This is a genomic window from Acetobacter nitrogenifigens DSM 23921 = NBRC 105050 (assembly GCF_000429165.1).
GTDB lineage: Bacteria > Pseudomonadota > Alphaproteobacteria > Acetobacterales > Acetobacteraceae > Acetobacter > Acetobacter nitrogenifigens.
Genome location: NZ_AUBI01000011.1, coordinates 57,672 through 115,136 on the forward strand (window position 1 = coordinate 57,672; position 57,465 = coordinate 115,136).

Below are 57,465 nucleotides of genomic sequence, written 5' to 3' on the forward strand. Positions count from 1 at the left end.
GGTCAGTTCTTTGGCGGCGAATCCGCCTGCAGCGCCGGAACCGACGACAATTGCATCGTATTGTTTTACAGTCATGGAATTTTCCTGCTGGCAAGGCGTTGTGAGCGCCTCGCTTGGCTGGTCAGGCTTTCAGCTGACGGAACGCGCCGCACAGTTGCGGGCGATGGTGGAATCGGCGTCTGACCAAGATACTTTAGAATTTTTATCGGAAGCCAGACCGTTTGTGTGTGACCCGATCATGAAGCAATGGACTGCTTCCGCGCGAAGGCAGGGTAGGGGGCGGAACCTCCCGAACCGTTCAAGGGCTGTCCGCCGTAGCCAGCGTTCGGACGAACGAAACCCCTCGCTGCAACGCGGGTATCGGATCGGGGCAGGCGTCCAACTCCAGAATGGGTCCGCACAGAAGCGGCGCCTGCGTCAGTAGCGCATTCAGTTTGGCGAACGGAGCGCGCCCTTCGCCGAGTTCACAGAAAAACGGCCTGTGGCGGGAATGAATGTCGGCGGTGATCGGGGTATCTACCGGCATGGGTCCGATGGCGTCTTTCCAGTGCGCAGCGACCGTGCGTTCAAGATGACGCTCCAGAACACTTTCAGGAAGTCCGCCTTCGAGGATGATGTGGGCAGGATCAAGACATAGATGGACGTATCTTGGATCGGTCAGCAACAGGAATAAGTCGACGTCTCTTGGCGCGCAGAAAAGACTGTGCGCTTCTGTATGCAGCGCCAGCCTGACGCCTTCCCGAGCGGCTGCGGCGCCCATGCGATTTAGTAGGGTCGCAATAGGCTGCGCGAGCGCAAGATCGACGAAAGAAAGCGGATCCTCAAGGAAGGTGGTGCGACATGGAAGTCCCGCAACTAATACGGTTCCGCCGATAGACGACAGAAACTGGGCTGTCTGTGTGACGGATTCCAGAATTTCGGCCTCTGAGGCGCCGTAGTTGGCTATGGGGATTCTGTCGAGGTCCGGAAAGAAGCAGGACCATACCTCAATGCTTCGGGCGTCGAGTTCATGCTTGAAGGCGTCGGCTGAGCCGAACGCGAAGATTGCGCCGCGCCAATCGAAGGGTGGGAAGGTAAGCTCCACACCTGAAAGTCCCGCTTGCTGAAGGGAGTCCAGGATACGCGTCCAGAATGCACGAGGTTGTGCTACGGCCAGACTCGTTATGGCTTCGGCAGTATCCACCCCCCAGAAAACAGGGTTGTAGAACGTAACGAGATCTGTGCCGATTTTCATAATGTGGAGGCTCCGTAATCTGGATCTGCTTTTGGGAGAGTCTGAGCTTTCCTCAGAAAGATGTGGAGACGCTGCCGGTCATGGAAAAACGCGGCTCCACAAAGAACGTGTTTGGCGAAGAGTCGTCGATATTCGACAGGGATCCGTTCATAAGTCTGACCTGATGCGCGTTGGTCGTGACGCCTGTAGGTCCGGTCCTGACGATAGACCCCGTCAGATTTGTGAAGTTTAACCTTATGCTGGGACTCTTCATGAAACCAATGGATTGGAAGCGGTAACCCAGCGATAGCGTATCGGTCACATAGCCTGGCATATGTTCATCTCCGGCCAGCGTCACGGATTGGGATGAGGCGTAATGTAGGCTGAAATTGCCGAAGAATCCTCCCTTTGTATAGGAGAGACCGAAATTCGCCATCACTTTGGGCGACATCACGGCGGTGTTTCCCTTGGTGTGGATGTAAGAACCATCCAGCGGGATGTTGGAGTCCATGGTCGCATGGAGATATTCGACCGAGGCGTAAGGGCTGAATCCATGAATGGGATGGGTGGACACCATCAGATCCACGCCGCGGGCAGTCTGATTGCCTGCGTTGATCGTCGCAGATTGCCCCGCCTGCACGTATGTGGTCAGAAGGCGATTGGTTATGTTGTAATTGAATAAGGAGAGATCGACGATCACTGTATCGTCGTGATAGCGATACCCCAGTTCCTCCTTGATGGCGTACTGATTTTTGGGCAGTGATCCAGTATTCGGGTTCACTGCGAGGCTTGCAGGAGACGGCTGGCGGAAATCGCCTTCAGCGTTGATGTAAACCTGATGGTGCTGGTTGATCATGTACCCGGCGGAGATATGTGGTAAAGGCACGCCGGTATTGAGTCCGAGGGAGGATCGCGTGCGCCCGGTGCTGGAGTTGCTCCAGGACTGATCCCAGTAGTTGGTCATGACATATTTCAATCCGCCTTCGATGGTCAGGCGATCATGAAGATATTTCGCGTGATCTTCAAGAAAGAGAGCGTGCAGCTCATAGCCAGCCTGCACGCGGCTCGTTACGCGTGAGCCGTTGGCGTAATACAGCTTGTAAGCGTCCGCGTTGACGGCGGACGACGATCCGTCGGATGGCGTGAGATTGACCGGTTCCTTGAAAATCTGATCGTCGTTCTCGTACCAATAACCAAGGCTGACATGGTTGTGACGATCGATGTCGTAACCGAGTTTTGCGACAGCTCCCGTCTGGATATACATCGTCTGGTCGTAGAAGGCGGTCAGCGATTGACCGGCAGGCACGGAAGCCCCGGAGGAAGTGAAGTACTCGCCTGCTGCTGACGAGACGCCGCCGCTGTATGATTCCGGACCGAAGCCCGTATTGAAGTAGGGTGTCAGGTCGAAAGAAAATTTGGCGGGCAATACGATATGTATCGGGGACGATAGTGTGATTTCGTTCCAGTAGCTGAGATTGTTCTTCCAGTAGTTGTTGTTTTGCGCGTCGTAATGGTCGGAGCGCCCGAAGCCATTTCCGGTGTGCTTGTAGTTGTAAAATTGTTCGGCAGTTGCGTAGTTATCGACAACGGCGTCTGTATGATTCCACGACAGGAAGAATTTGAAGTTGGACCCGTTGTCGAATTCATCCTGAATCCCGACGTCAACATTCTTCCTTTTGTTGATCCCGGCGCCCATCCACGAACGTGCGTGCGTGTTCGAAAACGAGGCGTAGCCACGAAGGTGCGTGTTTCCGATTTCGCCAGACTCTAGACGAATATATTCTCGTGACATATTATTCGTGCCATACGAGAAATCCGCCATGCCGCCAAATTTTCGAGCTGCATTGTGGGTAACGATCGACAACACGCCTGCCGCCGCGGACGTCGCGGGCAGATCGGTTGGCGAACTGCCGGGCTGTATGACGATAGAGTCGATATCTTCCGAATCGATGTCCTGATTGATGTAGTTAATGCCTGTCGCGGGGCCGCCATTCATCGTGATGGTCATGTCCGCATCGGTCAGGCTGCGAATTTCCGCGCCGCCGGTCGCGCCGCCGGTAATGCCGGATGTGTTGTTCGTGGCGACGTTCATGCTGGGTACGTTACGAACAAGATCGGCGACAGAGCTCTGCGGCGCCCGCATTTCTATATACTGCCGCCCGACGGTCTGAACGCTGTGCGAAGCCGTTTCGGCGCGCATCATGCCGCCGCCCCCATCTAAAGGGTTACGCGACCCGGAGACGCTGATGTCTTCGTGTTGATCCGGGCGTTTGAGCGGGACTTTCGGCTTTTGCCGGGTTTTCGCGACGGCTGAAGGCGCCGACCCCTGAGAGGGCGCCACGGCATGGCGGGCGGTCGGCGGGTGGCGGCCGGCTGAAAACGCTGATGTCGCGAGGCTGGTGGCGCCCACCAGGGCGAGCGCTACGTGACGGCTCCGCGGGATGTAGAGTTTGGCCGACATGTCGAAACCCCTCCGTTCGCAGAATTGCGACTATCTGAACGCGCGCTTTAAAGCGGACAGCGTTCTCATGAATGCGATAAAAATGGCATACGATTGCCGCGCGCATCGCGTCAACAATATTTCGAATTGGCATCATTAAGGGCGGATAAAAAATCACTTAAAATATTGATTTATATGAATAAAAATATTATACATAACCAAACATCGGGTCGGAATTTTATATGAACGTCCTCATAAAATCTAAAAAATGCACACAATGATGGCATTCGATTGTTGTATAAAACGAGTCCGCACGTCTCGTGCAGGGCGCGGCTGGTCACGTGGCAAGGGGGCAGATATTTTGAGTCTCGGTATGAGGAGGGCGGGTTATGGTGGCTGAGGCGGGCGATACGGGGATACTTCCCCGTCAAGGCAGGGTTACGATCGCCGATATTGCTCGGGATATAGGGGTGAACCCCTCGACCGTCAGTCGCGCCCTCTCCAACCCTAGCCGTGTCAGCCCAGAGACACGAGAACTTGTCTCCCGGGCGGCCGAGCGTATGGGGTACGTTGTGAACCACACGGCGCGGAACCTGCGTACAGGCCGCACGAATATTATTCTCGTCGCAGCCCCATCATCTGAGAACAGATCCATATCCCCTGTCGTCATAGACGTGCTGCGCGGCGTGTTTTCCGAAGCCAGGAAAATGGATTACGGCGTCCTCGTCCGGGAGACGGAAAGCGACGTCGACGCATTGACGCGGGGACCGGTCAGCGGCGTTGCGGATGGGATCATCAGCGTGTCGGGCACTGAAACTGTGATGCGCGCAGGCGGTCTGACCCCCGACCTTACAGGCGTGCCGATCATCAGCCTCCTGATGGATCAGACCCGGCGAGGTATTCCCAGCATCATAGCTGACGAAGAAGCGGGGTTTCGACAGATCACCGACTACCTGCTGACGAAAGGGCATCGTCGGTTCGCTTATGTGGTCGGACCGGGGATGGCGAGTGAACACGATCAGCCTCGCTACAGGGGGATGTGCGACCGCCTGTCTGAAGAACTGGGGGCGCCCGCGCCCGTGCGACTGATTGCGGGGGATTTCGACTTTCGATCCGGGGCGCGAGCGGCGGAGCAGTTCCTGATGCTTGCCGAGCGCCCGACTGCGGTCGCCTGCGTTTGCGATGCAGTTGCCTTGGGCTTCATGCATCGCGTCAGGGAGGCCGGGCTGCGGGTCCCCGGGGACGTGGCGGTCACCGGCTATGATGATGTAGACTTCGCGAACTGGACAGATCCCGGCCTGACGACGGTGTCGCAGCCCACTGTTGAAATCGGTCAGGCAGGCGCCCGTATGTTGATCGACGCCTGTCTGGGGAGATTCGATCTGACGGCGCAGAGGGTGATCATGCCAGTCAGCCTGGTTCGTCGTGAGTCGGCGTGAAGGACGGCGGACGTGCGGAGCGCGATGGTGAGTGAGCTTGTTATAACTGCCCGGGTTTTATCGCCCGTGACCCCGCAGGCGGCGGTAATGGAAGACGTGGCCTTCCTGATCGATGAACGAGGAAATATTCAGGAACGGGCCGTCAAGGGTGGTGCGCTGTACGCGGCCCTGTCGGCGCGCGAGGACGTGCGGCGCATGCCCTCAGACAGTCTTCTGATTCCCGGCGTCACTGACCTGCATATTCACGCGCCTCAATGGCCGCAGGCCGGAATGGCGCTCGATGAACCGTTGGAAAGATGGCTTGGCGTCTACACTTTTCCGCTGGAATCTCGTTACGATGACGTCTTTTTCGCGGAGGAGGTCTACAGCGATCTGGTCCGGACGTTGCTTGAAAATGGCACCACCACAGCGCTCTATTTCGCGACCATTCACGAAGAATCCAGTCTGGCCCTCGCGCGAATCTGCCTTGAGCAGGGGCAACGCGGCTTTGTCGGTCTCGTCGCCATGGATAACGCGGCTCTCTGCCCCCCGACATATAGGCACGCCAACGCACAGCAGGCTCTTGATGCGACGCGAAGATTCATTGCCGCAGTTCGTGCGTTGCCCGGGAACGAGGGTGGGCTGGCGCAGCCAGTCATAACGCCGCGCTTCATTCCGGCCTGCTCTGACGCGCTGCTGGAAGGGCTTGGCGAACTGGCGGCTGAAACGGGCGTCAGGGTTCAGACCCATGCGTCTGAAAGCGATTGGGAACATCGCCATGTTCTTGAAAGAACCGGGAAGACTGACACAGAAGCCCTGGATGGTTTCGGATTGTTGCGAGACGCTACGGTTCTCGCTCACGCGGGGTTCCTGAACGCGACGGACAGGGCGCGGGTGAGGGCGCGCAATGCGGCGCTCGCGCATTGTCCGATTTCAAACGCGTTTTTCGCGGGCGCGGCGCTTCCGGTGCGGACCGTGCTCGACGAGCACACGCGTTGCGGTCTGGGCACCGATATTTCCGGAGGGTATTCCCCGTCCATTTTTGAAAACGCGCGTCAGGCTGTCGTGACGTCGCGCCTCCTGGAGAGCGGCGTCGATCCGGACCGCTCTCCGGGCGAGCGTGGACGCCCTGACAGCCGCATCACCTTTCAGGAGGCGTTCTGGCTCGCAACGCGAGGCGGCGCGGAGGCTCTTGGGACGTCAGCAGGGCAGCTGCTGCCCGGGCAAGCGTTCGATGCGCTCGAAATCCGTAACGGCCGCAGAGGATTGCGACTTTCGCCTACCGACGATGCAGAACGCTGCGTCCAGAAAATCGTCTGCCACGTCACTGCGGAAAATATTGTCCGCGTCTGGGTCAACGGTCGCATGGTCGTTGATAAAGCATATAATTAAACAGTTTTTCAAAAATTTCACTCCGAACGTCTGAAAGAGACGCTGTAGTCGAAGCGGGTGCGCGTGAAACGGCGAGATCCTATGCGACAGGCAGTTCCCGCCCGCTCACGCATAGACGATCGTTCAACCTCGGTGGGCCTCCAGAAGGGTTTTTGTATATTCATTCTGCGGCGCGGCAAACATTTCCGCGACAGTTCCCTGCTCCACGACCTCGCCATGCCGCAGCACCACTGCGCGGTCGCACAGTACGCCGACAACCGCCAGATCGTGCGTAATGAATAGCAGCGACAGCCCCAGATCGTCGCGCAGGTCCATGAGCAGGTTCAGAACCTGCGCCTGCACGGACACGTCGAGCGCCGCCGTGGCTTCGTCGGCGATCAGAAGGCGCGGTTCGGCGGCCAGCGCTCGCGCAATGCCGATCCGAGCCCGCTGGCCGCCAGAAAATGCGTGTGGAAGTCGGCCATACGCGCTTGCTGGCAAACCGACACGCGCGAGCAGGGCGAGCGTCCGCGTCCTGCGCTCATCTTTCGCGCAGATGGCGTGAATGGCCAGAACTTCCGCGATCTGCCGACCGACGGACATGTGCGGGTCGAGGCTTGCGAACGGATCCTGAAAGATCATCTGTACCTGACGCGCACGCGGGCCGCTTCCGGCCAGTTCGATCTCGCCGGAACTGACGGGCGCAAGTCCGGCGACGGCGCGCGCTATCGTACTTTTCCCAGACCCGGATTCGCCGATAAGCCCGACAATCTCTCCGTTCCCGACTGTAAGAGACACATCCTTTACGATCGAGCGCCAGCGTCGCCTGAACAGCCTGCTCTCAGGGTAGGAAACGTGAAGGTTCCGGACGGAAAGCAGCGGCGTCATGGCGCGACCGCCCACTCATCGGCGCGCAGGCAGGCGACGTTGTGCCCGACTGCGACGCCGCGCAGGGCCGGCTGCGTTTCCATGCAGGCGGGTTGCGCCGAAAGGCAGCGTGGCGCGAACACGCAACCTTCAGGACGTTCTCCCGGCGCAGGCGCAGAGCCGGCCATGCCGCGCAACCGCAGGCGACCACGCGCGTCGGGCGTCATGGATGCGCGGTTCGGCAAGGAGGCGAGCAGCCCTTTGGTGTAAGGATGCCGGGGCGCGCCAAGCACGTCGGCAATCGGGCCTTCCTCCAGCATCCTGCCCGCGTAAAGGACCGCAACGCGGTCTGCAATGGCGGAGGCTGCGCCGAAATCGTGGGTGATGAACAGTGTCGCGGTGCCGCGTTCCGTCGCCATATCGCGAATAAGCGCAAGAATCCGCCCGCGCGTACCCGCGTCGAGCGCGGTGGTTGGCTCATCGGCAATCAGCAGGGCGGGCGCGGCCGAAAGCGCCATGGCGATCATGACGCGCTGGCGCATGCCGCCTGAGAGCTGGTGCGGATAAGATGACAGGCAGCGTTCAGGGTCTGCGATGCCGGTGCGGCCCAACAGGACCGCTGCCTCCCGCCGCCGATCTTCGCCCGTGTTCAGGTCGTCGCGATGGAGGACGAGACATTCGTTGATCTGCGCGCCGATTTTCATCGCCGGATTGAGCGCGCTCATAGGTTCCTGAAAGATCATGCCGATGTTGCGGCCCCGCAGGGCGCGAAAGGACCGTTCGGACAGTCCGGCCAGATCGACGGTCCTGTCTCCGGTCGTCAGCAACGCGCGGCCGCCGCTGATCCGCCCGCCGCCTAAAAGCCCCATCGTCGAAAGCGCCGCAACGCTTTTTCCCGAACCGGATTCACCGACAAGGGCGAGCGTCTCCCCGCGCGCGATCGTCAGCGATATCCGCTCCAGCGCCACGGTCTCGCCGAAAGAGACGCTGAAATCCTCGAGCGAAAGGGCGGGCTGCGTCATTAGCCCCGACGCTGGGTCTGCCCGCGCGGCTGAGGAGCCCACGCGAACTCGGCGTCGAACGGATAGGTCGGTCGATGGGTCAGCTCGCGGCGCAGATTCGCCACGTCCTGATTCACGACGCCTTCGGATAGGGCCATCAGCGACGGGTTGGCGAGTGGAGCCAGTTCCGGCGAGAGATAGCCGGATTTCACAGCGACGATCTTCGCTTGCGCCGGGTCCAGACCCACACGCGTGAAATCAGCGATGTTGTGATAGGGGCGACGGCGCGCGGCGAGAACGATGGTGACGCCACGATGGCGTAGCACGGCCTCGCGCTCGGCCGGATCGTCGTTCGGGATCAGCCCGATCACTTCGCAGTCCAGAGACACGCGCACGCCTTTTGGGTCGAGCGACGCCCCGATCTGGAAAGTCTGCACGGCGCCGATCCCGGCGGCGAATGCGGCCTCGCAAGCGGGCGCGTCGGTGATCGCCGCCACGACTGCGCCCTGCGCGTCCTGACGCACAAGCTCAGCCAGCGCGTCCGCCCGGTCGCCCACGCCGCCGCCGGTCGGGTTGTCTCCGGAATCCGCGATGACCGCCGGCGCCGTTTGCGCTGCGATGGCCTGCTCGACACAGGCTTCGATGGTTCCGGTCGGAACTCCGAAGACAAAGTCGCGCCGCGCGTCCCACCACGACTGGGCGATCTCGGCGGCGGTTCGCGTCAGCACGGCGTCATCCGTGCCGGTCACGACGGCGCAGGCGGTGACGCGTGGTTCGTCCGCCCACACATAACCGACCATCAGCGCGGCGTCCCAGACGCCGGAGCGTTCGTCATACTCTGGCAGACGCGCATAGAGCGACTTCGTCGGTTCGTCTTCCGTGCTGGTGCGTTCGCCCGGCAGAAGAACCGGAACAGGCGCCCAGACGATGCTCGGCCGGACGCCAGCCTTCAGTGCGTCCGTCAGCATTTCGACGGCCCGGCGCATCGTGCGCTCGACATCGATATGCGGGGCTGTGCGGTAGGCGGAAAAGATGTCGAGCGCGTCGATGATCGGCTGGCTGACATTGCCATGCAGGTCATAGCTGGCGGCGACGAAGCAGTCCGGCCCCACGACTTCGCGGGCGGAGGCGATCCAGTCGGCCTCTGCGTTCTGCATGCCTTCGACGAACATGGCGCCGTGCATTGCCAGATAAAGCCCGTCCAGCGGCAGGGCGGCGCGAAGGCGCGCAAGAAAATCGGCCTTGAACGCCGCGTAGGCTTCCTTCGCCACCGGTCCGCCCGGCACGGCGCGGGCATGCAAAAGCGGCAGGAATTCAGCGTCGAAATTCTTCAGGAAGCCGAAATAAGGCGATGTGGTCATCTCCGCGCCGCGCATCACACGGAAATGTTCTTCCCGAATCAGGACAGGATTGTACGTGCTGCATTCGGTGTGAATGCCGCCAAAGGCGATGCGCGGCTGCCTGATCATGATGGGCTCCTGAAACGATGACGCGACGCCGGGTCCGGGGACCGGGCGTTTCGATAGCGACCTTATTTCGATTGATAAACCAGATCGCTGTCAATAGACTAACTTTGTTAACCAAAGGGGCGTGATTGTTTTGGCTGTTGCGCCAAATCTGACCCGCCAGCGAGGCAATTGGTGTTACGATTCACGGCTGGCCTTGTGTGCGTCGCGCTGCTTGCCCCCTTCGCAGCTCGTGCGGCGGACGACGCGCCGCTAACCGTCATGCTGTCCGAACCGCCGCGGACCATGGATCCGGCCGATCAGAACGCAACCGAAACAGCATCAGTTCTTGAACCGTTCTACGAAACGCTGTTGAAACGGGACGCTCGGGGGACGATTCAACCGGGTCTGGCGACGTCATGGCGTCCGTCCGCCGATCGTCTCGTCTGGACCTTCTCCATACGTCCCGGTGTGCGCTTTCATGACGGCGCGCCATGTGACGCGGCCGCCGTCACCCGTTCTCTTCAGCGCCTGATTGATCGGAAAGTCGCGTTGGCGGGCGCCAGCGTCTATCGCGCGGTCATTGCGTCCGTGCGGCAGGACGGGGAGACGGTTGTCGTGACCCTTGCGCGTCCCTACGCTGATTTCCTGTCGCTCGTTACACTTGTGCAGTCGGCGATCGTTTCGCCCGTCGCAGTGGAGGCAGGCGAGCTTTCCCGCCGCGCCGACGGCACGGGGCCGTTCCGCTTCGTCTCTTGGAGGGCGGGGGAGGACGTATTCGCCACGCGCAACTCCGGCTATTGGGGCGTCGTGCCCGCAATCGCCGCCATCGACTGGCGGTGGTCGCCTGAACCGTCCGTGCTCAACATGGCGTTGCAGACCGGGGACGCCGATGTGGTCATTCCGCTGGCGCCCGTCTTCGCCCGCGTTTACGCACCGGGTCAGTCGGCGGCGGCTCTGGCTACCGTGAAGCGGCAGCGCAGCGCTGCGTTGTTCTGGCTGGCGTTGAATACGCGTCTGAAACCACTTGATGACGCAAGAGTGCGCCGGGCGCTGGGTCTGGCGATAGACCGGCGTGCGCTTGTGGCCGGATTGCTCGACGGGTTCGGCGCGCCCGCGTGCCACGCGCTGACGCCGGATATTCCGGACGCCCTGCCATGCGGGGCAGGGGAAGATCGGGCGCGGATCGACATGGCGCGAGCGTTGTTGAAAGAAGCAGGTCAAGAAAAAGGATTCTCCGTTTCTGTCGTCGTGCAAGAGCCGGAGGAGCCGATAGCCGAGGCGTTGCAGGCCATGTGGAGGCCATTGGGCGTTGTACTGAGCATTCGCCGGCAGGAAGCCGGAGTCTGGGTGCAGTCCGCCTTCGCTCCGCCGGAGGAGAAGGCGCGGGAGGAGACTGGCATGGCGCTGACGTCATGGTCCGCGCCGTATGTCTCCGACCTGCAGTTGCGGCCTTTGTACACCACCGGGAATTCCGCGCCGCATGGCGCGAACCTTGGTTTTTATAATAACGCGGATATCGACAGGATGATCGACGCTGCGGCGCAGGACAATCAGCCAGCAAGTCGCCACGAAACTCTGCTCGCCATTCAGTCCACGCTTGATCGGGACGCGCCGATCGTGCCGCTGTTCACACGCGACACACTTTACGGCGTGCGTAACGGAATTTCCGGGGTTTGGGCGGCGACGGAAGGCAGCATCCGGGTCGTCGACGCACGACGGGCGCAGGCGCAATGAGCCGACTTTTGCGTCGCGCCGCCGCGCTGCCGCTCATCATGCTGGGCGTGTCCGCCGCCGTGTTCGTGGCCATTCACGCTCTTCCCGGCGATCCTGCGCGGCTGATGGCCGGACCGCAGGCGCCCGAAAGCACGATCATGGAGCTGCGGGCGCGGCTAGGCCTTGATCAGCCGTTGGGGGCGCAATATCTCCACTTTCTGGAGCGCGCCGCGCATGGCGATTTTGGAATTTCGCTGCGGGACGGCTCGCCGGTTTCGACGGTTATCATCGAACGCCTGCCGTATTCGCTGGCGCTTGGCGGCCTTGCCTATCTGCTGGCCCTGCTCGTCGGCGTGCCGGGCGGCGCCTTCGCAGCAGCGCGAGAGGGTTCGTGGGGCGACAGGCTGCTGATGGCCGCGACGCTGGTCGGCGCCTCACTGGCCGGATTCTGGGTGGCGTTGCTGGGTATGGAGGTTTTCGCCGTACGACTTCGCTGGCTGCCGCTGATGGGCGCAGGCGACTGGCGGCATTATGTTCTTCCGGCGCTGGTTCTGTCGCTGCTGCCAATGGCCATGATCGTGCGGATGACGCGCGCCGGGGTGCGGGAAGTCCTGCGTCAGGATTACATACGCACTGCCCGCGCCAAGGGACTTTCACCGTGGACGACAATCACGCGGCATGCGTTGCGGAACGCGCTGGCGCCGGTGATCACAGTCGTCGCGCTGAATCTCGGAGGTCTGATCAGCGGCGCGGTCGTTACCGAGACCGTGTTCGACTGGCCGGGCGTCGGCAGGTTGCTGGTGGATTCCGTCCGTTACCGAGATTATCCGGTCATTCAGGGCGTCACGCTTTTGTCTGTTCTGGGCGTTCTGCTTGCGAATCTTCTGGCTGAAGGCGTGATCGCGCAGTTCGATCCGAAGGCGCGGAGCGCATGATCACAATGGGCATTCAACGCCTCGCGCGTCTGTTGCGACGTTTCCCGGCGCTTCCAGGTGCGAAGGAGCCGGAACTGCTCATTGGCGCCGTGCTGTGCGGCGTCGCAGCGTTGGCGGCGCTGTTCGGCCCGATGCTGCTTGGCGGCGATCCGGCGGTGCAGGATCTGTTTCACGTTTTGCAACCGCCGTCATGGAGCCATCCTTGTGGGACCGACGCCTTTGGGCGCGATATCCTGCTGCGGCTGGTGTATGGCCTGCGTCTGACGATCATGGAAATCGTCGTCAGCCTTGTGGTCGCGGCGGGCGTCGGCGTCCCGGTCGGACTCTGCGCCGGTATGGCGCCCGCATGGCTGGACAGCGCGATCATGACCGTGTCAGACGTGGTATTCGCTTTTCCCGGTCTCATTCTGGCGTTGCTGGTCGTGAGTCTGATGGGGCCGGGCCTCTTTCACGCCCTGTTGGCGATCGCGGCTTTTTCGATCCCGGTTTACATCAGGCTCGCTCGCAACCTGACGGTAAGCCTGCGCCATTCCGTCTGGGTCGAGGCGTTACAGGTGCTCGGCGCAAGCCGCGCGCGCATCCTGTTCCTTCATATTCTTCCGAACGCGGCGACGCCGCTTCTCGTGCAGGCGACGCTGAGCAGCGGCACCGTCGTGCTCTCGGCGGCCTCTCTCTCGTTCCTCGGCCTTGGCGCGCAGCCGCCGCTGCCCGAATGGGGCACGATGATGAGCGACGGGCGCAACGCGCTGGGGGCCGCCTTCTGGCCGTGCCTGTTTCCCGGACTTGCGATCGCTGCGGCGGTCATCGGGTTGAACTGCCTTGGCGACGGGCTGCGGGATCGTTTTGACAGTTCGTCCCGCCGGTGAGGCGCCAGGTGTAAAGCGCGGCGCTATCTCGTTGGCGCAGCGCGGGATGCCGAACGCGACGTGACGGCGCCGCCGGATCTGGCGCCCGGGCCTGATGCGTCTGAAGTTTTCGAACAACCTCTCTTTCCGGTCTGGTGGATTGCCGAGATCATTCCGTATCCGGATATATTTCACATGACGATCAGCGTCGGTCCATTCAGATTTTTCGTGTCGCTCGCTCGATCCGGCCGTCTCAAGGCCGCCAGACTCATGATGAGCGCGGTTGTGGCGAGCGTTGGAGCTATATCCATGAACAGACGTGAGTGGAACGACTTGAGCCGGCGCATATGGCGACCGTCGAATGTGTGTGGGAGGAAGCGCGCGTCTGACTATGGTCTAACGCGCTCCAGACATGCTGCGACAAGCGAGAGTGAGAGCTTCGAGACCACTATGAACGAACTTCAAAAGAGGGCGGGAATGTCGACTGTAAGAAAACGCATAGGGTTGCGGGGCTCGTGCAGACTGGCCTGCCTTCTCTTTGGTTTGCAGGCCGTTTACGCCAGTGCAGCGGAGCCTGAGGCGTCCACCGTCGTCACGTTTGGCGACAGCTGGAGCGACGCCGGAACATACGGCTTCATTTTCGGAACGACGCCGGGCTCGTCGTGGAGTCAGCTTTTCGCACGTCGATATGGCGATGATCAGACGGCGTACCTGTATTCCGACGGCGAACACATAAAACGGGTCATGGGCGGTCTGAATTACGCGGAGGGCGGGTCGCGGGTGACCATATCGGGAGACGGCCCCGATCGCATACCGTTGTCGGTCACAGCTCAACTGGACGCCCACCTTGCCGCGCATCATGGGTTTGATCCGTCGCAGACTGTGATCGTGTGGATCGGAATCAACGACATTTCCAAACCATTTCAGAAAAATTCGTCCGAATTTGACGCCGTTGAACAGCGCGCGTTTACGACGGGTGAGGGGTTGAGCAGCGCTGCTTACGCCCGAGCCGAGTCGCGTATCCGAAAGGCTGCGAGGGAGGAGGGTGCGCTTGTCGGCAGAATGTTGTCGGCGGGCGCGCGGCGTATTGTCGTGCTCAACAATATTGATGACGGAATCACGCCGTTTCAACCCGGCCTGACGAAGGACGGATTAAAAATCGCGACACGGTTGACCAACGCTTACAACGCCGAACTGGCTCTTTCCCTGCCAAAGGACGGGCGTGTCCTGCCGTTCGATGTCGATGCGCTGGTGAAAGGGGAGGCCGAGCGGGTCGAGGGGCGACAATTTGCGCATATTCACGAAGACGGTTGCGCCAACCACGACTATTCATGCGGCCCCGAGCACTATGCAGCGCCGGACGCGGATCAGACCTATCTGTTTGCCGGTTGGGGGCATCTGACACGGCATGGACGAGAGTTCATCGCTGCGGCGGTAGAGAGGGCCGTCGAGAAACAGTGGCCATAAGGGCGTGAATATTCAGAGCACGCTGGCTTTGCTACGACGAGACCCGACTGGCCGCCTCGTAGTGAACCGCCGCAGACAGATGCATGTTGCCGTTCCCCTCATGTTGGAATTCGGTTTCAATGCGTCGGACGTTGCGCCGGGGCCTGAAAACGTGCGCCCCGTTTAAGGAATGGTGGAACCATCAGGGGCGATAAAAAAATCCCCAGCCTGTGGCGGCAAGGCGGAGAAAGCATTCTGCCCGCCATCGGCCGCGCATCCGCTCAGAAGCGCCAACAGCACCGCACAGGCTATGCCTTTAGCTGGAATATTCATGATCTGCCTCCCTCCTGAAGAGGTCTCAGTGGTTACGTCATGCGACGACGTCTAATTCTGGAGCGGATCGTGAGCTATTATACTTGCGTATATTGATTCGATTTTCTGTTGGTCTCTTGTATTTTTTCATAAATTTCTGCAGGAAATGTAAATATTTTTTAATATTCATTATCTATAACAAAAACATAAAGTTATTTTTGTATCTCCCAATTATTCATCGTCGCTGTGATGCATGTGGGCTCGCTGCATGTTGAGCGAAACGTGCGTATCGTGCGCGCCTGCCGCGCGTGTCGCGCACGACTTCGTCGTTGTGAGTTCATGCAAATGGAGCGCAGTCGGCTCTTCCTGCCTCGCGTAACGTCACGCGGGCTGAAGCGACGCCCACCAGCAGACTGGCCATATTTCTTTCAGGCGTCCGGATTGGGGACGAATTTTCGAACGAGTTCCGGTTGCGATCTGATGTCCGGACTCCTGCGGCGACACGTCGCCACCGTGTTCGGGAGCTCCAAGGGCTCAGCGACGGCTTGTCGAAGCGGTGTGCCGTTTGTTCCACAAATAATGTTCGCGCATGGCCTGCATCAGGCAACGTCCCCTCTGCGTCTTGTTGTGGGCGAAATTCACGCCGCAGGCATGGAGACGTTTTTGATACCGCGCGTTTTCCTGTTGAGGACCATCGGAACCGGCGCACCCGACCGCTATCAGACAGACCGACAGCGCGCACAGGGCCAGCTTGTTCAGGGAAGCAGACAATTTCTCAAACCACGCCGGATCGCAGTTCGGAACGCGATCGTATGCGGTAGGGCGCGATGATCGCGTTGCGTCGCGCGTATCCTGCTTCATACGCGGAACCGCAGGAGAGCATGCCGCTACTCAGTGACAACCGCCGCCCTTGTCGCAACCCTTGCACGCGCCGCACCCGCCGGATCGTGCGCCAAGCCGCCCCGCGACCGCGCGCTGCATGGGGGCAGGCGCCCCTACGCTCGCCAGGGCGCGCGAGAGGCTCTGCCAGACTGGTCGAACGGCGGACGGCGCAAGGCGCCCCAGCCAGTAGAAGCTGCAGCAGGCGACGACGACGACGACGATCGCAGTTTCGATCATGACGGTCCTCCTCCAAAGGCCAGAGCTATGCGCCACGTGATGAAGGACGCGGCGTAAGCGAGGCCGAAAAGATAGGCGGCTGCTATGATGACGACTTTCCAGGTCCCTGTCTCGCGTCGAATGACGGCGAGCGTTGAGAAGCATTGCGGCGCGAAAACGTACCACGCCAATAACGACAGCGCCGTCCCGATGCTCCATTGCGAGGAGAGCAGGGGGGTAAGCTGCGCCGCCGCGTCAGCTTCCGAGGCGCCGACGGCGTAAACCGTGGCCAACGCGCTGACAGCGACCTCGCGCGCCGCAAGGCCGGGGATCAAGGCCACGCAAATTTGCCAGTTGAAGCCTATCGGCGCGAAGATCGGCAGCATCCACCGACCGATATGGCCAGCGAGACTGTAATCGATCGCCGGTCCTGTCGCGCCCGCCGGGGCCGCCGGAAAACTGGACAGCGCCCAGAGCAGCACGCTCAGCGTTACGATAATTGTGCCGACGCGGGACAGGAACGTCGACGCGCGCTGCCACAGGCCGAGCGCCAGATCGCGCAGGCCGGGCGCGCGATAGGCGGGCAACTCAAGCAACAACGGGTGTTCGCTGGCCCGCTCGCCGCGCTTGAGGATGCGCGCGACGGCCATCGCGCTGACGATCCCGGCGATATAGAGCGCGAACAGCACGACGCCTTGCAGATTGAAAATTCCCCACACGGTCTTTCGGGGGATGAAGGCGGCGATCAGCAATGTGTAAATCGGCAGGCGCGCGGAGCACGTCATCAGCGGCGCGATCAGGATCGTCACCAGTCGGTCGCGCGGATTCTGGATAGTGCGCGTCGCCATGATGCCCGGAACGGCGCAGGCGAAGCTGGACAGCAGAGGGATGAAAGACCGGCCGGAGAGACCTGCGGACGCCATAAGCCGGTCGAGCAGAAACGCGGCGCGCGGCAGATAACCGGATTCTTCCAGCGTAAGAATCCACAGGAACAGGATCAGAATCTGAGGCAGGAACACGACCACCGTACCCGCGCCTGCAATCACGCCGTCGACGAGCAGACCCTGCAGCACGCCATCCGGCAGAACGCCCCGCACCAGTTCGCCGAACTGGTCCACAAGCGCCTGCACGCCGTCCATGAGCGGCTGCGCCCATGAAAACACGGCCTGAAACATCAGGAACATGAGCGCGATCAGGATCGCCATGCCCCAGACAGGATGAAGCACCCACCGATCAAGCCTCTCCTCGAACGCTTCGGAGGCGGTGGCGGGACGGGAGACGGCATCCTGCAGAAGCTTTCGCACGACGGCGTGGAAATCGGCGTCGGGCGGAAGGACGGGCGGTGGTGGCGGCAGGGGATGGTCTAGGGCGGCGAGCACTTCCGACGCTCCCCCGCGTCGAACGGCGATTGCTGTCACGACCGGAACGCCCAGGTCGGCCTGCAGCCGTGCGATGTCGATTTCGAGTCCCTGCTGGCGGGCGGCGTCGATCATGTTGATGACGACGATCATCGGTCGCCCAAGCTGGCGGACGTCGAGGGCGAAGCGAAGATGCAGGCGCAGGTTGGTCGCGTCGAGCACGCAGATCAGCAGGTCGGGCGCAGCCTCGCCGCGATAACGTCCGGCGCAGACGTCGCGTGTCACGGCCTCGTCAGGGCTGGTGGCGTTGAGGCTGTAAGCCCCCGGCAGGTCGAGCAGACGCACGGCCAGTCCAGAAGCCGTCGTCAGCCGTCCCTCCTTGCGCTCGACCGTGACGCCGGCGTAGTTCGCGACTTTCTGCCGACTGCCGGTCAACTGGTTGAACAGCGCCGTCTTGCCGCAGTTCGGGTTGCCGACCAGCGCCGCCCGCAACGTCCGTTCGCGCACCACCGCGTCCATGGTCAGGCAGCGTCCCTGAGAAGCACGCGCGCGGCTTCCGCACGCCGAAGAGCGAAGCGGGTGAAGCCGATTTTCACGGCGAGTGGATCTCCGCCAAAAGGCGCGACTGCAACGACGCGCACGGGCTCGCCCGGCACGAAGCCCAGCTCGCGCAGACGCAACGCCACGGGGTCGCCGGGTTCGCGATCTTCGATATGGTCTATGATCGCGCTGGCTCCGCGCGAAAGGTCGTTAAGACGCATGATCTGAATGGTTCCGCCAGTTGGGCGACAGGGGAATGCTAACGTAATGCAAGCGCGATGTTGCGAATGATACCTATTTCCTATTCCGGCGCATGTCCATTCCAGTCATGGGCGTATCTGCCGGTAACCCATCCGGCCGGAAAGTGGGGCTTTCCGACGAGGGGCTTGTTGCGTAATCGACGATCTGCTGCGGCAACCGCTGTCGAGGGAGTCCGTTTTCCTCGTGGCTGACATATGGCGTCCAGTTGATGGGAAGGAAGTAGGTATGAGCGCTCGGCATGACGGCGTCCCGGCGCCTCTGAAGGATGGCCCTCACGCCCTGTTCCAGCCCGTGTGCGTGTGGGATCTGCGCGCAGAGTTGGGTGAAGGTCCCATCTGGATCGAGGCGGATAAAAGCCTCTACTTCGTCGATATTTTGGGGCGGGCGGTTCATCGTTATGACCCGGCCACGGGTCGGAGCGCTTCGTGGGCGGCACCGGCGAGGCCCTGTTTCCTCACACCGACGACCGATGGTTCGTTGCTGTGCGGACTGGAGGACGGGCTGTACCGCTTCGATCCCGCGACCGGGCGGTTCTCACTCGCGCTGTCCGTCGAGCGCGATCAGCCGGGCAACCGCATCAATGACGGTCATGTCGACCCGTATGGCCGGTTATGGTTCGGCACAATGGACGACGCCGAAACAACCGCTAGCGGCTCGCTCTATAGCATTGGTGGAAGCCTGGACGCGGGTTTGCGCCACCATCACGGCGGCTACACCGTCAGCAACGGACCGGCGGCCTCGCCCGATGGCCGCACGCTGTATCATTGTGACTCCGCGCTGGGGACTATTTACGCTTTTGATCTGTCGCCGGAGGGCGGTTTGTCCGGCCGCCGTGTATTTCGCCACTTTGCCGACGGAGCGCCCGACGGGCTCGCCATGGACAGCGCAGGCGTATTGTGGGTCGGGATCTGGGGCGGCGGTCGTATCGAAAGGTTGACGCCGGAAGGCGGCCGTCTTGAGCCAATTGTGATCCCGGCGCGTAACGTGACCAAAGTGGCGTTCGGCGGCCCGGATTTTAGAACGGTCTTTGTCACCACGGCGCGCAAGGGTCTGGCGGACGATCTGCTGCACGCCGAACCGCAGACCGGTGGGCTTTTCGCCTTCCGCGTGGACGTCGCTGGCGCGCCTCCGCGCGGCATGTCTCCGCCGGATGCGTCGACGCTGTAGGCGTAGCGCCTGCATCAGGCCGCAAGGCAGATGGATCAGGCGCACTCGACTCGGACGACGTAAACAGTCACGGAGGCCGGGGTGGAACGAACTGCGCGAAAGCGCCGTCAGGTCGCCTCGGCGGCAGGCGGCGGACATGCTTCAGGACGCTGCGCAAAACCGGCGCCATAAACTTTCGCGTGCAATCCGGGCCGCTCGCCTCTATGGACGGCGGGCAAAGACGACCCGTCGTGCGGCCTTACGCCCTCGGCGACCCTCGCAGGAAAGATCAGGCCCGCCTTACGATGGATATTCGCAATATCGCCATTATCGCTCACGTCGATCATGGCAAGACCACGCTCGTCGATGAATTGCTCAAGCAGTCAGGCGCGTTCCACGAACACCAGCAGGTGGCGGAACGCGCAATGGACAGCAACGATCTTGAAAAAGAACGTGGCATCACCATCCTCGCCAAATGCACGTCGGTGGTGTGGAAAGACACGCGGATCAACATCATCGACACGCCGGGCCACGCCGACTTCGGCGGCGAGGTCGAGCGCATCCTCAGCATGGTGGACGGCGCGATCGTGCTGGTCGACTCGGCTGAAGGCGCGCTGCCGCAGACGAAGTTCGTCGTCGGCAAGGCGCTGGCTCGCGGCCTGCGCCCGATCGTCGTCGTGAACAAGATCGACCGTGGCGACGCCCGCCCGGACGAGGTTCACGAGGAAATTTTCGACTTGTTCGCGTCGCTTGGCGCTGACGAGAAGCAGCTCGACTTCCCCATGCTCTACGCGTCCGGTCGTCAGGGCTGGGCGGATGAAGAGCTGGACGGACCGCGCAAGGACCTGTCCCCGATGTTCGATCTGGTGCTGCGCCATGTGCCGGCGCCGAACCTCGACAAGGACAAGCCGTTCGCGATGATCGCGACGATCCTCGAATCCGACAACTTCCTCGGCCGCGTGCTGACGGGCCGCGTCGAACAGGGGCGTGCGAAGGTGAACATGCCGGTTCGCGTGCTGCGCGAAGACGGCACGGTGGTCGAGACGGGTCGTCTGACCAAGCTGCTGTCCTTCCGCGGTCTTGAGCGCGTGCCGGTGGACGAGGTCGAGGCTGGCGACATCGTCGCCGTGGCCGGTCTGTCCGACGCCACGATCCCGGAAACCATCGCAGCGCCGGAAGTGACCGAAGCCCTGAAGGCGCTCCCGGTCGATCCGCCGACCTTGTCGATGACCTTCCGTCTGAACGACGGCCCGCTGGGCGGCCGCGAAGGCAAGAAGGTCACGTCGCGCCAGATTCGCGACCGTCTGTTCAAGGAAACCGAAGGCAATATCGCCATTCGCGTGTCCGAGAGCCCGGAGAGCGAAGCGTTCGAAGTCGCCGGACGTGGCGAGCTTCAGCTTGGCGTTCTGATCGAGACGATGCGTCGTGAAGGCTTCGAGCTGACGATCGGTCGTCCGCGCGTGCTGTTCCAGACCAACGCCGAGACCGGCGAGCGCGAAGAGCCGTTCGAGGAAGTCCTGATCGACGTGGACGAGCCGTATTCGGGCGTCGTCGTCGAGAAGATGTCGCTGCGCAAGGGCCAGATGCAGGACATGCGTCCGTCCGGCGGCGACAAGATCCGCCTGACGTTCCTGATCCCGTCGCGCGGCCTGATCGGCTACCACGGCGAGTTCCTGACCGATACGCGCGGAACGGGCGTCATGAACCGTCTGTTCGCAGGTTATCAGCCATACGCTGGAACGATCGAAGGCCGCCGCAACGGCTCGCTGATCTCGTCGGAAGACGGCGTGACGACGCAGTATTCGCTGTTCTCGCTGCAGGATCGTGGCACGCTGTTCGTGACGGCGGGCGAGAAGGTCTATGTCGGCATGATCATCGGCGAGCATTCGCGCGAGAATGATCTGGAAGTGAACTCGGTTCGCGAGAAGAAGCTGACCAACATCCGCGCCGCAGGCAAGGACGAGGCTCTGCTTCTGATTCCGCCACGCAAGATGAGCCTCGAGCAGGCGATCGCGTATATTGAGGATGACGAACTTGTGGAGGTCACGCCGTCCGCAGTGCGTCTGCGCAAGCGTTACCTCGATCCGCACGAGCGCAAGAAGCGCGAGCGTTCGGGCAACCAGGACTGACTTTTCATTGTCGGGTGGGGTGGTTCAGGCCACTCCGCCCGACACCGATTTTTCGGCGCCGATTATCGGTCGCGGGTGTTTCCACCACGACGCAGGACATTCAGTCGGAACATGCGACAGTTCGAACTGCCCGATTGAAAAAGCGATCAGCCTGACAGTTACAGCGCTGCGCACCATTCGTGAGGCATGCTCTGCCGGACTCTTGCCCGGGCCTCAAGATCAGCGTCCAGAATCAGTCCCAGAACTGTAGCGGACAGGCGGATCATATCTTCCGTTGTCTGATTATCTTCAGCCAGATTCGCCGCGCAATGCTCAGCCCACGCCAAAACAACGGGGTCAGTGGAAGCAAATTGCTTCAGGTGTTTGCGTAGCGTCTTGATTTCCGTTGTTGCATGAAGTTGGACTTCCCTCGCCGGGTCATGATCCTGAAACTCCATATCGTGGTGTGCCCTTCCGCTTGACGCCTCATTGTGTAACGTATGATGGCGGGGAAGGTTTACTGGCGGATTAAGTCGGATCGGCCGCAGGTGAGGCGCCGGACCTTGAGCGTCGCCGCAGTTATTGGATAGCGGCGCCTACAGCGTAAAAAAACTCGCCGTCGCGTCGCCGAGATCTTGCAAGGTCGGCGGGGTATGCAGGCCAAGGGCGATCGCCAAAGCCAGAACTCCCCCGGCAACGGCGAAGATGCTCCACAGATTTACCTCGGCAGTGCGTGCGTCATCGGCGGCCGTGGCGTTACCGGATCGGCATGAACCGACGACTGAGACCGCGCCTGACGACGAAGTGCGGTCAGGCCGGAGATTTAGGGAAGATGTGCGCCGTGTCATCAATGCCTGTCTCCCTTTACACCGCGTGTCCGTTTTACGATTTTCGATAGTGCAATGCGCCCGTGGGGCTCATCGTGGCGGAAAGGATCAGTTTCTGCCGACCGATCCGTAGCCGAGGGACCGGGCGCGTCGAAACTGATGCGCGACCCTCGCTGTCAGAGTGGCGATATCGGGCGAAATTTCATCATGAAGAGCGCGCACGCTGTCATGGGTCGCGTAAAACCGGGGCGCCTCCGCGTCGAAGCGGCGAACAGCAGCGCCGACGAATACGCCGTCGACCTCGACAATCGTTGAAGTTTGCATGTCAAAAATCCCTGATACGGGTTCGGAAAATCCGATAACGAATTGAAAACGGATGAATTCCCACGGCAGCGGACCCGCCGAACGCGGGGCGGCTGAATGAGGGATCAGGCGCTACATCGCCTTGCGGGGCACATTCGCTTCATCATGGTTTTGTCTCCGTCTTGCCCGTCTGGACTGACTGCGACAACCTCGCGTGAAATATGTTGGGAGTCAACGCTTAATCACAAATTAAATGTGTAAAAATATTTAAACGATAATATTTAGTGATTTGTAGTCTCGAAGCGCCTCCCTACTCTTATGTCGACAGACCTGTTCGCTCTGTTAATGATAGAGCAGGATGGAGCGCGAACAGCATGCATGCCGACGAGAAGTCCATGCGGGGCGGCGCTGACACAAACCGGGTTCTTCGCGCATGACGCAGCAGTACGGCTCCAGAGAGACTGATTCCGAAAGCCGTCCGGCTGCCCGATGCGACAGCACTGCGATGCGCGGTTATGGAGCGTTTTTCAACAATCCGCTCATAGGCGGCACGTTACGCATGGAGCGCGCTCCATGACGTGTATTGCTCCCTCCCCGTCCACCACTTCTCGTCGCAGACTGCTCGCCGGGGGCGCCGGGCTGATCGTGGCAGGTCTGCTGCCGCGCTCTTCTTCGGCGCAACGTCCGTCTGGATTGTACGAAGGGGTGCTGACCGAACCGTCAGGAGTCGCTTTCACGCCGAACGCCTATATCCGCATCGCGGCGCCTGAGACCGCAGCGTCAAACGCAAGTGGAATCACTCTGATTTTGCCGAATGTCGAGATGGGACAGGGTATTTACACCGGGTCAGTGGTCCTGATCGCCGAAGAACTGGACGTCGAACCTGATCAGGTGGCGCTGGAGGCAGCGCCACCGGACGACGCTTATGTCGCGCAGGATATGGGCACACAGGCCACAGGCGGTTCGACGTCCACCGTGTTCGAATGGACGTCCCTGCGGCAGGCGGGCGCGGCAGCCCGCATCATGCTGGTGCAGGCCGCGGCGGAACGCTGGAAATGTCCTGTTGAAGAGTGCTCGACCAACGCAGCCGTCATTCACCACGACCCGACTGGGCGCACGCTGACCTATGCTGAGGTTGCGGCGGAGGCTGGGCGGCTGTCTCCGCCCAAGAACCCGCCGCTGCGCAAGTCGGAGGCCTGGAAGCTGATCGGCCGAGCGCGCCATCGCGTGGACAGCCGCGCCAAGGTCGAGGCGAAGGCGGTCTACGGCATCGACGTGCGCGTGCCGGGAATGAAGTTCGCGACTGTCAGCGCCTGTCCCGTCATGGGCGGCGTTGTGCGGGGTATGGACCGTGAAGCCGCGCTGAAGGTTCCGGGGGTCCGCGAGGTGCTGAAGATCGACAACGCGGTCTGCGTCGTCGGCGATCATTACTGGGCGGCGAAGAAGGGGCTGGAGGCGCTGGCCGTCACATGGTCGGAGGGCGCGAACGCGACGGTGGACACCGCCCGCGTCTACGCCGAACTGCATGACGGACTGAACGACCCGCACCCGATCGTGGCGAAAAGCAGTGGCGACGCAGCAGCGGTGATGCAGAGCGCTGCTTCGCGATTTGAGGCCGTTTATCAGCAGCCGCTGCTCGCGCATTCCACGATGGAGCCGATCAACTGCGCGATCCATGTGCGCCCGGACGGCGCCGATGTGTGGGTCGGAACACAGGTGCCGATATGGGCGCGCGATTCCGTTGCGACGATCACAGGCTTGCCGAAAGAATCAGTGAAGCTGCATGGCCAGTATATCGGCGGCGGTTTCGGCCGACGGCTGGAGCACGAGTATGTCACGCAGGCGGCGCAGTTCGCTCGCCAGGTTTCGTATCCGCTGAAAATCGTCTGGAGCAGGGAGGAAGACGTCACGCTCGACCGTTACCGCCCCGCTTATGTTGATCGAGCGCGCGCAGGCCTCGATGCGCGCGGGCGGATTACGGCGATGGAGTTTCGCGTGGTGGGGCCAGCCGTAGTCGCCCGCTGGGAGCCTGCGGGCCTGTCGCCTAACGGCTTTGACGAGGATCTCGCGGCGGCGATCGCCATCACGCCCTATACTTATCCAACCTCGCGCCTCGACTATGTCCGGCGCGAGGCGCCCGGAGTCGTCACGGCCTGGTGGCGTGGGGTCGGGGGAACGCGCGGCCTGTTCGTGGTCGAGAGCTTTATCGACGAACTTGCAGAGAAAGCCGGGGTCGATCCCGTCGCTTATCGTCGGGAACTGATCCGCGAACATCCCCGCGCGAGGGCGGTTCTCGATCTGGCGGCTGAGAAAGCCGGGTGGGGTTCTCCGTTGCCGCCCGGACATGGCCGTGGCGTCGCGGCGCAGTTTTTGTTTGGTTCGTATCTCGGCACGGTTGTCGAGGTCGATATGAGCGATCCTGTCGCAGTTCGGGTCGTGAAGGTGACTGTGGCGGTGGATTGCGGGCAACCGGTGAACCCCGATCAGATCGTGGCCCAGATCGAGGGCGGGATGATCTTCGGTCTCGGGACAGCGTTGTTCAACGAAATTACGCTCGAAAAAGGCCGTGTTCAGGAAAGAAATTTCAATCAGTGGCGTTTGATTCGCATGAACGAGGCGCCGAAGATCGAAGTTCATATCGTCCCGAGCGCGGAAGACCCCGGCGGGATCGGCGAAACCGGCACGGCTGCTGCAGCGCCAGCGTTGGTGAATGCAATTTTCGCAGCGTCGGGGCGTCGCGTCCGCACACTGCCGGTTATGTCAGCATTGCGGGCGGGATAGGAGTCCAGAGAACGAGGAGTCGGCACGCGCCGACATCCCTGGTTACAGCCATTTTCCCATGACGATGCGGGGCGCGGTCTCGTACCCCAGCCGTTCGTAGAAGGGAACGACGCCAGCGTTTGTCTCGCGCACCATCAACTGCGCCTTGAGCACGCCCCTGTCTCGTAGCCAGGCCTCGGCGGCGCCCACCAGACTCCGGCCGATGCCGGCGCCACGCGCGTCCGGGGATGACGCGACGTAGTAGAGCCAGCCCCGATGGCCGTCATGGCCGACCATGATGGTGCCGATAATTGTCTGATTTTCATCTTCGCCAAGAAGTATTTCAGATGTTTCGCGTCCTCTTGCGAAACGGAAATCGGTTGCCGGATCGTTTTGCTGCGTGACGAGGCCGCAATCGCGCCACAGGGTGATTACGTCGGTCTCGTCTTCGGGTTTCGCCAATCTGATCGATATCTTCATGTCGTCTCCGGCAACGTCGTGATGCGCAGGTTCGCTTGCGGGTGAAGCATTTCCGTGAACGCGTCGATGTCGGCGGGCGCGTCTCGCAGGAGGGCGCACGCGAAAGACAAGGCTACACGCTGACGGTCGGCTTTGGACTGCTGGCCCTGAATATGGTCGAAGTCTGATGTCTGGGCGTAGCCGATCAGGCGTCGCACGATTTCGGCGGCGGCGAAACCGACAGCGTCGTGGAACACGCCGTTGATAAAGCGCGTGCGCAAGGCATCCAGTTCGTGCAACGCATTGGAAAATGTCGTTGGAACGTAAAGATCGGCTCCGTGCGCCTGCGTTTTCCAGAGATGCAGGAAGTCCACGCAAAATGTTCGCCAGAACGCTTTGATCGCGGCGGCCAGGCTCTCCTTGCGGGGTGCGTCGGTCGTCGCTGCGTGGGCAAGCGCCAGATGCGCCAGATACAGGCCGCAATCGAAACCGATCGGGCCATACAGGGAAAACTCCCCGTCAATCACACGCACGTCGTGATCGGCGATCATGATTGAGCCGCTGTGAAGATCACCGTGCAATAAAGCCTGCGGCGTCGTCAGGAAGCGTTCCTGCAATGCGCCTATTCTTGCAATTATTTGCGGATCAGAGCGCATGGCGGCGACGTCCGCATCAAGCGCAGGCAGCCAGTGGTTGCGTGGATGTTCCCGGTAAGGGTCTGTCAAAACGAGGTCGACCGTGATGCGGGTCAGCGTCGTATTGCCCGAGAAGAACGCGAGATCTGGCGTCACTGCTTCGAATGGTTGCGCGAGATACGAGGTCAGGAACGCTGATCTGGCTACGAACCCGCCAAGAATGCGGGAAGGCGCAATCGGATCGGCGCCGTTGGTCAAAGCCTCTCGCAAGGTGACGAAACCGTCCAGACACTCCATCGTCAGCACGAACTGTTCCGGGTCGAAGTCCAGGAACGCCGGGGTCAGCCCGGGGACAAGCGGTTCGATCCGTCGCAGCCAGGCGGCTTCGAACGCGGTGCGGTCGAGCGGCATTTTCCAATCGGGATCGACGCGTACGTGGGGCAGGGATTGCTTCACGCAGAGCCTTCCCGTGGTTCCGAACACAAGAAATACGAGGTTCAGGTTGCCGTCGCTGACCTCGCGCACGGTCCAGTCCTGCGCCTCGCCGCCCAGCCGTTCGGCGAGCTCTCGCCGAGCGGCGAGGAAGCGTTTGACGCCTTCGGGGTCCAGTGTCCGGTACGCGGTCATTGATTTTACCACAAAAAATTGTGAAATATTATTTTTACAAACATTAAATGTTTTATCCTGTCAAGCACCTGTTCATGCGCAGGGCAAGGCACATCGCTGCTGCGAAGTGATCGAATTTCATTGTGTCCGAAGAACGGCCCTGATGTTTTATGGTTCGGCGCTGCGAAGGATATGCAGACCACGTGTCGAATGGAAAAGAGGCGGTTCCTGTCGAAGGTCCGCCGTTACGCGGGCCGTCGATTGGTCGCCAGTCCCTCGAAAGGCGTTTCTCGACAACGGCGCATATCCTGTCGAGATAGTGATCGTGCCGCCGTCGTCGGAGGGATGTTGCAGAACGTCGTATTTTAAGCCGCGCCACTTTGCTGCGACGTTTCAATCGACCGGTAGTTGTGTAGCGTGGTCCGTAATCTCACGGTCTGGCGCCGTTGGCGTGGGTCGTCCTGCTTAACTAAAAAACGATGCCGTCAGAAGCACGGTGGAGGGCGTTTCCTGAGGCCCGTCGAGAAAAAAGGCTGCAGGCGGAGCCATCTTTGCGCGGGCACGCGTTACGGTCGCCACCCTGCGCAAGGTGGCGGAAGAGAAGGCGCCCGCAAAATCTTCGAGCAATCAACTGATCGTCGGGGAGCGACCTCTCCCCGTGCGAGGATTTGCTCCCGAAGTTAAAGGAGTGGCAAAACGTGTGCGGACTCGACGCCTCTGATGTCAGATTCGCGCGGCCCTATTTCTCGCCTTTGAAAATCGCGACATGCGTGACGCCGTCCTGTCCGATCCAGGCTCTGTACATTCCGTCCGTGTTGAACGGCATGGCGATGTGGCCTGTCTCGTCGAGGGCGATCGCGCCGCCATTGCCGCCCATCTGCGTGATTTCGTGATTCACCACGTCCTCGGCAGCCTGTTGTAGCGGTTCGTGCATGGCGCCGACCCGCATGCAGACCTCATGAGCGGCTACGGTGCGGATATAGTATTCGCCCCAACCGGTGCCCGACATAGCGCAATGGGCGTCCGCATAGGTTCCCGCGCCGATGAGGGGAGAATCGCCGACGCGTCCATAGAGTTTGTCTGTCAGACCGCCGGTTGAGGTGCCTGCGGCGAGATGTCCCTGCGTGTCTAGCGCCACAGCGCCGACGGTGCCGAAATGGCGGTCGAGCGGAATTTCGGAATGTTGCTTCCCTGCGGCGTCGTCTTTGAGAGCGCTCTGAAGCTGGTTCCAGCGGCGCTGAGTCCAGAAGTATTTTTCCGGCGTCATCGCAAAGCCCTGCGCTCGGGCGAAGGCTTCGGCCCCTTCTCCGACAAGCAGCACATGCGGCGAATGCAGCATGACGGCTTCAGCGAGAAGGATCGGGTTCTTGATGTGATGGACGCCAGCGACAGCGCCAGCGCTGCGCGTGAAGCCGTCCATGATGGCCGCGTCCATTTCGTTTTTGCCGTCATGCGTGAACACTGCGCCGCGACCGGCGTTGAAATTCGGGTCGTTCTCCAGAATCTGGATCGCCGTCGTGACTGCGTCCCTGGCCGCGCGGCCAGCTTTGAGCGTCGCATAACCTTCCTGAACCGCCTCCCGAAGGGTGTCTTCAACAGCCTTCGCGCGTTCCGGCGTCATGTCCTTGCGGATGACGCCCGCGCCACCGTGGATGACGAAAACCGGGGCGGTTTCGGCATGCGCCACGCCGCAGAGCGAAGCGATGGTCAGGGCGATGGCGAGAGGTTTCACTGTGACGTCTCCAAATCATAACGATACGGCGCAGAGATAAAGGTCTGACGCTGGCCGTGCAATGCATGAGGATTGCAGGTTAGGCCAGAAGCGCTCGTACGAAGCGTTGCGCAGGAGGTAATAGCGCCGAAGATATATAAGACAGTATTGAGGCCCATTGTGTTCCGGCCGCATCCATAATTGATTGCCCTTCACAATCTGGAATCGCGCTTATGCACCGCTGGAGTGAATCTCATTGCGGTGCCGTCACACAGCGGCTACTCTGATGTTTGGTGTCATGTTGAACGTGTGCGCCCCAAGGAGGACGCCTTGCCGCAGAGCGCCCGAAATCAGGCGCACCCAGGTTGGTGGCGCCTGAAGCAGCGGAGCTCCGGCGGCGTTGACCGTTCAAGTTGCGGGCTTGATTTCGAGCCAAAGCAAGCCGGGAGTCAGGCGCTCAGTAGCGTCCTCGAAGCGTGAAATAGAACGTTCTAGGCGAACCGTAGATAGCCCCATCATAGAATCCCGCCTGACGGTAATAGGTTTTGTCTGTCAAGTTGCTGATGTTGCCAGTCAAACTGAGCCAGTTCGTGAGACGGTATCGGGCCATAAGGTTGATGAGCGTGTAACCGTTCAGATAGAGGTTGGACGCATCATATTTCCCATTACCCAATGGCCGACCGGGATTTACAGGCCACGATGTGCTGGTCTGCGTCGTGAAACCGCCGCCAATGGTCAGGTTATGCAATTTCCCTTTGAAGGTGTACGTGGTGTTCAATTTGATCAGATTGTGAGGATCTTCCTGATAACCCAGCCCCTTCTCCTGCAAGTAACTGTATCCGAACAGAACATTCCACCCCGGGGTGATCTGGCCTGACACGTCGAAATCTACCCCTTCGGTCGTAACACCGTTGGCGGTAGTGTAGATCGTGTTGCCGGTGATCGTGTTTGTCAGGCCTGTGGTCTTGGCGACGTTATCCTGCTTGTTCAGGTAAAACGCCAGCGACATGTTCAAGCGGTTATCGAAAAATTCTCCCTTTATGCCGGTTTCGTAGCTCTTGCCCAAAACAGGAGGAAGCGGCTTGTTGTTGACGTCGCGGTCAGCCGATTGTGGCGTGAAGATAGTCGTGTAGCTACCGTAAATTGAAAAATTCTTGGCGAAATCGTAAACAAGGCCAGCATACGGCGTTAGAACAGCATTCTGGTTCATGGACCCGGATGAGGCGGTGTAAGCATTCGCTGTGTTATAGGTGCCAGAGTAGTATTGGTACGAGCTCATGCGACCACCCAGAATCAGGCTAAGTCCTTTGGCCAACACGAAATGTCCGCTGACGTAAGCTCCGTAATTCCGGGTCACGTCGACTTCGCGCGCGTTAGTGCGGTGTGTTCTAAAATTGGCGTAGCTGCCGTCCCAGGTTTTCCAGTTGGCGACCGATAGGCCCGTCGAGCGGTACTGACACGCGGAATAGGGCGTGACATTTGCGATGTTGCAATTGCCTAGAGCGTTACTGAACGTCCACGTGGTCAGCTCATCGCTGTAACCGTTGAATCCAAACACCAGAGTTTGTGGACGGCCGAAGACTTTAAACTGACCTGTCAGACGGATATCGGCCGTGTCGCGCTGGTCGTTATATTCTCCATGCAACGCGTTCAGATATGCGCCTGTTCCATCCTCATTCCAAAAACCAGCGTATCCGCCAGTACTTTTGGAGGCGTTATTGACCTTGAGATTGCCAAGGTTCTGATAATTTCCGGCCCACGTGTGCATATAGCTGGCTCTCAGGCGCCAGTTATCGGAAAAACTGTGATCGTAGTTTCCAAATGCGGATAACGTATTTTCCTCGGAAAAGCTCCAGTTCGCTACCGGATTGGTGCTACGTGGGAGATTGGTTCTGGTTCCGTTCGCGTACCAGATAGGGACGTTGGTTCCCCAGGATGCGCCGTTATCTCGGGTCTTTTCGTACTGAAAGCCCCAGTTAACGGTGTCTCTGCGAGACAGGTCAGCCGCGAAATTGGCAAGTGCGCCGATATTATAAAGGCTTTCACGTTGACGGAAAGTATCGGAATCTTCCCAGGTAAAAATATAGCGGCTGCGAATCGTGCCGGATTGGTTCAGTGGCTTGTTGACGTCGAGCATGACGCGATGGTCGTTCCAATTACCCAAGCGTAGCATCGCGTTCACTTGCTCGGTCTTGGTTGGTTGCTTGCGCTCAAGGTAAATGGTCGCGGACGGATCGCCAGTGCCGCCCATGAGGCCGTTGGCGCCGCGAATGATCTGAACGTTGTCGTACAAGTCCATATTCATGGCGGAGCCAGCGCCGCTGAACCCCGTTGTCCCGTTCACTTGCATACCGTCTATGCGATAGTTGGTGATGTCAAAGCCACGGGCGCGATAGGTAGTCCGTCCAGCGTTGTCGTCTTGATAGGATGTGACGCCGGCTGTTGTATTCATGACATCATCAAGCGTGTTGATCTGCATGTCGTCCATGAGTTGACGTGTGATGACCGTTACGGTTTGCGGAGTTTCACGTAAACTTAAAGGAAGTCCTGTAGCGGCGGAAGTTCTTTTGATTGTATATGTATTTAACGTGTCCTGAGCGCCTTTGACTAAAATGTGCTCGTTTCCGGGGACTTGTGTATTTTCGTAAATATCTTTCCGGTGTCTGTGTTCTCTATTGATCTCTTTGCCGTGTCGATTTTTGTGGTTGTGCTTGGGGCTATATTTCGTTTCTGGATTTTCGAGTGTGGTCGCCGCCAACGAATGCCCGGCGAGCAAGATGCAAGACGTCAACAACACAAAGCGGGTTGAAACGAAAAGAGGGCGCACGGTCTTCCTGGTCACTGTAATTTCCAACGCAAATGATAATCAATATCATTTGGTGAATAGGTGGAAAAATACGAATGTGGCAACTGGGAATAAGTTTCTAAAAGTAACAAAAAGTAATGTTCGGAATCAGTTATGGAAATGTTATGAGTATATTGCGCGATTTTTAACCCAATAATTTTGATGTTTGGTGATTGTAATAGCTTGCAAAGCTAATTGGACGCAGGTCGTGAGATCGCGGAAACTACCTACAAAATTCTGTGATACCTTAGATGCGTAGATCAGCAGATTGGGGGGTGAGCTATCATGCTCGACTCAAATGATGAAGAATCATCGGGAAAAAGAGCGACGGAGTGTCGAGTCATCTGGATCTGATATTGCTCCAGTTACGCAAATTTGAGGAATTATAATATTGCCTGATCGACAGATCATTGACATTTCTGATGGTTTTATAAAGTAAATTTCTGAATCTATCGCTGTAAACAGTAATGAATTGATGCCGAAGAGCCAAGGCGCCATCAAATGGATATTTGCTTAATATCAGAGATTTTATGGGAATTAGATGTTTTGTTCGTAAATAAGATTCAATGGAAGTATGTTGGGACGTTGTAGGTAACAGGGTTCAGAAGTGTATTGAGGCGTCCAGGAGCGTCCGTTTGTGTAAGAGATCTGAATTTTCGTACGTGCTGCAGACGAAAACACCAGCGCCAAAGTTCAATTTATTTGCGCAAATAATTTTCCTATCAGAAAGATTTATAAAAATCTTCGCCGCGGGGACATATATGGATGCGCCCCTGCGGCGGACATTATGATTCACCAACCAGAGTTATACGCGCCCATACCGGGATCCCAATTTCCCCAGGCTTGATTCCACGACGGGTTCCAGCCGCCCCAGCCGGGTCCATTCATGGGTCCCCAAGCTCCCCAATTCCAGCTGGCGTCCTGATATTCCCCGGCTGTCATCTCTTGCTCATCAGCCAGCATTTTTTGCTGCCTGTATTGTTGATACTGAGAATATGCAGCTTGATCGCCTATATAAAGGCAATCGCATGCCGTGGGATCTGCATAAACGTAGAACACAGAATTATTGCGTACCCGTCGAACGAAACGATGCGGCGGAAGACGGTTAAGCATTGCTTGTAGCTGTTGTGTGTCGGCAGGCCTGGCTGCAAATCCAGCGGCAGCGAGGTGATCTTCCTTGTGCAGGACGCGCTCTGTAGCACTTTCGCAAGAGGGCAGAAGCGCGAGTGCCGTGATGGCGGCGAGCGCGCGCGGCGCAAATGGTCTGGATGTCTTCACTGAAAACTACTCCTTAAAATATGTAATTTAGATAATTATTTCCTTTTGAAAACCGTTGCAACGGTTGTATTTTTCTGGCGAAAAGTTTTCAAAAAAATCATTACACAAGCATTCAGAGAGATTGTCTTGTGTTATACAGATAAGAAGAAAAACATAAATATGTTAAAAGAAATCGAAAAATAGATCCGGTCGCGGGAAGGATTATGCCGGATATCTCGCTTGTCTTACACATGACCACGCTACTCTGAGCGCTGTGGGTTGGAGAGAAACGCGGCCGCTCCGAGAACAAATGAAACAACCTCCTGCAGTCTGGCGAACGGCAGATCGTGAGCAGCGCCGACAAATCAACCGCAAGAAAGTGGCAGACGCAGCGCGTTGATGGCCCACTCAATGCCTGCGAAACAATAACTCCAGATCGGCGCGCGTCAGCCGAACCCATGTCGGTCGCCCATGCGAGCATGTGCCCGCGCGCGGCGTCGCTTCCATCTGACGCAGCAGCGCATTCATCTCCTCCATCCCCAGTGTGCGCCCCGCGCGGATGCTCCCGTGGCACGCCATGCGCGCGATGACGGCGTCCAGACGTCCATCCAGCGCCGGTGTCTCTTCGATCGCCGCCAGATCGTCCGCGTCGAGTTCGTCTGCAAGATCGCGCAGCAGATCGACCGCAGACGCGCCCCGCAACAGATCTGGAAGCGAACGGACCAGAATGGAGCCGCCGCCGAATCCCTCGACCTCGATCCCGACGCGCGCCAGAGCCGCCGCACGGGCCAGCACGGCCTCCGCCTGCCCGCGCGGAAGGTCAATCACGTCGGGGATGAGCAGCCGCTGGGCCCGCACCGCGCCGGACAGCAACTGTTCACGCAGCGCTTCGTGAGTCAGCCGCTCATGAGCCGCGTGCTGGTCTACAAGGATCAGGCTGCCATCCGCCGTCACCGCCAGAATGTAGGTGTCGAGCACCTGTGCGACCGCCGCGCCAAGAGGAAAGTCCGCGGCGCTTTCCGTCGCCACGTTATCCTCGAACCGCGTGCGCAGAGAGGCTTCCGAGCTTGCGACAACCTGCGTGCTCGCCACCGACGCCGGTGGTTCCTGTGAAAACCGCCGCGCCTGCGGGGGCGTGTTGAGCGCCAGCGTCGCCTCTGCGAAGCCCGTGTTTCGAGCGGGCGTTTCGGGCGGATAGAACACGCGCTGCGGGCGGCTGGGCGCGAAGGACGGGCGAACGCCCACCACACCCGCCCCAAGCCCAAGCGCGCGCGTCAGCGTGCCGATGACGAGCGAGCGCGCTCCGGCTTCATCGGCGAAGCGAAGCTCGGTCTTCGCGGGATGAACGTTCACGTCCACCTGATCATACGGCACGGTCAGGCTGATCATCGCTACGGGATGCCGCCCCGACTCCATCACCCGGCGATAGGCGACGCGGATTGACGTGCGCAGCAGCGGATCGACCACAGGGCGTCCGTTGACCAGCATGAATTGCCCCGCCGTCGTCGGCCGGTGCACCGAAGGGCCGCAGGCGAAGCCTGTCAGGCGCATCGCTCCTCGCTCGCCCTCAAGCTCAAGCAGCCCGTCGGCGTCCTCTACGCCGAGCAACGCCGCTGCACGGGCAAGCGGCTCCTCCGGTGGGCGATCAAACACCGTGCGCCCGTCGACCTCCAGCATGAACGCGACATCGGGCGCGGCAAGCGCCAGGCGCCGCATAGCCGCCTCCGCGTGAGAGCCCTCGACCCGTGCGCTTTTCAGGAACTTCCGCCGCGCGGGCGTCGCGAAGAACATGTCCTCCACGACGATCGTCGTTCCGGGCTCCCCCGCGCAGGGCTCCGGCGGAAAGATCACGCCGCCCTCCACCCGGATGCGCCACGCGCTGTCCGCGCCGCGCACGCGAGAGACGATGTTCAGCCGCGCCGCCGCGCCGATGGACGGCAGCGCCTCCCCACGAAAGCCGAGCGTCGAGATACGCACCAGCGCTTCGTCCGTCAGCTTCGACGTGCAGTGCCGCTGCACCGCCAGCGCCAGCTCGTCCGGCGTCATGCCCAACCCGTCGTCGCTCACCACGATGCGGTCCGACCCGCCATTGGCGATCGAGATCCCGATCCGCCCCGCCCGTGCGTCGAGCGCGTTCTCGACCAGTTCCTTCAGCGCCGCCGCCGGGCGTTCGATCACTTCGCCCGCCGCAATGCGGTTGATCGTGGCTTCCGAGAGGCGACGCAGCGTGGGGCGGATCAGGGTGTCGGTCATGGCGGCCCCATGATAGCGCGCTTGCGCCGCGCTTTACACAGCCCCCGCCCCGGCGGCAGAACAGGGCCATGACACGCATCTTCATCGACGCCGACGCCTGCCCCGTAAAGGACGAGGTCTACCGCGTCGCCGTGCGCTACAACCTTGGCGTTTTCGTCGTCTCGAACCGGCTGATCGCCGTTCCCGACCAGCCGGGCATCGAGCGCATCGTCGTCGACGCAGGTCCCGACGTCGCCGACGACTGGATCGCCGAGCGCGCAGGCGCGGGCGACGTGGTGATCACCGCCGACATACCCCTCGCCGCGCGCTGCGTCGCGAACAAGGCCAGCGTGCTGGAGCCCAAGGGCCGCGAACTGGACGGAGACGCCATCGGCATGGCGCTGGCGGTGCGTAATCTGATGGACGACCTGCGCTCGACCGGGACAATCACGACAGGCAGCGCGCCGTTTTCCAAGGCGGACCGTTCTACGTTTCTGTCGGCGCTGGACCGGATCGTGGTGCGGCTGCGGAAATCTGTTCGGGTGACGCCGCCTCGGCCGCCAGCAGGGGGCTGGTGAGGTTTTTCGATTTTTATATTATTGAGAATTTCTTTCTTGCGAATGGAGCATAGAACCATCTCAGGTTAGACGCCGCCCTTATCATCGCGTTGGATTCTGCCGCGTCTTGGCAGAAAGTGTTCACGAGATGACTGAAGCCTTCGGATATGTCACCCGCGGTATGTTCTTGAGCGTAAAGTAGACGGGAGCATATCGCCGATAGCTTCCTTGGGGATGATGATCCAGGAGTTTACACTGCTGTGCAAAAGCAGACCGTCAGCGTCGTCGAACCTTGTCGTCATTGATAACGCGTCCCTGAAGGGAATACCGCCGAACGGGCGTATTAGTTTATCGTTCGTATTGGTAGTAAAAAATAATGTCATCTTTCCCTGATCTACTGTGGCGGTGCTGATCTCAAGCCTGCCGTCCAGACCGGCTTCCTGAAGATTGGCAGATTCGAAATTCGCCGCATTGGGGATGTTAAAGAACACTTCTTCATCAAGGAAATTTTGTAAATCTGAGAAGTTTTTTTCACTGTTTTCGTCTTTTACATAATCGTCAAACGTCATTTTTTCTTCTGACTCATGTTGATAGATCGATTTCCAAAATATTTCATGTGATGGCGCAAATGAATAACGTCATACACATAGATTGTTTGCCCCTTTAAATTTTGCCTATCATTGTACAGTCTGTGGGGGCACGTGACTCGCCTCCTTTGCCGGTGGGCTTGTTCAGCTGGGAGTAATACCGTGACTATAGATTTTACCGCTGCATTAACTGGATATGTTGCCGGTAATCTGCCTTCTGTATGGCATGCAGTGCCCAATGGTGTCAAAGTTCGATTGGAACAAGGATTTGATCGTCTTACGGGTAAAGTTACTCGCCGATGGGACCGCGAAAATAAGTCCAGAGATGCCGATGTTGATGATGGCATCAAAAGAGCCGGAAATAAATCCGACGCGCAAAAAGAGGTCCTGAAGCTTTTAGTGCCTGATGTTGCGAAAAAAATATCTGCTGACCCTGTATTGTTGGAACGTGCGACGCTAGAAATGATGGGAAATGCCTATATAAATCAAGAAAATAGAGAGTCTGTCGCTGAGGTGGCGCTTAAAGATGTCGTCGATAAACACGACGATCACTCTGAGTCGAGCGAACCTCAGGACGAAGATTGGCTTAATATATTTTCGTCGTATGCTGAAAAAGCAAGTACCGAAAGAACGCGTCAACTTTGGGGACGTATTCTTTCAGGAGAAGTGAGGCATCAGGGTAGATTTTCACTGTCGACTTTACGTATATTATCAGAAATAGACAAAAAAATCGCAAATAATTTTTCAGAACATGCATGTTTATTTTTTTCAAATGGATCTTTGCCGTATTCAATAGAAAAAATAAATGAAAATGAAATTGATTTTATTGGCATGCAAGAGTGTGGAATTATAGACTCCTTATCTACAAATAGAAAAACAAATTTTACTCCAGACATGGATTTAACATGTTCTATTTCTATGGACAATATTTTAATAAATATTTTGTTTAGAGCAAAAATAACAGCGCACATTAACACTATTTTCTTAACGAAATCAGGGTGCGAATTGTGTCATTTAATCGATGCTGTGCCAAATATACAACGCCAAGCTCAAGCAGTTAGTGAGGCTATAAAAGAAAATCATATTATATCAAAATGCTCTATATTTGAAATTAAACAGGTAAAGACTAATGGTTTTGTGGATTATTTCACACCAGCCATCATTGATTGGGAAAAATAAGAGCTAAATCGGAAGAAAAATTTTCGAGCTTTCTATGCTCATTTCGGGTGGTCGGAGGCAAGTAAATAGATTGTCGAGCTCTATAACATGAACCGATTGGCAGGGCCTTTACCGAAGACGATCAGACTTTAGGGAACGTTTCTGCGAACTTCACAGGAGATATCTTCATGGATATTTATAATGATTATTAAACGGACGTGAGAGAGATCGCAGGGCGACCATTACGAAAACATTTTCTAATTACGTCACTGCACTATCCCAACTCCACCAAAACCGGCACATGATCCGAAGGCTGCGGCTTCGCCCGCTCCTCCCGATCTGGCGCAGCGGATACCAGTCGCTCCGCCACGCGGGGCGACAGCAGCGCATGGTCGATCCGTATGCCCAGATCGCGGTTCCACGCCCCGGCCTGATAGTCCCAGAACGTGTAGCAGTTCTCGTCAGGGTGCAGCGCCCGCACGGCGTCGGTCAGGCCAAGCCATAGCAGGCGGCGGAACGCGGCGCGGCTTTCGGGGCGCACCAGCGCGTCCGTCGCACTCAGCGCGCCGGGGGCAAGGTCGCGTTCGGTGGGGCACACATTGTAATCGCCCGCGAACAGGAAGTCCGCGTCGGCGCGCAGCAGCGTCTCCGCCCGGCGGGCGAGGGCGTCAAAGAATTCCAGCTTGTTCTGAAAGCCTGCTTCGCCGCCCGAATTGCCATTGGTCAGGTAGAGATTGCCTATGATCAGGCCATCGGCCTCGACCTCGATATAGCGCGCGGGCGGCTCCGGGTCGGACAGGCCCGGCAGCTTCGTTTCGCGCAGTTCGACAGGGCGGCGGGAGAGCACGGCGACGCCGTTATACGATTTCTGGCCGACGACATGCGCCGTATAACCCAGCGCCTTGAACGTCTCCGCCGGGAACTGGTGCGCCTCGCACTTGATCTCCTGCAACAGCAGGACATCGGGCTGGACCCGTTCCAGCCAGTCCGCGACCAGAGCCTGACGCTGGCGGACTGAATTGACGTTCCAGGTGGCGATCTTCATGGCGGCTCGTTTCAGGCGGCGGCTCCGGGGAGCCGGTGGGTCGTCGCCGTGGCGACCGCGATCCGCCCGCCCAAGGCCCGACAGCGATGGCAGCGCGCCGCCGTCCCGTCAACCCGAAGCGGGGCGGTTCAGCCCGCCAGAGAGAAGCTGGTGCCGCAGCCGCAGGACGTGGCCGCGTTGGGGTTTTTGACCGAGAAATGCGCGCCCATCAGCTTGTCGGTGAAGTCCAGCTCCGCGCCCGCAAGCAGGTCGAGGCTCGCCGGATCGACTGTCACGCGCACGCCCTGCTTCTCGATCACCACGTCGTCGGCGGCGATCTCCGGGTCGATGCGGAATTCATACTGGAACCCGTTGCATCCCCCGGCCGACACTGCGACGCGCAACGCGGTCTGCGCCGCGTCGTCGCCGCGTTTGGCGATGATCTCGGCAATGCGCCGCGCTGCGGCGTCCGAGACGGAGAACTGCGCGGGGGCGAGGGTCTGATCTGCCTGGGTCATGGCTGGATAATGGGGTGTCGCATGGCCGTTGGGAAGGGTCGGGACACGGGGATTTTACGCCCGCCGCAATCCAGCCCTCCCGGCCTGTCGCGCCAGATGCGATTTGGCCGATGGCCGCGATGGCGGTAATCGGGTCTGCGACTTCCGCCAGCGCCCTGATCCGATGAGCCCCGCATGACCGCATCTTCCCCTTCCGACGCACGCGATGCGGACCTCGCCGCCCAGTACGAGGCCTATCCCTATCCCGAGCGCAACCCGCGTGATGAGGCGAAGCGCCTGCTGATCGGCAGCCCGAGCCATTTGCGGGAGATCGACTACTGGGTCTTCGGCGCGCGCCGCCCCGCGAGCGCGCCGTTGCGCGCACTTGTCGCCGGATGCGGCACGGGGGACGGCGCGATCATGCTGGCGACGCACATGGCGCGGGCGGAGCGTGTGGGGGAGGTCGTGTGCGTGGACCGTTCCGCCCATGCGCTCGGGATCGCGAAGGCGCGTGCGGAGGCGCGAGAACTGGGCAATATCCGCTTCGTGCAGGGCTCGCTGACGGAGATCGACGACCTTGCTCTGGGCGTATTCGATTATATCGACTGCTGCGGCGTGCTGCATCATCTGCCGAACCCGTCGGCTGCGCTGAAGGGGCTTGAGCGCTATCTGGCGCCCGGTGGCGGCATGGGGTTGATGGTGTATGCGCCCTATGGCCGGACCGGCGTCTATATGATGCAGGAGGCGCTGGAGATTCTGGCGCCGTTTTCGGAGGTTCCGGCGAAGCGTCTGGAGACGACGAAGCGCGTCATGCAGAACCTGCCCGCCACGGCGTGGCTGCGCCAGAACGGCAATTTCGGCGATCACCTGACCGGCGGGGACGCCGGGCTTTACGACCTGCTGCTGAACCCGCGCGACCGGGCCTACACGATCGGCGGGTTTCTCGATCTGCTGGACGAAGCGGGGCTGGAGCCCTCCTGCCTGATGGAGCCCGCGCGGTATGACCCGTCGCTGTTCCTGCCGAACCCGAAACTGCGGGCGCGGCTCGACGACCTGTCATGGCGGGAGCGGGCGAGCGTTGCTGAGGCGCTGACCGGCAACATGGCCACGCATGTCGCCTATGTGACGCGTAAAGGCGCGCGCGTGGCGCCGCCTGATTGCTGCGATCCTGCTTCCGTGCCGGTTATGCGGGAGATACCGGGCGTGGAACTGGTGAAGCAGATGCGCCCTGACGGCGTGCTGCCGTTCGCGTTCGGCACATTGACCGTTCCTGTTGCGCTGCCGCCGCTGGCGCGCAGGATTCTGCCGCTGATCGACGGACGGCGCACGGTGGGGGATCTGGCGGCGGCGATGGCGGGAAGCGGCATATCTGAAGAAAAATTCTACAGGATATGGAAAGAGTGTTTCAAATCTCTTGAGGCCCTTAATCGCGTGCTGCTTCGGCCGTCGACGTAGAAGGTCGGTGGAGGCTGTCGAGGCGGTGTTGAAACTGCGTTCGCAAACGCTCAAATGTAGCTGCAGTGTGTACCCGAGCGGGGTGGATGCCGTTCCTTTCCGCACAGGGAACCTCTCTACGCGTTGACTCTACCCGAACGGACCAGGTGTTCGTTCGCTATTTTTGTCCAAGAAGATTATGATTCATTTTTGAATGATTGCTTTAATTTCTCGGCGTATAAAAATCATCTCTTTCTGCGTAAAAAATTGAATGCATTGCGCAGCGGCGCGGTCAGTTTCCACGATGAAGACGCGCGTATGATGTCAATATCCTGTCTGGCTTGGAGCAATTCCTGCGCCAACCGTTCTTCGCGCGCACTACTATAAGGCTGTGCGTCCTGCTTTTTCACGCCCTCCAGCGTAGATCCCGCGCAAATGACCCGTCTGGTTTCGGAATTCAGCTCGGTGCAAAAGTTCTGCCGCAGCATATCTGGAACCGATGAAAATAGAAAATCATCCACCTGCATCGCGCCAAATTCGGCTTTGGCGTCTTCTGGCAGACCGTTCTTCCACTCCTCCATCTGCCAGCGCAGGGCGTGCAAGGGATGAAAATGCTCCGGCACGCTGCTCTGCGCGATATCAAACCACTTCTCAAAAAGACTGATATTTCCTTCAGGGGTGGCGTTGAAATAATGTGATGGATATCCGTGCACAGGCTGCAGGAATGGGTAATCGATCCGCACGATGCCGCCGGGCTTGAGCACGCGACAGATTTCCGCAGCCACTTCCCAAGGATGTCTTGTATGCTCCAGCGTTGCTGCGCAGAGCACAAAATCAAATTGAGCGTCGGCGAATGGAAGGTTTTCCCCAACGCACACGACATCGGTGCTCAGGGCGGGGAACACGTCCACGTTCACCATCTGCTCGGTGACGGTGTCGCGTAACCCGGCTCCGACATCCAGAAACATCCAGTCGGGGTGCTGTTTTTGCAGGCCGGAGATATAGTCGCCGTAATTATGGGCGGAAATCGGCGGAAAGGGCGGAATATGGAATTCCTGTTTTATGGCGTCTGTCATGTAATTGGCGGGCTGGCCATGTGCGCGTGGCGTAGTCGGCTCTTCGCGAAAGGCGATGCGGTTGAGCTTGCGTTCCCGTATCATGCCAACAGCGTCCGGGTCCGCCGCTTGCATGCGCCCTTCGTGCTGGCCATGCCGGGCGTAATGTTGGGCGGCGGGAAGCCCGCAAGAGACTATATCCGGATTGGCCTGCCAGTAGGCCAGATCATCTTCTGGAGTGTTGAAAACCGGTTTTTTGATCGTGGGCACTTCATTATAGGAACGGTTTGACATCCATTCTACCTCTTTAGACGTGCGCACTACAGTTTCGTTTTTCTGCCTGATCCGCTCTACTTAGCACACCATTGCAAAATGCTAAGGGGTTCGCCGCAATGTGCCTGCGCACTTCTCGGCGCGCCTCACATTTCGGGAAGTTGGCGTCGGTTGAAATCATCTTCGTTGCCGAGGGCGGCTTTATTTGATGAAGATTCTGTATTCCAGCGACGTGATTAGGCCGGAAAGGCTCGACGTATGATTCCATGCGTGGCGGCCATGCCGGAAAGTGATGCGCTCGATCCGTGTGAAAGTCTGAAGCGTGTCGCGCCATCGCCTGACGTATCGTGAGGTGTGCGGAGATCTTGAGCAGTAGCCTTTATTCGCTACGATTCCATCGCCTGCAAACCCGGCCTCGCATTCTCTTTCGCGTCTTCAAAGACAAGAGCGCGCACGGCAGCGGGCAGGTCACGCCGATGCGGCAAGTCAGCCTCGATGCATCTAACCAGCCGGGGAGCCATGCTGGCGGCGCGGCGCGGGTCGGCCAACCAGAAGCGAAGAAACGCCCTGATTCTGCGCGCTAGGGCGGAAGGGGTGTGCCGATCCGTCTCAGCCTCGCGTAATTCGATGACGCCAAACCCCGCGACCATGATCGTCATATGACGTTTGAAATACGCGTTGCGATGTGCCGCGGGCAGCGTGGCGGTTCTGCGAACTGAACGGACAAGGCTGTCGGCGTTAGAGAGCAGCCACCGGGACGCATTTGGCGGTCTCCGTCGAATTGCCAACCCACGCATGTTTTTCTCCGCCCAGGCGAGCGTTCGGCGCAGATGGTCGTCTGGACTGAAGACGAGGATATTTCTGAACATTAGTCCCGCAAATACGACAGCCCCGAGGAAGGCCGCAGTATTGTTAAGGAAGGCTGATTCGTCATAGCGTCCCTGATTGGCCGGGCCAATCAGGACAGGCAGAAACATGTTGAAAGAAAAGGCGTAGTTGACCAGACGCGGCGTACGCGCGGCAAGCCCGCCGACCACCATAGGGACAAGCAGCGCAAACGCCAGCATCTCCGGTGACGTCAGCAGGGGCATGACGAGCACGACGTAAAAAGCCGCAACGAACGCGCACAATATCGCTCCTTTGGAAAAATCGCCTGAAGCGGATGACGGAGTTTCACGCGTCGCCAGAAGCCCGTAAACCAACGCGACGTTGAATATGAACGTAACGCCGTTGGGCCACGCGGTGACGATCCAGATCAGTGCGGCGGCGACCATTCCGGCCATGACGCGAGCCGCGTTCCGCGCGCCGTCGGTCGCCTGACGGATGGAGCGGCGCGGAAACCGGAATCCGTCACGCCGGGCCGGATGCGCGATCGCGTCCACATGGCTGAGCGCGGAGCCCAGGCGCGTCTCGATCGTCGCCCGGTCGCCGTTCGCGCACGCCCGCGCGGTGGCGGCCAGAAGATCCGCGATCGCGGCATGGGCGTGATCTGCGGCGCGAGGAGATTCCCGCCCCAACTCCAGTGCGTCGAATTCGATTCGCGCCGATGCAGTCATGATGTCCGCCAACAGGACGCCGTCGACGGAGGCGTCCGTGAGTGAAGTCCGTCGCTGATCAAGAGCGTGGCGGGTGGTGGAGATCACCGCGTGCATGCGACTCAGAAGCGAGTGGCGCGCCCGCTGGTGAAGGTTGGGCGAACAGAGTGCGGCCAGCAGCGCTTCGCACAGGATGCCGAGTTCGATGTACGTGCCGCGTGCAATTGCGATGGAGAACGCCTGATCAGGGTCTGGAATGGCGTCGACGGCTACAATCGCGGCGGTGAATCCTGCGACGAGCAGCCCGTAGCTGCGGTATCCGTCAAAAAAGGTCGCAAGCCCACAGCAAAGGGCGATCCATACGGCGAGCGCCATGAAGAAAAGCAACGCCTCCTGCGGGAACGCGGCGATCAGGACGACGCCGAGACAACATCCGACCAACGTGCCGAGAAGACGCCAACGCGCCTTGGACAGGGACTCACCGCGTGACGCCGTCGCCACGACCCAGACGCTGAGCGGCGCCCATTGGGGACTGCCAAGTTCCAGCTTCATGGCGATCAGGAGCGATAGTATCGCCGCGCAGGACGTTCGGATCGCGAAGCCGACATCGGAGGCTGACGGCGCCAGAAGCCATTCCCACTTCCTCGCGCCGCCCAGTTCTCCGCTCTTGCCCACGTCCGCCATTCCCTCTGTCGCGGGCGGACCGTGGCGAAGGGACACGTCAGTGTCCAAGCCATTGTTTTGATGAGGTGATAGATGCTGTTTATGACCGGCGGTCTAAAGCGCGAATACGCCCTCGAACGACAGACGGGATGCAATGCGCCAGCATCGCTCCATCAGCGCGCTTTCGATGGGAGTGCGAAGACGCGCCAGCCCGACTGCGGCTTCCGCCGTTTGCTCCAGATGACGAAACTGGAAGGCGTCGCTGCCTGTCGCCGCAGGAAGCGCCGAAATCGGCAGAATTGAGGCAAGCCGGCCAGCCCTCAACTCCGTGTGCAGAAGCTCCAGCGCGTTGCTTTCGAACGGCACGTCGGGCGTGACGCCCGCCTTCTCGAAGGCGGCGTCGATAATCTGGCGACTGCGCATTGAACGGTCGAGCAGACAAAGTGGCAGGGTTGCGGCCTGCGCCCACGAACACCGGCTTTTTCCGGGCAAGGCGACGCCAGCGGCGCCGACGAGAACGAGCCGTTCGTCATACAGCTTCCTGATCTCCAGAGCGCCTGTCTCGGGAAGCTGGTCGAGATAGATCACGCCAAGATCGATCCGCTGTTCCGCCAGTCCCTGCAGGATGTCCCTGTTGGCGGCGACGGTCAGGGAAATATGCAGCGCCGGAATGGTCGCGCGTAGGCTTTCGACCAGCAATGGAGCAAGCTGCTGGGTCGGCGGCATGACGGCAACGGACAGGCTGCCGCCTGCGATTTCATGCGCGAACTTCGCTTCCTGCCGCAGTCCGTCCAGCGCCGACAGGCTTTGGCGCGCCCAGGCGAGCACCCGCTCGCCCTCCGGCGTGAAGCCCATGACGCGCTGGCGACGCCTGACGATGGTGACGCCCAGCTCATGCTCAAGCTGGCGAACGGCGGAGGACAGGGCGGGCTGAGAGACGCCGCAATGCTCAGCCGCGCGTGAGAAATGGCGAAACCTGTCGATGGCCACCAGATAGCTCAGTTGCCTGAGGAACATTGTCGGTTTTCTCCCTATCCTCACGCGCGTAGCAGGCGGTTCACGCTTGCTAACAGCCTGTCCGGACGCTGACAAAAAGCAGGGTTTCGAAGAAGCGTTTGGGGAGGTTGGCCGAAGCCGAATCCGAGTCTGAAGTCAGGCAGGCAAATGCTTCGAGCTAATAGCGGAGAGCCTGAATGCGGTACGCCTCTTCGGCCAGCATGAACAGCGCTTTTGGATCATGATGGTGGCGGAAGGAATAAGCTGGTGTCGATCGACGTCCGTCGCGGCCTTTGCTGAACGCTGGCGTGGACGGCACTGGACGGTTGCTCGTGTGAAAGCCGGAGTGGTCCGCAGTTTCGCTCACACAGTGGTGTCCGCCTGTCGACGCTGTGCGAAAACGAGGGCGCCTAGCGCGCTGACGCCATATCCCCACAACAGCCAGGCAGACGCAACGCGACAGACGTGATCGTTTGTAGAATACATACCGTTGAACCAGCGCAATGCTGTCGCGTCGCACAGCATTGCGGTCCCCAGGACAACGAGCGCGCCTGAGGGAAGCTGTTCACGGGTGAGGCCTGCATAGCGTCGGACCGCCCAAATGCAGTAGAGCGCGACGGGGACTGAGGTAAGAAAGCCGACGTCGCCGCGCCACCCGGCCAGACTGCCGGGGAGGTAATGAATGTATGTGGTCGCGAGACCCCAGAACAGCAGGGCCAAAGCGATACAGATGATGATTTGTCGCGTGCGGAGCATGATGAACCATCCGTGTGTAGCATGTGCTACATATATTGAATGTAGCACATGCTACAATCGGAAAATGTGAACATGGTTGAAATCGCAGACGCAGCCGGGGAGCGCGACGCACGCCGCTTCGCCCTCACTGACCGCCTCGCCGATCTCGTGTTGAGCGATGGATTGGGTGCGATGGGATTGCGCGGCCTTGCAAAGGCGCTCGACACCAGCGACCGGATGCTCCTGTATTATTTCGGGACGAAGGACGCGTTGGTCGTCGCCGTGATCGGTCGCATTGTGGCGCGCTTGCTGGATGCGACGTCCTCTGCCGCAGATGAGGCGTCGCCGCCCGACGTTTTCCTGCTGCGCGCACTGGCGATGGCGCAAACGCGGGGCATTCGACCGTTCATGAACGTGCTTTCGGACGTGATCGCGCGCGGCGGGCAGGGAGAGGCGCCCTATGACAGTCTGGCGTCCGATCTGGTATCGCGCTGGCTGGATTTCATTCGGGCGCGTGTGGTCGGCGCCGACCAGGATCTGAGTCTGGCTCCCGCCATTCTGGCCATCGTCGAAGGCGTCGCGTTGCTGGAGCGGGCGAACCCCGGCTCCGCCGCGCTTGTAGGACCGAAACTTGCGGGAGCGCTGGCCATTGAGCGGCAGCGCCCGAAAACTTGAAATTTTTTTCAGCTTCTTCCTAAGTTCGTCCTTATGGAGCCGACGCCCGTCCGCTCCCGTTTCAGCACCGCCCATACGTCCGTAAAAGAAGACGAAGCAGGGAGAGACGCAGTGCCTCAGGTTTCAGAAACCGTCATCAACGAACTCGCGCCGACCGGGACGCTTCGCGTCGCCATCAATCTCGGCAATCCGGTGCTTGCGCAAAAAGACGCAACAACGGGCGCGCTTGGCGGCGTTTCGGTGGATCTGGCGCGCGACGTCGCGCGTCAATTGGGTGTCGATGTGACGTTTGAGGCGTTCGACGGCGCTGGCAAGGTCGTCGATGCGGTGAAGACCGGCAGGCTCGACCTGATGTTTCTCGCCATCGACCCTCTTCGCGCGGAGGAAATCCTCTACACGGCGCCATATGTAGTCATCGAGGGCACGTATATCGTGCGCGAAGATTCCCCGCTGCACGACATCGCCGATTTCGATCACGAAGACGTCCGGATCGCTGTCGGCAAGGGAGCTGCGTACGACCTGTATCTCAGCCGCGCGCTGAAATACGCGGCGCTGGAACGTGCGCCGACCTCTCCTGCGGCCATCGAGCTTTTCGTCGACAGACGTCTGGAGGCTGCGGCGGGCGTGCGACAGCCATTGCAGGCGTACGCCGCTGAACACCCCGGTTTTCGGGTGATCAAGGGGCGTTTCACCGCCATCGAGCAGGCCGTAGGGACGCCACAGGGGCGGGACGCCGCACGTGCATGGCTGCAGACGTTCATCGAGGAAGCGAAGGCGAGCGGTTTCGTGGCGGAGGCCCTGGCGCGTAGCGGGCAAACGGCCGCTACGGTGGCGGCGCCAGCCAAGGACTGGCCGAGCTTCTGAGGGCGTCTGCTTCTGGACCGAAACTCCGGGACGTGTGACCCTGCGTCAGGCAGGGGCGCCGCTTCGGCGAAGGGGGTTGCATGAGCATTGCGAAGTATGCGGTTCACGCGCGTCCATCCCGTGGACGTCTGTTCCCGGAGGCCGAGTCGCCGACCCGCTCTCCGTGGCAGCGCGATCGCGACAGGGTGGTGCACTCATCCGGCTTTCGGCGCCTCCAGTACAAGACACAGGTGTTCATCAACCACGAGGGCGATTTCTTTCGCACGCGCCTGACTCACTCCCTTGAGGTCGCGCAGATCGCGCGATCGATGGCTCGTCATCTGGCGGTCGATGAAGACGTGACGGAAGCCGTCGCTCTCGCTCATGATCTGGGCCACACCCCGTTCGGCCACGCAGGGGAAGACGCTCTGGCGGAGGCGATGGCGCAGTGGGGTGGTTTCGATCACAACACGCAGGCGATGCGTCAGGTTACGGTCCTTGAACGACGGTATCTCGACTTCGATGGTCTCAACCTGACCTGGGAAACTCTTGAAGGGCTCGCCAAACATAACGGCCCGGTCGATTCTCCTTCCGGGTGGTTGCGCGATTACGATGCGGCGCACCCGTTGCAACTGGATCAGTTCGCGTCAGTTGAAGCGCAGCTCGCTGCGCTGGCCGACGATATCGCCTATCACGGACATGATCTCGACGATGGCGTGAGGTCGGGTCTGCTCTCGCTCGACGATCTCGCTGATGTGCCTATCGTGGGTGAGGCTCTGGCCGAGGCGCGCAGGCGCGTCGACGCAACGCCGCCCGGCCGGGAGATTGTGTTTGGCGTCGCCGGTATGGGCGACGCGCCGCAGTTGCGTCGCGCGTGCGCGATCGATCGGGATCAGCGTTTGCGCCATGAGACGGTGCGTCGCGTAATCAATGTTCTGGCGAGCGACGTGCTGGAGCAAACCCGGCTGAATCTCGCGCGGCTGGAGCCGCGTTCTGCTGACGACGTTCGCCGCGCTGACCGATCAATGGTGGCGTTCAGCCCGAAAGTTGCGGACGCCAACGCGGCGATCAGGGAGTTTCTTTTCGCCCGGCTTTATCGCCACTGGAAAGTCAATCGCATGACGCACAAGGCGCGGCGCGTCACGAAAGAATTATTCGCCACGCTCAGCGAATCTCCGGCCCTGTTGCCGGACGAGTGGCGTGCGCTGGCGGGGGCGGACAAGACCGTACAAATGCGGGTGGTGGCCGATTATCTGGCGTCGATGACCGATCGTTTTGCGATGGAGGAACACCGACGGCTGACGGACCTTTCCGTCGCAGAGTGAAACTGGCGCCGCGTTCAGTGGGCGTTGCGAAGGCGGTTCGTGGAACTTGCAGCCCCGATTGCAAACGTTCTTTCTATTCCCGCCGCGCGAGGCCTGATCTTTGGACCCGCGCCGGTCAAGCAGCCGTCGGTTCGACAGCGCCCATTTGCTTCACAGAAGGCCCAGCCGCCCCAGTTCACGGCTCAATGAAGCCGGGAGCTGTGCGAACGCGCGGGTTTCGAGATCACGCGGCGCTTCCTTGGGATCGAGATATCGCCAACCCTGAAACGGCCTTGCGGGGCGCGGCTCCACCGGCACGATCGTGTCGTCGAGCAGAATGAGCGTGCCATTGGAGCCATCGGGGCGTTCGACGCTTTCGATGTCAAGAATGCGTTGTCGGCACAGGATCAATCCCGTGATCACGCGGTAGATCGACCCTCCGGCGAGAACCTCCTCGCGTCTGCGGGGCGCAGAACGCGTGCGGACGACCGGCGGTCCACCCGCGTCGCGTTGCAATCGTTCGAGATGCTCGAGGCTTTCTGCGCCGACAGCGAGTTTGATCAGATGAAGCAATGCGTAACGGACTCCCGGCCCCGGCTTCTAGCGAAAAAACGAGCATTTTACCCGATCAGACAGAATTATCTGATCGAACGAGGACGTTCGAGAAAACAAAAAAAGCCCATCGTCCGTGAGCCGATGTGAACGGGTCGGGACTTGTGGGCATGATCGGCCTGCGATTTCAAGGCGCGTCGCGACGATTCACGGCGACGTGGCGAATTGATGATGCGAAAGATAGGCGTCATCATAAAAAGAGCCCGATCAGCGCTATCGCCGATCGGGCTCTTGATTGTGGAGTGACTCCCGGCCGCGGAACAGGCGCCCGGGAGGTGAATCAGGCGACGCGAGCGTCGTTCTGGCTTTCGACGACCTGATAAGAACCTGCGCCAAGCATCTCGATCTCGACCATACGCGTCACGGCAGCGGAGTTGGCGACGCCGAGAACGACGACAGCCGCGCCGTTCGTCCAGCGCGCCGTCGGGCCCTCGTAACCATGCCAGCCGTCGTGTTCGTCCGGCGTGAGATGACTGGTGAGAACCTCACGGCTGCGCGCGGAGGTGATGGCGATGTCGCCCACCAGCACGCCGAGGTCGCGGCGATCGTCACAGAATGGCCCCGTGACGAGGGACGGACGGAAGGTGCGGCTCACGATCCGGACCGTTTCGATCTCAGCCGGAACCATGAAGCTGTATACGTTGCCGATTTGCTGAACCGGACGAATCTCGCGCCCGTCTTCAGTGACAAGGCGTAGCGCCGGATCGGATGTCGAAGCGCCTGTCTGAGGCGCTTCCGGCAGGCCAAGCTCATCGGCGCGCTCGTTCAGACGCTTCCAGATCGGTTCCACGGTTTCACGGTCCGTCACCAGTGGGGCCGCTGCGTCCTGTTCCCAGCTCTTGCCGCTGGCGATCACCATCCCGCCTGCGAAATGCGGACGCATGGCGCGAATGACCGAGTTCTGAAAGGTGCCGCGGTTGCCGGTGTCGAGATAGCTTTCCGTCGGCAGGCCATTGGAAAGGATCACGCCGTGATCGGCGAGTTCCACGTGGTAGTAGTCATACTCGGTGATCGAACGCTCGATGGACACGGAGCGGTCGTTCACCAGCATGCGCACGGGCACGAAACCGCCGTCGACGTAAACGCCGTGCTCGGATGTGACCAGCAGGTCCTGGGTGGGAAGGCCGGGACCGAACGCGCCCTTGCCGATGCGCACCGGGTAAGCGTCCTGATCAAAATCGAGTTCCGCGACGTTCGCGTGAGAGCGGCCGAGCCATACGAGCGGTCGGTAGGTGGTTTCACCACCGGCCAGAACGGCGATGTCATCTCCCTCCACCAGCGTTTCGACGGCTTTCTCGCCAGAACGGGTCATGATCATGGAGCCCGCGAGGAAGCAGATGTTAACCTGACAGGGGTTGTTGGGGTCCACGTAGTAGGGGACCGTGCAATTATTGGGCGGCGCGGTGACCGGGAGCCCGATCGTGCCGCCAACGACGTTGTTGCCGTGGGGGTTCGACGGATAACTGTTGACGGGAATTCCACCGTCAATTTTGCCGCCGCTTCGGAGTACGAGCTGAGAGCTGTTTGAGGAATGCGCCGCGATGCCGATAGTGTTGCCGATTCCGTTCGGAATGTCGCACGTGACGATGCCTGTGCCCTTCGTGTCCAAATTCGTGAGAGTGGCGTTCTGGAGCGAGGGATAAGTGAACAGGTTGTCGCCGCCAGCAGACAGGTCTTCACCGGCCATGTTGGCCTGATACGACCATTTGCCGCTGGTGTTGTCGAGCACGAGGATCGAGCCTGTCGTGCCCATGTCGATCTTGCCGGCGACGTGGGCGTAAGTCTTGATTTCCAGATGCGCGCCGTTGACGTTGATGCCGCCGGTCGAGCCTGAGGAATTGTATTCGCTGGTGACCACAGTTCCAATGCTGACGTTATCCGGCAGCACGTACCACGCGCCGGGCTTCAGGGTGATCGTGCCAGAATTGGACGCAAGCACATAGGGATTAGTCGGAGTGCCGCTGCCGCTTGTGTAGCTCGCGTAAGTCGTTTTGGTGACCGAGCTGGCCGCAAGGGCAGAATCTGTATTGAGCGTGCTCGTTCTGGTCATATTCCGATCCCCGTTTTGCCAATTTTGGACCAGCTCGACAGCCAGTCGCTGAATGTGTGGCAAAAACAAACATTGTCTCAGGGATGGCGGTCAAGAGAACATTATCGATTAACGTTTTATTTCTGGAACATCGTTTTCATACCGATACTGTGGAATTTTTATATGTATATTTTTCAATACAGATATGCGTACCGTATATAACGATTGTGTGTTTAAAAATCGCATTTTTCCCGATTGCAGAGTCTCGGGAAGATTAATCGTTTAACGATTTATTTTCTGGTGTTTGTGTTCCAAAAACATTAACAGCCAACTCAGTTACAACGATGAAGGCCGGGTCGAGGTCGCCGGTGACGCAGGGTTTTAACGGCTGACGTTGCGTCACAGTCCGGGCTCTCCATGCTTTTTTGGAGTTTAGGTAGATGCGTGAACTGAGCGCCGTTGAACTTGATGCAGTATCGGGTGGCTTCTTTTCTTCCTGCGGTTCCCTCTCGTTTGGGTGCTCGTCCTCGTTCTCGTATTCCTGTGGTTCCTGGTCGAGGCCGTCGTATTCCTGCGGCTCTTCCTACAGCGGCCTCAGCTCGCTGATCACCGGGTCTGCGGGTCTGCTGGCTGGCACGTATAACGTGCTTGCCGATATTGCTAACGGCGCAAGCCTGTCGACTGTCATCTCGGCGATCAACAACATCAGCGCGGACTATAAGATTGGTTATGCCGCCGGGCAGGGCATGACCCTCGCGCAGGCGAACACGTATCTGAACAACACCATTTCGGCTATTCAGAGCGCTCAGGGTTCGACGATCGCTTTCCCGGTCATCTCGACCGGTGGCCTCGGCTGATAAAGAAACAACTGCGATTGACGGCGGCAGTTTAGTCGTCGTCCGGTCTCGTGACTCAGCCCCCCGACGTCCCCGCAAGGACGTCGGGGGGCTGAGTCGTTTTTGTTTTTCGTTATTCTTTTGATGCGCCATTAGGGATCCTGTCGATCCGCATTGGGGAACCGCCCGCTCTCATGTCGTCTTTATATCGTCAGGAAGCGCTGGACGCTCGCAGGCAGGCCTGGCTCGGACGCGTGCAGGCCGCGCAACCCATTTCGATTCGGGTCGTGTGCTGGGTGACGTTGCTTCTTGTGGCGCTCACGGTCGTCTATGTCCGGTTCGGAGTTTATACCCGCCGCGTCCACGCGACCGGACTCATGCTTCCGCCCACAGGGCTGATCACGATCGACGCGTCCAGCGCAGGCGTCATCACTGAAAGACTGGCCGAAGAAGGGATGCGCGTCACGCACGGACAGAAACTGTTCGTCGTCGATCTGGACGCAAAAACTTCCAGCGGACGCACGCAGGAGCAGATTCTCGCCGAATTGCGCCGCCAGCGCGCATTGCTGGTGAAGCAGAAAGACATCCGGACGGACGACGCGCCGGTCGAGAAGCAGGCTCTGGTGAACCAGATTCGCAATCTTCAGCAACAGCACACGCTGATTGGCCAGCAACTCGCCAACGATGCGAAAGTGCTTCCGGTCGTCGAAGCCGCGGTCAACCGGATGCGGGCGGCGGAGACGGCTCACCTCGTGACTGAAACGCAGTTCCAGAGCCAGCTTTACACGTACGCGCAACTGCTTGGGACGCACGCGCAGTTTCTGCAAAACTTCACCGACGCCGAAGGCAAGATCGCCGACAATACGTCGAAACTGATCCGATATGATCGGACGACGGCGCACGATATCAACGATCTCGATCGCCAGATCGCGCAGATCGACCAACAGATCGACGAGAGCGAAGGCCATCGGGAGAACGTCGTCGTCGCGCCCGAGGATGGTATTCTGACCGCGATCCGCGCGAATCTGGGCGAACAGGTCAACGCGGGAGCGCCGCTGGTGACGTTGCTGCCGACCGGCCGCTCTCTGGACGCCGAACTGTATGTCACCAGCGCGTCCATAGGCTTTTTGCATGAAGGGGAGCGGGTGCTTCTCCGCTACGCCGCCTTCCCGTACCAACGCTTTGGCCTGCACAAGGGAACCGTGACCGAGATCACGCGGGCGCCGGTTTCAGCCTCAAGCCCGTCGCAGGCGCAAAGCCAGACGGCGGGGCAGGCCGACGCCGCCAAAAACCAGAAGAGCGATGGCTCATCCAGTGTCTATCGTATTCGTGTACGTCCGGACGAACCCTATATCGTAGCGTACGGCAAGCAGAAGCAACTTGAGGCCGGGATGGAGGTGGAGGCCGATATCGCTATCGACTCTCGTCCCCTGTACCGGTGGATATTCGACCCGGTCATCAGCATGCGTGACAGCATGAGCGCCATCAGCGGGGGGCTCGCCGAACGATGAGCGACGCGTTCGATTCCCTTCAGTTTGGCTTCGGCAAGTCGACGCCGGTCATCCTGCAGGTAGAGGCTGCGGAGTGCGGCCTGGCTTGTCTGGCCATGATCATGGGTTATCACGGGCATCCCATCGACCTCGCCACGTTGCGGCGGCGCTACTCGGTCTCGATCAAGGGCGTCACGTTGCGCAGTCTGGTGCAGGTGGCCGATATGTCCGGTTTCTCGACGCGGGCGGTGCGTCTGGAAATGGACGATCTTCGTAATCTTCGCCTGCCCTGCGTGCTGCATTGGGGCATGAATCACTTTGTCGTCCTGACGGCGATCAAGGGCGACCAGATCACGATCAACGACCCGGCCGTCGGGCGGCGAACGTTGCCACTGGACGCCGTGTCGCGCGAATTTACCGGCGTCGCGCTCGAAGTTACTCCGAACGAAACGTTCGAGCGCAAGGACGAGCGCGAAACCATCCGTCTGCGCGATCTGTTTCGCCATGTCGGCGGCCTGCGCGGCGCGCTGACGGGGTTGTTCATGCTCTCGATGGGGCTGGAGGTAATTTCGCTGATCACGCCGATGATCTCGCAGGTCGTGATCGACGAAGTCATCGTTACGTCAGATTACGACCTGCTCAAGACGATCGCGTTCGGTCTGGGCCTGCTGCTGCTGTTGCAGATGTTTATTGGCTCCGTGCGGACATGGGCTGTCACGCTGCTCGGAACGCGCGTGGGGCTCGACTGGAACACCAGCCTGTTCGATCACCTGACCCGCCTGCCGCTCGATTATTTCGGCAAGCGTCATGTGGGAGACATCCTGTCGCGGTTCGGCTCTCTTGGGACCATCCAGCAGACGCTGACTACCGACATGGTGCAGACCGTCATGGACGGGATCATGGCGATCGGCATGGGAATCATGCTGTTCCTCTACGGCGGCTGGCTGGGGCTGGTCGCCTGCGTCGCGACCGTGCTCGACATCATTCTGCGACTGGTCACCTACCGTATCTACCGGGAGGCGTCGGAAGAGCAGATCGTCGTCAACGCGCGGCAACAGACCCATTTCATCGAGACCCTGCGCGGCATCGCCAGCGTGAAGCTGCTGGGGCTCAGGGAGCGGCGGCGCAGCACGTGGCTCAATCTGGTCATCGAGAGCATCAACATCCGGTTGCGCCTGCAACGGTTCGATCTGATCTATGGGCGGCTTGGCGATTTCATCTTCGGCGCCGATCGGCTCATCATGATGGTGCTGGGCGCGCGGGCGGTGATGACTGGCTCCATGTCGGTCGGCATGCTCGTCGCGTTCCTTTCTTATAAAGACCAGTTCGCGAGCCGCATCGGCGCCCTGATCAATACGGGCTTCAAGTTGCGTATGCTCAATATCCAGAGCGATCGCCTGGCCGATATCGTCATGACCGACCCGGAACCGCTGGCCCATTTCGAACCGGAACTGGCGCCCGGCGCCGGATCTCTGGTCTGCCGTGGCATGTCGGCGCGATACGCGACGCACGAGCCCTGGATATTCCGTGGCGTCGATCTCGATGTGCCAGCGGGCATGAGCGTCGCCATCGTCGGGCCTTCGGGTTGCGGCAAGACGACGATGCTGAAGGCGATGATGGGGCTGCTCAAGCTTGACGAAGGTTCGCTGTTCCTCGACGGAACCGACGTCGCGGCCCTGACGCTGGAAGGATACAGACGCCGCATCGCGGGCGTCCTGCAGGACGACGGGCTGTTCTCGGGCTCCATCGCCGACAATATCTGCGGTTTTTCGGAGCACCCCGATCAGGAGCTGATGTTGCACTGTGCGGCGCAGGCTGCGATTCTGGACGACATCAAACGGATGCCGATGGGTTTCGAGACGCTGGTCGGCGATATGGGCGGCGCATTGTCGGGCGGCCAGAAGCAGCGCGTCATTCTCGCCCGCGCGCTCTACACCCGGCCGCACATCCTGTTTCTCGATGAGGCGACCAGCCATCTTGACGAGCATACCGAATCGATCGTGGCGGACAGCCTTCGCCGTCTGAACGTCACGCGCGTCATGGTCGCCCATCGCCCGGCGACTATCGCGCACGCAGACTATATCTATTATCTTCAGCCGGGTGGGTCGCTTGTGCTCAAAAAGGCGCCGGATGTTCAGTCGGCGCCGAAACCCGTCGCGGCCCCCATGGCGGCGACGATTGGTTACGGCGGCCCGTCCCAATACGGAGGGAACTGGACGCTCCCCTCCGCCTAGCGACGTCAGGCGCACGGCGTCGCGTCCGCGTGAAAGGAGCGCGCCACAGTGCGTTTTGTGCATAGTTCGGACTGGCAGATCGGCAAGACGTTCGCGTTCGCCGGAGACGAGGCGCTGCAGGCGCTGCAGGCGGAGCGGCTGGAGGTCATTCTCAGGCTCGGGCGCCTCGCCCGCAAGGAAGGCGCCGCCACCATTCTTGTCGCTGGCGACGTGTATGATCACGAAAGCCCGTCGGACCGGACGCTGCGCCAGCCGCTCGAGCGGATGCGTCAATTCCCCGACATCCAGTGGCGGCTGATCCCCGGCAACCATGACGCGCATCTGCCGAACGGCGTATGGAGTCGCGTCCTGAAGGCCGGGTTGCCCGATAACGTCACGGCGCATCTCGAGCCCGTTCCGACGCCTATGAACGCTGGGGAAACTGCGTGGCTGCTGCCGGGCGTGCTGACGCGACGCCACACCATGACCGACACGACGGCATGGATGGACGGCGCGGCGACGCCCGAAGGCGCGATGCGGATCGGGCTCGCCCACGGTTCCGTGAGAGGTTTCAGCTCTGACCCGTCGCAGCAGACCAATCCCGTGGCGCCGGATCGGCCGGACAAGGCCGGGCTTTCCTATCTTGCGCTTGGGGACTGGCACGGTTTCAACCGGATCGGACCGCGTTGCGCCTATTCCGGCTCTCCTGAGTGCGACCGCTTTGACACGGGCGGCGCGGGTGGGGGCGAGTCCCTGCTCGTTACGGTCGACGCTCCCAGGGCTCCGCCGGAGATTACGCGCCACGTCACCGGCCGCTTTCTGTGGCGTGAGGTTTCGGCGACGCTGAGTTCCCTTGAGGATGTGCGGGCTTTGGAAAATCGCCTGCGCGCCATAGATCCCGACGAACCGAGCCGCGTTCTGGCGCGTCTGAAGGCGGACGGCGTCCTGCCGCTGTCGGCGATGGCCGTGTTCGAAGAGAGCATTCTGGGCGCCGTGGCTTCAGCGTTACTGCTGCTGCGCGTCGATCAGACGCCTGAGACGACGGCTACCGAGGCCGATCTCGGCGTGTTCGAAGGCGCTGGCGCGATCAGCGAAGCGGCGGCGCGGCTTACGGCGCTTGCGGCGTCCGGGGGCCCGGACCAGAAACACGCGTTGCCGGCGTTGCGACGGCTCGCGGCGTTGTGGCGGCAGGAGAGCGGCGCGTGAGCGGCATGATTCTCACGGCGCTTGAGGTCGAGCAGTTTCGCCGCTTTTCGACACGCCACCGTCTGGATGGGCTGGGGCCGGGGCTGAACGTCCTCGCGGCGCCGAATGAATCCGGCAAGTCGACCATGCTGGCGGCGCTGAGGGGGCTGTTCACGGTCCGGCATGGTTCGAAGGCGCAGATGGTCAAGGATTTCGCGCCTTATGACGGAGGCTCGCCACTGGTCAGCGCAGAGTTTTCGCTTGATGGCGCGTCCTTGCGTATGGAGAAGCGCTTTCTCGGGCGCAGCTATGCACGTCTGCTGGAAGGGGGCCGCACGCTTGAGGGCGACGACGCCGAGAACCGTCTGCAGGCGCTGATCGAACCGGATGTCAGTAAACGCGGCGAGGCCGGGGTCATGCTCGGGGCGCTTTGGGTCGCCCAGGGGGAAAGTTTTTCACAACCGACGCTTTCCGACGCCAACAAGCTGACGTTACGCGATTACCTTGGCGCCGATCTTGGCGACGCTGTCGGTGGTGCGGATGCGGCGCGGGTTTTGAAAAGAATAGCCGTCGATCTGGGTGAATTGCTTGACGGTCGTGGAAAGCCCA

At 60.1% G+C, this 57,465-nt stretch carries 53 protein-coding genes (2 of these 53 running past the window's edge); 22 read left to right on the plus strand and 31 right to left on the minus strand.

What is annotated here, in order from left to right; all coding sequences use genetic code 11:
* The 3 genes from G442_RS0112855 to G442_RS0112865 all read right to left on the minus strand — a co-directional run.
* Positions 1-75, minus strand: the 5' portion of a protein-coding gene (locus G442_RS0112855; RefSeq protein ID WP_026398320.1) for a GMC oxidoreductase. Its footprint begins 1,593 nt before the window's first position; 75 of the gene's 1,668 nt are visible here — the first part of the coding sequence; the start codon lies at positions 73-75; its stop codon lies beyond the left edge, outside the window.
* A gap of 223 nt (positions 76-298) precedes the next feature.
* The gene (locus G442_RS0112860; protein ID WP_026398321.1) at positions 299-1,234 is read right to left on the minus strand and encodes a sugar phosphate isomerase/epimerase family protein; all 936 of its coding nucleotides are present in this window, start codon (positions 1,232-1,234) and stop codon (positions 299-301) included.
* Positions 1,235-1,286: 52 nt separating this feature from the next.
* On the minus strand, positions 1,287-3,674 hold the full coding sequence (locus G442_RS0112865) for a TonB-dependent receptor (protein WP_084440582.1): 2,388 nt from the start codon (positions 3,672-3,674) through the stop codon (positions 1,287-1,289).
* A 368-nt stretch (positions 3,675-4,042) separates the two neighbouring features.
* Between G442_RS0112865 and G442_RS0112875 the strand changes: the two genes are divergently transcribed.
* Positions 4,043-5,092: a LacI family DNA-binding transcriptional regulator gene (locus G442_RS0112875; RefSeq protein ID WP_084440583.1), complete on the plus strand. Its 1,050-nt coding sequence runs from the start codon at positions 4,043-4,045 to the stop codon at positions 5,090-5,092.
* Positions 5,093-5,119: 27 nt separating this feature from the next.
* Positions 5,120-6,463, plus strand: a complete 1,344-nt coding sequence (locus tag G442_RS0112880; protein WP_026398324.1) for an amidohydrolase family protein — start codon at positions 5,120-5,122, stop codon at positions 6,461-6,463.
* Positions 6,464-6,586: 123 nt separating this feature from the next.
* On the opposite strand, the gene G442_RS22225 is transcribed toward G442_RS0112880, so the two are convergent.
* The 3 genes from G442_RS22225 to G442_RS0112895 are packed head-to-tail and all read right to left on the minus strand — an operon-like array spanning position 6,587 to position 9,779.
* Positions 6,587-7,330, minus strand: a complete 744-nt coding sequence (locus tag G442_RS22225; protein WP_146882464.1) for an ABC transporter ATP-binding protein — start codon at positions 7,328-7,330, stop codon at positions 6,587-6,589.
* Positions 7,327-8,331 carry an ABC transporter ATP-binding protein gene (locus tag G442_RS0112890; RefSeq protein WP_026398325.1) on the minus strand — a complete coding sequence of 335 codons (1,005 nt, stop codon included), beginning with the start codon at positions 8,329-8,331 and terminating at the stop codon, positions 7,327-7,329. Before G442_RS0112890 ends, G442_RS22225 begins: the two co-directional genes overlap by 4 nt.
* A complete protein-coding gene (locus G442_RS0112895) occupies positions 8,331-9,779 on the minus strand; it encodes a M81 family metallopeptidase (RefSeq protein WP_026398326.1) in 1,449 nt (482 codons plus the stop codon). Before G442_RS0112895 ends, G442_RS0112890 begins: the two co-directional genes overlap by 1 nt.
* Positions 9,780-9,950: 171 nt before the next feature.
* Between G442_RS0112895 and G442_RS0112900 the strand changes: the two genes are divergently transcribed.
* The 4 genes from G442_RS0112900 to G442_RS0112915 all read left to right on the plus strand — a co-directional run bounded on the left by G442_RS0112900 (position 9,951) and on the right by G442_RS0112915 (position 14,718).
* Entirely contained in the window at positions 9,951-11,492 is a 1,542-nt protein-coding gene (locus G442_RS0112900) for an ABC transporter substrate-binding protein (RefSeq protein ID WP_026398327.1), read from the plus strand.
* Complete coding sequence (locus G442_RS0112905) at positions 11,489-12,406, plus strand: ABC transporter permease (RefSeq protein ID WP_026398328.1); 918 nt, start codon at positions 11,489-11,491, stop codon at positions 12,404-12,406. Before G442_RS0112900 ends, G442_RS0112905 begins: the two co-directional genes overlap by 4 nt.
* On the plus strand, positions 12,403-13,272 hold the full coding sequence (locus G442_RS0112910) for an ABC transporter permease (protein WP_035376613.1): 870 nt from the start codon (positions 12,403-12,405) through the stop codon (positions 13,270-13,272). Before G442_RS0112905 ends, G442_RS0112910 begins: the two co-directional genes overlap by 4 nt.
* Before the next feature lie 429 nt (positions 13,273-13,701).
* Entirely contained in the window at positions 13,702-14,718 is a 1,017-nt protein-coding gene (locus tag G442_RS0112915) for an SGNH/GDSL hydrolase family protein (protein WP_154660373.1), read from the plus strand.
* Between the two features lie 162 nt (positions 14,719-14,880).
* Here the strand turns inward: G442_RS0112915 and G442_RS25125 are convergent, their stop codons facing one another.
* From G442_RS25125 to G442_RS0112940, 5 genes are all read right to left on the minus strand, one after another.
* Positions 14,881-15,030 carry a hypothetical protein gene (locus tag G442_RS25125; protein WP_154660374.1) on the minus strand — a complete coding sequence of 50 codons (150 nt, stop codon included), beginning with the start codon at positions 15,028-15,030 and terminating at the stop codon, positions 14,881-14,883.
* A gap of 513 nt (positions 15,031-15,543) precedes the next feature.
* Positions 15,544-15,870: a hypothetical protein gene (locus G442_RS0112925; protein ID WP_026398331.1), complete on the minus strand. Its 327-nt coding sequence runs from the start codon at positions 15,868-15,870 to the stop codon at positions 15,544-15,546.
* 30 nt (positions 15,871-15,900) lie between these two features.
* Positions 15,901-16,128 carry a DUF6587 family protein gene (locus G442_RS22230; RefSeq protein ID WP_035376614.1) on the minus strand — a complete coding sequence of 76 codons (228 nt, stop codon included), beginning with the start codon at positions 16,126-16,128 and terminating at the stop codon, positions 15,901-15,903.
* Positions 16,125-17,984: a ferrous iron transport protein B gene (gene feoB / locus G442_RS0112935; RefSeq protein WP_026398332.1), complete on the minus strand. Its 1,860-nt coding sequence runs from the start codon at positions 17,982-17,984 to the stop codon at positions 16,125-16,127. The genes G442_RS22230 and feoB overlap by 4 nt, the downstream gene beginning before the upstream one ends.
* A 2-nt stretch (positions 17,985-17,986) precedes the next feature.
* Positions 17,987-18,226, minus strand: coding sequence for a FeoA family protein (locus G442_RS0112940; RefSeq protein ID WP_026398333.1), 240 nt, complete (start codon positions 18,224-18,226; stop codon positions 17,987-17,989).
* A gap of 265 nt (positions 18,227-18,491) precedes the next feature.
* On the opposite strand from G442_RS0112940, the gene G442_RS22235 reads away from it, so the two are divergent.
* Positions 18,492-19,433, plus strand: coding sequence for an SMP-30/gluconolactonase/LRE family protein (locus G442_RS22235; RefSeq protein ID WP_084440584.1), 942 nt, complete (start codon positions 18,492-18,494; stop codon positions 19,431-19,433).
* A gap of 284 nt (positions 19,434-19,717) precedes the next feature.
* The gene (gene typA / locus G442_RS0112950; RefSeq protein WP_026398334.1) at positions 19,718-21,541 is read left to right on the plus strand and encodes a translational GTPase TypA; all 1,824 of its coding nucleotides are present in this window, start codon (positions 19,718-19,720) and stop codon (positions 21,539-21,541) included.
* 158 nt (positions 21,542-21,699) lie between these two features.
* Here the strand turns inward: typA and G442_RS0112955 are convergent, their stop codons facing one another.
* The 3 genes from G442_RS0112955 to G442_RS0112965 all read right to left on the minus strand — a co-directional run bounded on the left by G442_RS0112955 (position 21,700) and on the right by G442_RS0112965 (position 22,671).
* A complete protein-coding gene (locus G442_RS0112955; RefSeq protein ID WP_026398335.1) occupies positions 21,700-21,978 on the minus strand; it encodes a hypothetical protein in 279 nt (92 codons plus the stop codon).
* A 138-nt stretch (positions 21,979-22,116) separates the two neighbouring features.
* On the minus strand, positions 22,117-22,368 hold the full coding sequence (locus G442_RS0112960) for a hypothetical protein (RefSeq protein WP_026398336.1): 252 nt from the start codon (positions 22,366-22,368) through the stop codon (positions 22,117-22,119).
* Positions 22,369-22,455: 87 nt separating this feature from the next.
* Positions 22,456-22,671, minus strand: a complete 216-nt coding sequence (locus G442_RS0112965) for a hypothetical protein (RefSeq protein ID WP_026398337.1) — start codon at positions 22,669-22,671, stop codon at positions 22,456-22,458.
* 412 nt (positions 22,672-23,083) lie between these two features.
* Between G442_RS0112965 and G442_RS25130 the strand changes: the two genes are divergently transcribed.
* Entirely contained in the window at positions 23,084-23,227 is a 144-nt protein-coding gene (locus G442_RS25130) for a hypothetical protein (RefSeq protein WP_154660375.1), read from the plus strand.
* Positions 23,224-25,431: a xanthine dehydrogenase family protein molybdopterin-binding subunit gene (locus tag G442_RS0112975; RefSeq protein WP_026398338.1), complete on the plus strand. Its 2,208-nt coding sequence runs from the start codon at positions 23,224-23,226 to the stop codon at positions 25,429-25,431. Before G442_RS25130 ends, G442_RS0112975 begins: the two co-directional genes overlap by 4 nt.
* Before the next feature lie 42 nt (positions 25,432-25,473).
* Here the strand turns inward: G442_RS0112975 and G442_RS0112980 are convergent, their stop codons facing one another.
* From G442_RS0112980 to mutL, 6 genes are all read right to left on the minus strand, one after another.
* Complete coding sequence (locus tag G442_RS0112980; protein WP_026398339.1) at positions 25,474-25,890, minus strand: GNAT family acetyltransferase; 417 nt, start codon at positions 25,888-25,890, stop codon at positions 25,474-25,476.
* On the minus strand, positions 25,887-27,131 hold the full coding sequence (gene mtnK, locus G442_RS22240) for an S-methyl-5-thioribose kinase (RefSeq protein WP_051292305.1): 1,245 nt from the start codon (positions 27,129-27,131) through the stop codon (positions 25,887-25,889). The genes G442_RS0112980 and mtnK overlap by 4 nt, the downstream gene beginning before the upstream one ends.
* Positions 27,132-27,849: 718 nt before the next feature.
* Positions 27,850-28,842 (minus strand): isoaspartyl peptidase/L-asparaginase family protein, encoded by a 993-nt coding sequence (locus tag G442_RS0112995; RefSeq protein ID WP_051292306.1) that lies wholly within the window; start codon positions 28,840-28,842, stop codon positions 27,850-27,852.
* 436 nt (positions 28,843-29,278) lie between these two features.
* The gene (locus G442_RS22245; protein WP_246789444.1) at positions 29,279-31,663 is read right to left on the minus strand and encodes a TonB-dependent siderophore receptor; all 2,385 of its coding nucleotides are present in this window, start codon (positions 31,661-31,663) and stop codon (positions 29,279-29,281) included.
* 795 nt (positions 31,664-32,458) lie between these two features.
* The gene (locus tag G442_RS24440; RefSeq protein ID WP_084440585.1) at positions 32,459-32,944 is read right to left on the minus strand and encodes a hypothetical protein; all 486 of its coding nucleotides are present in this window, start codon (positions 32,942-32,944) and stop codon (positions 32,459-32,461) included.
* A gap of 387 nt (positions 32,945-33,331) precedes the next feature.
* Positions 33,332-35,176: a DNA mismatch repair endonuclease MutL gene (mutL, locus tag G442_RS0113005; protein WP_026398341.1), complete on the minus strand. Its 1,845-nt coding sequence runs from the start codon at positions 35,174-35,176 to the stop codon at positions 33,332-33,334.
* Between the two features lie 68 nt (positions 35,177-35,244).
* Between mutL and G442_RS0113010 the strand changes: the two genes are divergently transcribed.
* A complete protein-coding gene (locus G442_RS0113010) occupies positions 35,245-35,733 on the plus strand; it encodes a YaiI/YqxD family protein (RefSeq protein WP_026398342.1) in 489 nt (162 codons plus the stop codon).
* A gap of 149 nt (positions 35,734-35,882) precedes the next feature.
* On the opposite strand, the gene G442_RS0113015 is transcribed toward G442_RS0113010, so the two are convergent.
* Positions 35,883-36,281 carry a hypothetical protein gene (locus tag G442_RS0113015; RefSeq protein WP_026398343.1) on the minus strand — a complete coding sequence of 133 codons (399 nt, stop codon included), beginning with the start codon at positions 36,279-36,281 and terminating at the stop codon, positions 35,883-35,885.
* Between the two features lie 180 nt (positions 36,282-36,461).
* On the opposite strand from G442_RS0113015, the gene G442_RS24445 reads away from it, so the two are divergent.
* Complete coding sequence (locus tag G442_RS24445) at positions 36,462-37,478, plus strand: DUF2806 domain-containing protein (RefSeq protein WP_146882469.1); 1,017 nt, start codon at positions 36,462-36,464, stop codon at positions 37,476-37,478.
* A 253-nt stretch (positions 37,479-37,731) separates the two neighbouring features.
* On the opposite strand, the gene G442_RS0113030 is transcribed toward G442_RS24445, so the two are convergent.
* Positions 37,732-38,502: an exodeoxyribonuclease III gene (locus G442_RS0113030; RefSeq protein WP_026398344.1), complete on the minus strand. Its 771-nt coding sequence runs from the start codon at positions 38,500-38,502 to the stop codon at positions 37,732-37,734.
* Positions 38,503-38,630: 128 nt separating this feature from the next.
* On the minus strand, positions 38,631-38,999 hold the full coding sequence (erpA, locus tag G442_RS0113040; RefSeq protein WP_026398345.1) for an iron-sulfur cluster insertion protein ErpA: 369 nt from the start codon (positions 38,997-38,999) through the stop codon (positions 38,631-38,633).
* A 174-nt stretch (positions 39,000-39,173) separates the two neighbouring features.
* Here erpA and G442_RS0113045 point away from each other — a divergent pair, with 174 nt between their 5' ends.
* Positions 39,174-40,433 (plus strand): class I SAM-dependent methyltransferase, encoded by a 1,260-nt coding sequence (locus tag G442_RS0113045; RefSeq protein ID WP_026398346.1) that lies wholly within the window; start codon positions 39,174-39,176, stop codon positions 40,431-40,433.
* Positions 40,434-40,657: 224 nt separating this feature from the next.
* Here the strand turns inward: G442_RS0113045 and G442_RS22250 are convergent, their stop codons facing one another.
* Positions 40,658-41,488 (minus strand): methyltransferase domain-containing protein, encoded by an 831-nt coding sequence (locus tag G442_RS22250; RefSeq protein WP_246789445.1) that lies wholly within the window; start codon positions 41,486-41,488, stop codon positions 40,658-40,660.
* Here G442_RS22250 and G442_RS26185 point away from each other — a divergent pair.
* Positions 41,459-41,758 carry a hypothetical protein gene (locus G442_RS26185; protein ID WP_246789446.1) on the plus strand — a complete coding sequence of 100 codons (300 nt, stop codon included), beginning with the start codon at positions 41,459-41,461 and terminating at the stop codon, positions 41,756-41,758. The genes G442_RS22250 and G442_RS26185 overlap by 30 nt on opposite strands.
* Positions 41,759-42,126: 368 nt before the next feature.
* Here G442_RS26185 and G442_RS22255 read toward each other — a convergent pair whose 3' ends face one another.
* From G442_RS22255 to G442_RS22260, 4 genes are all read right to left on the minus strand, one after another.
* Complete coding sequence (locus tag G442_RS22255; protein ID WP_146882471.1) at positions 42,127-43,995, minus strand: FUSC family protein; 1,869 nt, start codon at positions 43,993-43,995, stop codon at positions 42,127-42,129.
* 57 nt (positions 43,996-44,052) lie between these two features.
* Positions 44,053-44,955, minus strand: a complete 903-nt coding sequence (locus tag G442_RS0113070; protein ID WP_026398349.1) for a LysR substrate-binding domain-containing protein — start codon at positions 44,953-44,955, stop codon at positions 44,053-44,055.
* A gap of 157 nt (positions 44,956-45,112) precedes the next feature.
* On the minus strand, positions 45,113-45,301 hold the full coding sequence (locus G442_RS0113075; protein ID WP_026398350.1) for a hypothetical protein: 189 nt from the start codon (positions 45,299-45,301) through the stop codon (positions 45,113-45,115).
* A complete protein-coding gene (locus G442_RS22260) occupies positions 45,298-45,690 on the minus strand; it encodes a DUF5367 family protein (protein ID WP_026398351.1) in 393 nt (130 codons plus the stop codon). The genes G442_RS0113075 and G442_RS22260 overlap by 4 nt, the downstream gene beginning before the upstream one ends.
* 72 nt (positions 45,691-45,762) lie before the next feature.
* Here G442_RS22260 and G442_RS0113085 point away from each other — a divergent pair, with 72 nt between their 5' ends.
* The 3 genes from G442_RS0113085 to G442_RS0113095 all read left to right on the plus strand — a co-directional run bounded on the left by G442_RS0113085 (position 45,763) and on the right by G442_RS0113095 (position 48,512).
* A complete protein-coding gene (locus G442_RS0113085; RefSeq protein ID WP_035376616.1) occupies positions 45,763-46,344 on the plus strand; it encodes a TetR/AcrR family transcriptional regulator in 582 nt (193 codons plus the stop codon).
* Positions 46,345-46,455: 111 nt separating this feature from the next.
* The gene (locus G442_RS0113090) at positions 46,456-47,208 is read left to right on the plus strand and encodes an ABC transporter substrate-binding protein (protein WP_035376630.1); all 753 of its coding nucleotides are present in this window, start codon (positions 46,456-46,458) and stop codon (positions 47,206-47,208) included.
* A gap of 80 nt (positions 47,209-47,288) precedes the next feature.
* Complete coding sequence (locus tag G442_RS0113095) at positions 47,289-48,512, plus strand: deoxyguanosinetriphosphate triphosphohydrolase (RefSeq protein WP_026398354.1); 1,224 nt, start codon at positions 47,289-47,291, stop codon at positions 48,510-48,512.
* A 150-nt stretch (positions 48,513-48,662) separates the two neighbouring features.
* Here G442_RS0113095 and G442_RS0113100 read toward each other — a convergent pair whose 3' ends face one another.
* The 3 genes from G442_RS0113100 to G442_RS26455 all read right to left on the minus strand — a co-directional run bounded on the left by G442_RS0113100 (position 48,663) and on the right by G442_RS26455 (position 51,535).
* Complete coding sequence (locus G442_RS0113100) at positions 48,663-49,064, minus strand: DUF1489 family protein (protein WP_026398355.1); 402 nt, start codon at positions 49,062-49,064, stop codon at positions 48,663-48,665.
* Between the two features lie 319 nt (positions 49,065-49,383).
* Complete coding sequence (locus tag G442_RS22265; protein WP_051292308.1) at positions 49,384-51,153, minus strand: Hint domain-containing protein; 1,770 nt, start codon at positions 51,151-51,153, stop codon at positions 49,384-49,386.
* A gap of 253 nt (positions 51,154-51,406) precedes the next feature.
* Complete coding sequence (locus tag G442_RS26455) at positions 51,407-51,535, minus strand: hypothetical protein (RefSeq protein WP_264799872.1); 129 nt, start codon at positions 51,533-51,535, stop codon at positions 51,407-51,409.
* 37 nt (positions 51,536-51,572) lie between these two features.
* Between G442_RS26455 and G442_RS22270 the strand changes: the two genes are divergently transcribed.
* From G442_RS22270 to G442_RS0113130, 5 genes are all read left to right on the plus strand, one after another.
* Positions 51,573-51,989 carry a hypothetical protein gene (locus G442_RS22270; protein WP_051292309.1) on the plus strand — a complete coding sequence of 139 codons (417 nt, stop codon included), beginning with the start codon at positions 51,573-51,575 and terminating at the stop codon, positions 51,987-51,989.
* Positions 51,990-52,162: 173 nt separating this feature from the next.
* Entirely contained in the window at positions 52,163-53,479 is a 1,317-nt protein-coding gene (locus tag G442_RS0113115) for an HlyD family efflux transporter periplasmic adaptor subunit (RefSeq protein ID WP_026398356.1), read from the plus strand.
* Positions 53,476-55,692: a peptidase domain-containing ABC transporter gene (locus G442_RS0113120; protein WP_026398357.1), complete on the plus strand. Its 2,217-nt coding sequence runs from the start codon at positions 53,476-53,478 to the stop codon at positions 55,690-55,692. The genes G442_RS0113115 and G442_RS0113120 overlap by 4 nt, the downstream gene beginning before the upstream one ends.
* Positions 55,693-55,740: 48 nt before the next feature.
* A complete protein-coding gene (locus G442_RS0113125) occupies positions 55,741-56,877 on the plus strand; it encodes a metallophosphoesterase family protein (RefSeq protein WP_026398358.1) in 1,137 nt (378 codons plus the stop codon).
* A protein-coding gene (locus G442_RS0113130; protein ID WP_051292310.1) for an AAA family ATPase crosses the window boundary here: on the plus strand, positions 56,874-57,465 show its start. 2,132 nt of this gene lie beyond the right edge of the window; only the first 592 of its 2,724 coding nucleotides appear in the window; the start codon lies at positions 56,874-56,876; its stop codon lies off the right edge, out of view. The genes G442_RS0113125 and G442_RS0113130 overlap by 4 nt, the downstream gene beginning before the upstream one ends.

Excerpts from the sequence above, each read along its gene's own strand:
- G442_RS22265 (WP_051292308.1), bottom strand. The coding sequence starts at position 51,153 with ATGACCAGAACGAGCACGCTCAATACAGATTCTGCCCTTGCGGCCAGC.
- G442_RS0112865 (WP_084440582.1), bottom strand. The coding sequence starts at position 3,674 with ATGTCGGCCAAACTCTACATCCCGCGGAGCCGTCACGTAGCGCTCGCC.
- G442_RS0112975 (WP_026398338.1), top strand. The coding sequence starts at position 23,224 with ATGACGTGTATTGCTCCCTCCCCGTCCACCACTTCTCGTCGCAGACTG.
- G442_RS0113030 (WP_026398344.1), bottom strand. The coding sequence starts at position 38,502 with ATGAAGATCGCCACCTGGAACGTCAATTCAGTCCGCCAGCGTCAGGCT.
- G442_RS0113085 (WP_035376616.1), top strand. The coding sequence starts at position 45,763 with ATGGTTGAAATCGCAGACGCAGCCGGGGAGCGCGACGCACGCCGCTTC.
- erpA (WP_026398345.1), bottom strand. The coding sequence starts at position 38,999 with ATGACCCAGGCAGATCAGACCCTCGCCCCCGCGCAGTTCTCCGTCTCG.
- typA (WP_026398334.1), top strand. The coding sequence starts at position 19,718 with ATGGATATTCGCAATATCGCCATTATCGCTCACGTCGATCATGGCAAG.
- G442_RS0112875 (WP_084440583.1), top strand. The coding sequence starts at position 4,043 with ATGGTGGCTGAGGCGGGCGATACGGGGATACTTCCCCGTCAAGGCAGG.
- G442_RS22225 (WP_146882464.1), bottom strand. The coding sequence starts at position 7,330 with ATGACGCCGCTGCTTTCCGTCCGGAACCTTCACGTTTCCTACCCTGAG.
- G442_RS0113070 (WP_026398349.1), bottom strand. The coding sequence starts at position 44,955 with ATGTTCCTCAGGCAACTGAGCTATCTGGTGGCCATCGACAGGTTTCGC.
- G442_RS0112860 (WP_026398321.1), bottom strand. The coding sequence starts at position 1,234 with ATGAAAATCGGCACAGATCTCGTTACGTTCTACAACCCTGTTTTCTGG.
- G442_RS22235 (WP_084440584.1), top strand. The coding sequence starts at position 18,492 with ATGAGCGCTCGGCATGACGGCGTCCCGGCGCCTCTGAAGGATGGCCCT.
- G442_RS0113115 (WP_026398356.1), top strand. The coding sequence starts at position 52,163 with ATGTCGTCTTTATATCGTCAGGAAGCGCTGGACGCTCGCAGGCAGGCC.
- G442_RS0112965 (WP_026398337.1), bottom strand. The coding sequence starts at position 22,671 with ATGCAAACTTCAACGATTGTCGAGGTCGACGGCGTATTCGTCGGCGCT.
- G442_RS0112980 (WP_026398339.1), bottom strand. The coding sequence starts at position 25,890 with ATGAAGATATCGATCAGATTGGCGAAACCCGAAGACGAGACCGACGTA.
- feoB (WP_026398332.1), bottom strand. The coding sequence starts at position 17,984 with ATGGACGCGGTGGTGCGCGAACGGACGTTGCGGGCGGCGCTGGTCGGC.
- G442_RS0113045 (WP_026398346.1), top strand. The coding sequence starts at position 39,174 with ATGACCGCATCTTCCCCTTCCGACGCACGCGATGCGGACCTCGCCGCC.
- G442_RS22270 (WP_051292309.1), top strand. The coding sequence starts at position 51,573 with ATGCGTGAACTGAGCGCCGTTGAACTTGATGCAGTATCGGGTGGCTTC.
- G442_RS25130 (WP_154660375.1), top strand. The coding sequence starts at position 23,084 with ATGACGCAGCAGTACGGCTCCAGAGAGACTGATTCCGAAAGCCGTCCG.
- G442_RS0113120 (WP_026398357.1), top strand. The coding sequence starts at position 53,476 with ATGAGCGACGCGTTCGATTCCCTTCAGTTTGGCTTCGGCAAGTCGACG.
- G442_RS0112890 (WP_026398325.1), bottom strand. The coding sequence starts at position 8,331 with ATGACGCAGCCCGCCCTTTCGCTCGAGGATTTCAGCGTCTCTTTCGGC.
- G442_RS0113015 (WP_026398343.1), bottom strand. The coding sequence starts at position 36,281 with ATGACGTTTGACGATTATGTAAAAGACGAAAACAGTGAAAAAAACTTC.
- G442_RS0112895 (WP_026398326.1), bottom strand. The coding sequence starts at position 9,779 with ATGATCAGGCAGCCGCGCATCGCCTTTGGCGGCATTCACACCGAATGC.
- G442_RS0112925 (WP_026398331.1), bottom strand. The coding sequence starts at position 15,870 with ATGAAGCAGGATACGCGCGACGCAACGCGATCATCGCGCCCTACCGCA.
- mutL (WP_026398341.1), bottom strand. The coding sequence starts at position 35,176 with ATGACCGACACCCTGATCCGCCCCACGCTGCGTCGCCTCTCGGAAGCC.
- G442_RS22260 (WP_026398351.1), bottom strand. The coding sequence starts at position 45,690 with ATGCTCCGCACGCGACAAATCATCATCTGTATCGCTTTGGCCCTGCTG.
- G442_RS26185 (WP_246789446.1), top strand. The coding sequence starts at position 41,459 with ATGGAATTCCTGTTTTATGGCGTCTGTCATGTAATTGGCGGGCTGGCC.
- G442_RS0113010 (WP_026398342.1), top strand. The coding sequence starts at position 35,245 with ATGACACGCATCTTCATCGACGCCGACGCCTGCCCCGTAAAGGACGAG.
- G442_RS0112955 (WP_026398335.1), bottom strand. The coding sequence starts at position 21,978 with ATGGAGTTTCAGGATCATGACCCGGCGAGGGAAGTCCAACTTCATGCA.
- G442_RS0112960 (WP_026398336.1), bottom strand. The coding sequence starts at position 22,368 with ATGACACGGCGCACATCTTCCCTAAATCTCCGGCCTGACCGCACTTCG.
- G442_RS0112940 (WP_026398333.1), bottom strand. The coding sequence starts at position 18,226 with ATGCGTCTTAACGACCTTTCGCGCGGAGCCAGCGCGATCATAGACCAT.
- G442_RS25125 (WP_154660374.1), bottom strand. The coding sequence starts at position 15,030 with ATGAATATTCCAGCTAAAGGCATAGCCTGTGCGGTGCTGTTGGCGCTT.
- G442_RS0112905 (WP_026398328.1), top strand. The coding sequence starts at position 11,489 with ATGAGCCGACTTTTGCGTCGCGCCGCCGCGCTGCCGCTCATCATGCTG.
- G442_RS22230 (WP_035376614.1), bottom strand. The coding sequence starts at position 16,128 with ATGATCGAAACTGCGATCGTCGTCGTCGTCGTCGCCTGCTGCAGCTTC.
- G442_RS22250 (WP_246789445.1), bottom strand. The coding sequence starts at position 41,488 with ATGACAGACGCCATAAAACAGGAATTCCATATTCCGCCCTTTCCGCCG.
- G442_RS0113095 (WP_026398354.1), top strand. The coding sequence starts at position 47,289 with ATGAGCATTGCGAAGTATGCGGTTCACGCGCGTCCATCCCGTGGACGT.
- G442_RS0112915 (WP_154660373.1), top strand. The coding sequence starts at position 13,702 with ATGAACGAACTTCAAAAGAGGGCGGGAATGTCGACTGTAAGAAAACGC.
- mtnK (WP_051292305.1), bottom strand. The coding sequence starts at position 27,131 with ATGACCGCGTACCGGACACTGGACCCCGAAGGCGTCAAACGCTTCCTC.
- G442_RS0112910 (WP_035376613.1), top strand. The coding sequence starts at position 12,403 with ATGATCACAATGGGCATTCAACGCCTCGCGCGTCTGTTGCGACGTTTC.